This is a genomic window from Shewanella sp. Scap07 (assembly GCF_013394145.1).
Classification (GTDB): Bacteria; Pseudomonadota; Gammaproteobacteria; order Enterobacterales; family Shewanellaceae; genus Shewanella; species Shewanella waksmanii.
This window is the reverse complement of sequence record NZ_CP041329.1, coordinates 4993700-5051370: the sequence shown is the minus strand read 5'-3', so window position 1 is coordinate 5051370 and position 57671 is coordinate 4993700. Positions and strand designations below refer to the sequence as shown.

The 57671-nt window shown below is 47.6% G+C and carries 53 protein-coding genes and 3 rRNA genes (1 of these 56 cut by a window edge); 17 read left to right on the top strand and 39 right to left on the bottom strand.

Annotated elements, in window-relative coordinates; genetic code table 11:
* The 4 genes from phsA to yghU form a co-directional block, all read left to right on the top strand.
* Window positions 1-874, top strand: partial view of a thiosulfate reductase PhsA gene (phsA, locus tag FLM48_RS22315; RefSeq protein ID WP_179026186.1) — the 3' portion only. 1403 nt of this gene lie to the left of the window's left edge; the window shows 874 of its 2277 coding nt (coding positions 1404-2277); the start codon falls outside the window, past its left edge; the stop codon is at window positions 872-874.
* A 12-nt stretch (window positions 875-886) separates the two neighbouring features.
* Window positions 887-1459: a 4Fe-4S dicluster domain-containing protein gene (locus FLM48_RS22310; protein WP_179026185.1), complete on the top strand. Its 573-nt coding sequence runs from the start codon at window positions 887-889 to the stop codon at window positions 1457-1459.
* Window positions 1456-2403: an NrfD/PsrC family molybdoenzyme membrane anchor subunit gene (nrfD, locus tag FLM48_RS22305; protein WP_179026184.1), complete on the top strand. Its 948-nt coding sequence runs from the start codon at window positions 1456-1458 to the stop codon at window positions 2401-2403. The genes FLM48_RS22310 and nrfD overlap by 4 nt, the downstream gene beginning before the upstream one ends.
* A 219-nt stretch (window positions 2404-2622) precedes the next feature.
* On the top strand, window positions 2623-3480 hold the full coding sequence (gene yghU, locus FLM48_RS22300) for a glutathione-dependent disulfide-bond oxidoreductase (protein WP_179026183.1): 858 nt from the start codon (window positions 2623-2625) through the stop codon (window positions 3478-3480).
* Window positions 3481-3636: 156 nt separating this feature from the next.
* Here the strand turns inward: yghU and FLM48_RS22295 are convergent, their stop codons facing one another.
* Window positions 3637-6348: a nitrate reductase gene (locus FLM48_RS22295; RefSeq protein WP_179026182.1), complete on the bottom strand. Its 2712-nt coding sequence runs from the start codon at window positions 6346-6348 to the stop codon at window positions 3637-3639.
* Between the two features lie 402 nt (window positions 6349-6750).
* On the opposite strand from FLM48_RS22295, the gene cobA reads away from it, so the two are divergent.
* From cobA to FLM48_RS22270, 5 genes are all read left to right on the top strand, one after another.
* The gene (gene cobA, locus FLM48_RS22290; protein ID WP_179026181.1) at window positions 6751-7602 is read left to right on the top strand and encodes a uroporphyrinogen-III C-methyltransferase; all 852 of its coding nucleotides are present in this window, start codon (window positions 6751-6753) and stop codon (window positions 7600-7602) included.
* A 22-nt stretch (window positions 7603-7624) separates the two neighbouring features.
* Window positions 7625-10165 (top strand): nitrite reductase large subunit NirB, encoded by a 2541-nt coding sequence (nirB, locus tag FLM48_RS22285; protein ID WP_179026180.1) that lies wholly within the window; start codon window positions 7625-7627, stop codon window positions 10163-10165.
* Window positions 10166-10173: 8 nt separating this feature from the next.
* Complete coding sequence (gene nirD / locus FLM48_RS22280; protein ID WP_028774181.1) at window positions 10174-10506, top strand: nitrite reductase small subunit NirD; 333 nt, start codon at window positions 10174-10176, stop codon at window positions 10504-10506.
* A 122-nt stretch (window positions 10507-10628) separates the two neighbouring features.
* A complete protein-coding gene (locus FLM48_RS22275) occupies window positions 10629-12104 on the top strand; it encodes a NarK family nitrate/nitrite MFS transporter (RefSeq protein WP_179026179.1) in 1476 nt (491 codons plus the stop codon).
* Window positions 12105-12113: 9 nt separating this feature from the next.
* Complete coding sequence (locus tag FLM48_RS22270; RefSeq protein WP_179026178.1) at window positions 12114-13856, top strand: bifunctional protein-serine/threonine kinase/phosphatase; 1743 nt, start codon at window positions 12114-12116, stop codon at window positions 13854-13856.
* On the opposite strand, the gene pstB is transcribed toward FLM48_RS22270, so the two are convergent.
* From pstB to FLM48_RS22235, 7 genes are all read right to left on the bottom strand, one after another.
* Window positions 13853-14602 carry a phosphate ABC transporter ATP-binding protein PstB gene (gene pstB / locus FLM48_RS22265; protein WP_028774178.1) on the bottom strand — a complete coding sequence of 250 codons (750 nt, stop codon included), beginning with the start codon at window positions 14600-14602 and terminating at the stop codon, window positions 13853-13855. The two genes, FLM48_RS22270 and pstB, sit on opposite strands and share 4 nt — an antisense overlap.
* A gap of 11 nt (window positions 14603-14613) precedes the next feature.
* Entirely contained in the window at window positions 14614-15462 is an 849-nt protein-coding gene (gene pstA, locus FLM48_RS22260; RefSeq protein ID WP_037471380.1) for a phosphate ABC transporter permease PstA, read from the bottom strand.
* Window positions 15463-15464: 2 nt separating this feature from the next.
* On the bottom strand, window positions 15465-16367 hold the full coding sequence (gene pstC, locus FLM48_RS22255; protein ID WP_028774176.1) for a phosphate ABC transporter permease subunit PstC: 903 nt from the start codon (window positions 16365-16367) through the stop codon (window positions 15465-15467).
* An 82-nt stretch (window positions 16368-16449) separates the two neighbouring features.
* Window positions 16450-17259, bottom strand: a complete 810-nt coding sequence (locus FLM48_RS22250; protein ID WP_028774175.1) for a phosphate ABC transporter substrate-binding protein — start codon at window positions 17257-17259, stop codon at window positions 16450-16452.
* A 454-nt stretch (window positions 17260-17713) separates the two neighbouring features.
* Window positions 17714-17911, bottom strand: a complete 198-nt coding sequence (locus FLM48_RS22245) for a DUF2061 domain-containing protein (protein WP_028774174.1) — start codon at window positions 17909-17911, stop codon at window positions 17714-17716.
* Between the two features lie 181 nt (window positions 17912-18092).
* Window positions 18093-18995 (bottom strand): 1,4-dihydroxy-2-naphthoyl-CoA synthase, encoded by a 903-nt coding sequence (locus FLM48_RS22240; protein WP_179026177.1) that lies wholly within the window; start codon window positions 18993-18995, stop codon window positions 18093-18095.
* Between the two features lie 93 nt (window positions 18996-19088).
* The gene (locus FLM48_RS22235; RefSeq protein WP_179026176.1) at window positions 19089-19442 is read right to left on the bottom strand and encodes a hypothetical protein; all 354 of its coding nucleotides are present in this window, start codon (window positions 19440-19442) and stop codon (window positions 19089-19091) included.
* A gap of 94 nt (window positions 19443-19536) precedes the next feature.
* Between FLM48_RS22235 and ccoG the strand changes: the two genes are divergently transcribed.
* The 5 genes from ccoG to FLM48_RS22210 all read left to right on the top strand — a co-directional run bounded on the left by ccoG (window position 19537) and on the right by FLM48_RS22210 (window position 29626).
* Window positions 19537-20964, top strand: coding sequence for a cytochrome c oxidase accessory protein CcoG (gene ccoG, locus FLM48_RS22230; RefSeq protein ID WP_028774171.1), 1428 nt, complete (start codon window positions 19537-19539; stop codon window positions 20962-20964).
* Window positions 20965-21520: 556 nt separating this feature from the next.
* Window positions 21521-23065: ribosomal RNA gene (locus tag FLM48_RS22225) — 16S ribosomal RNA — on the top strand.
* A gap of 314 nt (window positions 23066-23379) precedes the next feature.
* A 23S ribosomal RNA gene (locus FLM48_RS22220) occupies window positions 23380-26272 on the top strand.
* Between the two features lie 118 nt (window positions 26273-26390).
* A 5S ribosomal RNA gene (rrf, locus tag FLM48_RS22215) occupies window positions 26391-26506 on the top strand.
* The 16S, 23S and 5S rRNA genes sit together here, the layout of an rRNA operon.
* Before the next feature lie 630 nt (window positions 26507-27136).
* Window positions 27137-29626, top strand: coding sequence for a bifunctional diguanylate cyclase/phosphodiesterase (locus tag FLM48_RS22210; protein ID WP_157577629.1), 2490 nt, complete (start codon window positions 27137-27139; stop codon window positions 29624-29626).
* A 5-nt stretch (window positions 29627-29631) separates the two neighbouring features.
* Here FLM48_RS22210 and FLM48_RS22205 read toward each other — a convergent pair whose 3' ends face one another.
* The 23 genes from FLM48_RS22205 to flgB all read right to left on the bottom strand — a co-directional run bounded on the left by FLM48_RS22205 (window position 29632) and on the right by flgB (window position 48026).
* Window positions 29632-29919, bottom strand: a complete 288-nt coding sequence (locus tag FLM48_RS22205; protein WP_028774244.1) for a hypothetical protein — start codon at window positions 29917-29919, stop codon at window positions 29632-29634.
* 38 nt (window positions 29920-29957) lie between these two features.
* Window positions 29958-30386 (bottom strand): hypothetical protein, encoded by a 429-nt coding sequence (locus FLM48_RS22200; RefSeq protein WP_179026175.1) that lies wholly within the window; start codon window positions 30384-30386, stop codon window positions 29958-29960.
* Complete coding sequence (locus FLM48_RS22195; protein WP_179026174.1) at window positions 30383-31390, bottom strand: flagellar motor protein MotB; 1008 nt, start codon at window positions 31388-31390, stop codon at window positions 30383-30385. Before FLM48_RS22195 ends, FLM48_RS22200 begins: the two co-directional genes overlap by 4 nt.
* On the bottom strand, window positions 31390-32247 hold the full coding sequence (motA, locus tag FLM48_RS22190; RefSeq protein ID WP_028774247.1) for a flagellar motor stator protein MotA: 858 nt from the start codon (window positions 32245-32247) through the stop codon (window positions 31390-31392). Before motA ends, FLM48_RS22195 begins: the two co-directional genes overlap by 1 nt.
* Window positions 32248-32259: 12 nt before the next feature.
* Window positions 32260-32982 (bottom strand): RNA polymerase sigma factor FliA, encoded by a 723-nt coding sequence (locus FLM48_RS22185; RefSeq protein WP_028774248.1) that lies wholly within the window; start codon window positions 32980-32982, stop codon window positions 32260-32262.
* 12 nt (window positions 32983-32994) lie between these two features.
* Window positions 32995-33453, bottom strand: a complete 459-nt coding sequence (gene fliL / locus FLM48_RS22180) for a flagellar basal body-associated protein FliL (protein ID WP_028774249.1) — start codon at window positions 33451-33453, stop codon at window positions 32995-32997.
* A gap of 15 nt (window positions 33454-33468) precedes the next feature.
* Window positions 33469-34710: a flagellar hook-length control protein FliK gene (locus FLM48_RS22175; protein WP_179026173.1), complete on the bottom strand. Its 1242-nt coding sequence runs from the start codon at window positions 34708-34710 to the stop codon at window positions 33469-33471.
* A complete protein-coding gene (locus FLM48_RS22170; RefSeq protein ID WP_028774251.1) occupies window positions 34700-35026 on the bottom strand; it encodes a hypothetical protein in 327 nt (108 codons plus the stop codon). The genes FLM48_RS22175 and FLM48_RS22170 overlap by 11 nt, the downstream gene beginning before the upstream one ends.
* On the bottom strand, window positions 34995-35375 hold the full coding sequence (fliS, locus tag FLM48_RS22165; RefSeq protein WP_028774252.1) for a flagellar export chaperone FliS: 381 nt from the start codon (window positions 35373-35375) through the stop codon (window positions 34995-34997). The genes FLM48_RS22170 and fliS overlap by 32 nt, the downstream gene beginning before the upstream one ends.
* Window positions 35376-35389: 14 nt before the next feature.
* Window positions 35390-36742: a flagellar filament capping protein FliD gene (gene fliD / locus FLM48_RS22160; RefSeq protein WP_179026172.1), complete on the bottom strand. Its 1353-nt coding sequence runs from the start codon at window positions 36740-36742 to the stop codon at window positions 35390-35392.
* 305 nt (window positions 36743-37047) lie between these two features.
* Window positions 37048-37851, bottom strand: coding sequence for a flagellin (locus tag FLM48_RS22155; protein WP_179026171.1), 804 nt, complete (start codon window positions 37849-37851; stop codon window positions 37048-37050).
* 231 nt (window positions 37852-38082) lie between these two features.
* Window positions 38083-39117 carry a hypothetical protein gene (locus FLM48_RS22150; RefSeq protein ID WP_179026170.1) on the bottom strand — a complete coding sequence of 345 codons (1035 nt, stop codon included), beginning with the start codon at window positions 39115-39117 and terminating at the stop codon, window positions 38083-38085.
* Window positions 39118-39131: 14 nt separating this feature from the next.
* Complete coding sequence (gene flgL, locus FLM48_RS22145; protein WP_028774256.1) at window positions 39132-40049, bottom strand: flagellar hook-associated protein FlgL; 918 nt, start codon at window positions 40047-40049, stop codon at window positions 39132-39134.
* Between the two features lie 48 nt (window positions 40050-40097).
* Window positions 40098-41462: a flagellar hook-associated protein FlgK gene (flgK, locus tag FLM48_RS22140; protein ID WP_028774257.1), complete on the bottom strand. Its 1365-nt coding sequence runs from the start codon at window positions 41460-41462 to the stop codon at window positions 40098-40100.
* Between the two features lie 30 nt (window positions 41463-41492).
* On the bottom strand, window positions 41493-41942 hold the full coding sequence (locus FLM48_RS22135; RefSeq protein WP_028774258.1) for a rod-binding protein: 450 nt from the start codon (window positions 41940-41942) through the stop codon (window positions 41493-41495).
* The gene (locus FLM48_RS22130; RefSeq protein ID WP_245608455.1) at window positions 41942-43039 is read right to left on the bottom strand and encodes a flagellar basal body P-ring protein FlgI; all 1098 of its coding nucleotides are present in this window, start codon (window positions 43037-43039) and stop codon (window positions 41942-41944) included. Before FLM48_RS22130 ends, FLM48_RS22135 begins: the two co-directional genes overlap by 1 nt.
* Window positions 43040-43107: 68 nt before the next feature.
* On the bottom strand, window positions 43108-43770 hold the full coding sequence (gene flgH / locus FLM48_RS22125; protein ID WP_028774260.1) for a flagellar basal body L-ring protein FlgH: 663 nt from the start codon (window positions 43768-43770) through the stop codon (window positions 43108-43110).
* Window positions 43771-43796: 26 nt separating this feature from the next.
* The gene (flgG, locus tag FLM48_RS22120; protein ID WP_179026169.1) at window positions 43797-44582 is read right to left on the bottom strand and encodes a flagellar basal-body rod protein FlgG; all 786 of its coding nucleotides are present in this window, start codon (window positions 44580-44582) and stop codon (window positions 43797-43799) included.
* Window positions 44583-44597: 15 nt separating this feature from the next.
* A complete protein-coding gene (locus FLM48_RS22115; protein ID WP_028774262.1) occupies window positions 44598-45332 on the bottom strand; it encodes a flagellar basal body rod protein FlgF in 735 nt (244 codons plus the stop codon).
* An 8-nt stretch (window positions 45333-45340) separates the two neighbouring features.
* Window positions 45341-46549, bottom strand: coding sequence for a flagellar hook protein FlgE (gene flgE / locus FLM48_RS22110; RefSeq protein WP_179026168.1), 1209 nt, complete (start codon window positions 46547-46549; stop codon window positions 45341-45343).
* A 25-nt stretch (window positions 46550-46574) separates the two neighbouring features.
* The gene (locus FLM48_RS22105) at window positions 46575-47243 is read right to left on the bottom strand and encodes a flagellar hook assembly protein FlgD (protein ID WP_179026167.1); all 669 of its coding nucleotides are present in this window, start codon (window positions 47241-47243) and stop codon (window positions 46575-46577) included.
* Between the two features lies 1 nt (window position 47244).
* Window positions 47245-47664 carry a flagellar basal body rod protein FlgC gene (flgC, locus tag FLM48_RS22100; RefSeq protein ID WP_179026166.1) on the bottom strand — a complete coding sequence of 140 codons (420 nt, stop codon included), beginning with the start codon at window positions 47662-47664 and terminating at the stop codon, window positions 47245-47247.
* An 11-nt stretch (window positions 47665-47675) separates the two neighbouring features.
* Window positions 47676-48026 carry a flagellar basal body rod protein FlgB gene (gene flgB, locus FLM48_RS22095; protein WP_179026165.1) on the bottom strand — a complete coding sequence of 117 codons (351 nt, stop codon included), beginning with the start codon at window positions 48024-48026 and terminating at the stop codon, window positions 47676-47678.
* Between the two features lie 110 nt (window positions 48027-48136).
* Here flgB and flgA point away from each other — a divergent pair, with 110 nt between their 5' ends.
* The 3 genes from flgA to flgN all read left to right on the top strand — a co-directional run bounded on the left by flgA (window position 48137) and on the right by flgN (window position 49671).
* Window positions 48137-48859 carry a flagellar basal body P-ring formation chaperone FlgA gene (gene flgA / locus FLM48_RS22090; RefSeq protein WP_256871000.1) on the top strand — a complete coding sequence of 241 codons (723 nt, stop codon included), beginning with the start codon at window positions 48137-48139 and terminating at the stop codon, window positions 48857-48859.
* 76 nt (window positions 48860-48935) lie between these two features.
* Window positions 48936-49223, top strand: coding sequence for a flagellar biosynthesis anti-sigma factor FlgM (gene flgM / locus FLM48_RS22085; RefSeq protein ID WP_179026164.1), 288 nt, complete (start codon window positions 48936-48938; stop codon window positions 49221-49223).
* Window positions 49216-49671, top strand: a complete 456-nt coding sequence (flgN, locus tag FLM48_RS22080; protein WP_179026163.1) for a flagellar protein FlgN — start codon at window positions 49216-49218, stop codon at window positions 49669-49671. The genes flgM and flgN overlap by 8 nt, the downstream gene beginning before the upstream one ends.
* Here the strand turns inward: flgN and FLM48_RS22075 are convergent.
* The 8 genes from FLM48_RS22075 to FLM48_RS22040 form a co-directional block, all read right to left on the bottom strand.
* Entirely contained in the window at window positions 49668-50084 is a 417-nt protein-coding gene (locus tag FLM48_RS22075) for a flagellar FliJ family protein (RefSeq protein WP_179026162.1), read from the bottom strand. The genes flgN and FLM48_RS22075 overlap by 4 nt on opposite strands.
* 9 nt (window positions 50085-50093) lie before the next feature.
* Window positions 50094-51437, bottom strand: a complete 1344-nt coding sequence (locus tag FLM48_RS22070; protein WP_179026161.1) for a FliI/YscN family ATPase — start codon at window positions 51435-51437, stop codon at window positions 50094-50096.
* Window positions 51430-52134 (bottom strand): flagellar assembly protein FliH, encoded by a 705-nt coding sequence (gene fliH / locus FLM48_RS22065; RefSeq protein WP_179026160.1) that lies wholly within the window; start codon window positions 52132-52134, stop codon window positions 51430-51432. Before fliH ends, FLM48_RS22070 begins: the two co-directional genes overlap by 8 nt.
* 2 nt (window positions 52135-52136) lie before the next feature.
* Entirely contained in the window at window positions 52137-53123 is a 987-nt protein-coding gene (locus tag FLM48_RS22060) for a flagellar motor switch protein FliG (RefSeq protein ID WP_028774273.1), read from the bottom strand.
* Window positions 53124-53205: 82 nt separating this feature from the next.
* Window positions 53206-54906 (bottom strand): flagellar basal-body MS-ring/collar protein FliF, encoded by a 1701-nt coding sequence (gene fliF / locus FLM48_RS22055; protein ID WP_179026159.1) that lies wholly within the window; start codon window positions 54904-54906, stop codon window positions 53206-53208.
* 62 nt (window positions 54907-54968) lie between these two features.
* Window positions 54969-55307, bottom strand: coding sequence for a flagellar hook-basal body complex protein FliE (fliE, locus tag FLM48_RS22050; protein WP_028774275.1), 339 nt, complete (start codon window positions 55305-55307; stop codon window positions 54969-54971).
* A 29-nt stretch (window positions 55308-55336) separates the two neighbouring features.
* On the bottom strand, window positions 55337-56644 hold the full coding sequence (locus FLM48_RS22045; RefSeq protein ID WP_179026158.1) for a sigma-54-dependent Fis family transcriptional regulator: 1308 nt from the start codon (window positions 56642-56644) through the stop codon (window positions 55337-55339).
* Complete coding sequence (locus FLM48_RS22040) at window positions 56644-57552, bottom strand: OmpA family protein (RefSeq protein ID WP_179026157.1); 909 nt, start codon at window positions 57550-57552, stop codon at window positions 56644-56646. Before FLM48_RS22040 ends, FLM48_RS22045 begins: the two co-directional genes overlap by 1 nt.
* Window positions 57553-57671: the final 119 nt, after the last annotated feature.

Genomic DNA, 57671 nt, shown 5'->3' with positions numbered 1-57671 from the left:
AAGTGCAGCCTATGCCGATATTTTCCTGCCTGAGTCGACCTACCTAGAGCGAGATGAAGAGATTGTCGATAAGTCTGGTAAGAACCCTGCATATTATGTACGTCAGCAAGTTGTTGATGTTATCGGTGATACCAAACCTAGTTGGCAAATTTGGAAAGAGTTGGCAGACAGTTTAGCGCTAGGTGAATATTTCCCTTGGCAAAACATGGATACCCTAAGGCTTTTCCAAGTAGATAAAGATACCCGCTTGCTTGCAGATATTAAGCAGCAGGGGTGGTTAAGCTACGGCAAACCTTTAATGCTGCGTGAAACCTCTATGGTTAAGGATTTTGTCGCGCAATATCCCAACGCCATCGAACCGGATGCTGATGAGACTTACGCCAGTCGGTTGAGCTTTAAAACACCGTCTGGAAAAATCGAGCTAAGCTCGAAAAAGGTAGAAGGTTTCGCGCCTGGCCGCGGAGTCATTAAGTACCGTGAAGTCGCGCTTAAGAAAGCCGATGAGCTGTTCTTTATTCAAGGCAAAGTGGCGGTACATACTAATGCAGCTACTCAAAACGTGCCCATGCTCGCCAATTTGATGTCAGACAATGCCGTGTGGATCCACCCCGTCACAGCAGGGCTATTTAATATCAGTAGCGGCGACAAAATCCGTATTTACAACGCGACTGGCAGTGAAGAAGGTCATGCGTTGGTTACCCCAGGCATTCGTCCCGACACTGTCTTTGCTTATATGGGCTGCGGCTCGAAAAACAAAGAGTTAGCACGTGCAACCGGCAAAGGTGTGCATTGTGGCAACTTACTTCCTCACGTGACATCACCGGTGACAGGTATGAACTTGCATACCACCGGGGTCAAAATTGCCAAGCTGTAATCGGAGTTCATTATGACTAAACGTTATGTTCTTGTGCACGACGAAAATAAGTGCATTGGCTGTCAGGCATGTAATGTTGCTTGCCGCAGTGAAAATAATGTCCCTGAGTCGGTGACGCGACTACAGGTACGCATTGAAGGGCCTTATGGCAACTTCCCCAATCTGCATTTTAAGTACAACAGGGTGTCGTGTGAGCAGTGCGAAAACGCCCCTTGCGTCAAGGTTTGCCCAACGGGTGCGGCTTACGTTAACGATGATGGCATTGTGTCTATCAACGAAAACAAGTGTGTGGGCTGTTTGTATTGTGTCGCGGCCTGCCCGTACAAAGTGCGATTTATCAACCCCGAAACTCGCGTTCCGGACAAGTGTGATTTTTGTAAGAGTACTCGCCTGGCTAGAGGAGAAGACCCGGCGTGCGTGAGTGTGTGCCCAACACAAGCCTTGGTGTTTGGCGATGCCAACGATGTTAACTCTGAAGTGCGCCAAGTACTAGATACCAAAGCGAACTATCAGCAGAAAGTGAACCTTGGTACAGAACCTAGGGTTTACCGTATTCCTAGCCGTAAAGGAGGGATCAAAGCATGAACAATATCTGGGGCTCTATGGAGCAATATGATCCTGTTGTGTGGAACTGGATTATCGCTGTTTACCTATTTATGGCCGGCCTATCCGCTGGCTCAATGTTAGTCGCCATTGGCTTGAAATGGTACAAGCAAAGCCGCGGCTTACCGAGTGAAGGCTTACCTGTGATTAAAGCGGCGGCGGTGCTGGGGCCGCTGGCTATCTGCCTGGGAATGGCGTTATTGGTGCTCGACTTAACCAAGCCATTTGAGTTTTATCTTATTCTCATCAACTACAACTTCACCTCGGTGATGGCATGGGGGGTGCTTGCACTGCTGGTCTACATACCCTTAGTGTTTGTATTCTCGACATTAGTTTTTGAAAAACAAGTACTGCACTATGCCCCATGGTTAGCGGGTGTACTCAAGGTCTGCCGTAAACTAGAAGGCAGCCTAAACAAGCTGATTTTCGCCTTAGCATTAGGGGTGGGTGTCTACACTGGCTTTTTACTTTCGGCGATGATTAGCTACCCAATCCTCAATACCGCGGTTTTACCTGCGCTGTTTTTAGCCTCGGCATTGTCAGCGGGATCAGCGGGCAACATTTTGGTCGCGACACTGTTCTTCAGCAAAAAAGAGTCAGATTGTATCGAACAAGTGCATCGTATCGAATACCCTGTCGCCTTCAACGAAGCCTTATGCTTAGTACTACTGTTTGTTGGACTTAACTTCTCTGGTCCTGCCGCGCAAGCAGCAACCGCGGCCATTACCAGTGGTACCTGGGCGAGTGTCTTTTGGTTTGGTGTTGTGGGCCTTGGTTTGGGCGTGCCGGTACTTGCAAGTACATTCGCCCCAAGTGCTTGGAAGCACACTAAAGGTTTCTTAGTGACAGTGTCTTGCAGCACGATATTGGGAGTGCTCGCCCTTAGGCATTTTGTTGTCTACGCAGGACAAAGCTATATCAGCTAGCCCTATGGCGCGTTGTTAAATGGCCCGAGCATTAGCTCGGGCTTTTTTATGCTTACTCTAAACTATTGAATAATGGTTATTCTTAACGCTAAAAACCGAAAGTTGACCAAATAGCTCAACAATTATCATTGATTGCCCTTGTAACTGAAAAAAATGGCCAGATATCTCTTTTATACTAGTTGGTAGTATTGAGCGAATTTCTCACGGTAAGGATTGGCAATGACAAATGAATATACTCCGCCCAAAGTTTGGGTAAACGATACTAACGGCGCTAATAAATGGGCCAATATTAACAGTCCAGTGTCGGGGGCAAGGTTTGAAAAAGCATTGCCAGCGGGTGATCACGCGCTGCAACTCTACTCGTTAGCTACGCCGAACGGCCAAAAGGTAACGATTTTGCTTGAGGAGCTACTCGCGCTAGGCATAAAAGAAGCTGAGTATGATGCTTATTTGATCAATATTAGTGAGTCAGAGCAATTTTCCTCAGGTTTTGTTGGGGTGAATCCCAACTCAAAGATTCCAGCGTTAGTGGATCGCTCAGGCGATGAGCCTGTTAACGTATTTGAGTCTGCTTCAATTTTACTGCACTTGGCAGAAAAATTTGGCCAGTTTTTACCTGCAAGTGGTGCAGCAAGAACGCAAACTTTAAACTGGCTGTTTTGGGCACAAGGCTCGGCACCATTCTTAGGAGGTGGCTTTGGCCATTTCTACGCTTATGCCGATGTTAAGCAAGAATACCCGATTAACCGTTTTGCCATGGAAGCGAAACGTCAACTTGATGTGCTAGATAAGCAGCTTGCGCAGCACCGATATGTTGCCGGTGAGCAATACAGTATTGCTGATATGGCTATTTGGCCTTGGTATGGCAATTTAGTGCTGGGTTACTTGTATGAAGCCGCTGAGTTTTTAGATGTCGCGAGTTATCAGAATGTACTGCGCTGGGCCAAAGAAATTGAGCAACGTGAAGCTGTGCAACGCGGCCGCATTGTTAATCGTGGTTGGGGTGAAGAATGGGAGCAATTGGTTGAGCGCCATAGTGCGGCCGATATAGACCAAGTGCTGGCACTTAAAGCTTAACCCTGGCTATGTTAGCGCCAATAAGCGAGCGAGGTTAGCTCGCTTATTGATATGTTTTCTGCGCTTGCCAATATTTTCGGCTGTAAATATCAGTGAGTCTGCAGCGTAGTCGATTTTAATTCTATCTATTTTTTACATCAAGTGGGCGTCTCGCGATTAGTAAGCACTTACCTTGCTGTGTTGCTCTGCCAATATTTGTTGCAGTTCTGACACGCAGCTACCACAACCGGTGCCAGCTTGGGTGCAGCGACTGATACCTGCCACATCGCTAAGTTGCTGATCGGCTATGGCATCATGAATTTGATTAATCCCCACCTGCTTACAAGCACACACAATCTTGCCATGGCAAAGTTCACCCTGTGGTTGGTCGCTCAACACACTGCTTAGCGATTGCTGCAGCTTTTCTGGTGCAGTTGATGTTTGTGTTAATAACAGGCTAAACCAATCGTATTGACTGACATCAAGGTCCGTGGCGCAAGTAAAGGCGAATTCGATACGCTGTTGATCGGTCATAATAAAGCGAACCTGTTGCTCACTTTGTTGCATGCTTTGTTGCGCACTGCTGCTTTGCGGCTGCAGCTGGCGTAAATTCTCACACAGGGCTGCCACATCAACACTGCTGGCCATCATGTAGCGATAGCCGCCGGCAATGGTTTGTTGAATCCAATATTCGGGACTGTCGGGCAAGTTGGCAAAGAGTAGCGGTTGTCGAGAGATCAATATGGCCTGACTGCGACTTACAAACGGTGTAATGGCCACCGGTGTGTGCTTCATTTCCGGTTGGCCAGAAACTGGGTCGGTAATTGATTGACCCAATGTGGCGATCTTTGCGGCCGCCGAATTACTGTTGTTCCAGTGAATGGGGGCAAAAACCTGTCCCGGACTAACTTGATTGCTAAGGCTGACGCGCATCATGACTGCACGTTGGCTTTGGTGGCTGTTAATTTGGGCGATCATGCCCTCAGTTAAGTGATAGCTTGCCGCATCAGCGGGGTTGATTAACAACAAAGGTTCAGCTTGATGGCTACTCAAGGTAACCGATAAACCAGTGCGGGTCATTGTATGCCATTGATCGCGAATCCGACCATTGTTCAGCAACAGTGGATAGCGTTTAGTCACAGCTTGAGGTGAGGGGATATAGCGCACGGGAATGATATTGGCTTTACCGTTGGCGGTGTAGAATTGGCCGTCGCTAAGCAAGTGTTGATGACTCACTTCTGTTTGTAGGTGGGTCACAGGCCATTGCTGTGGTGGCATGTTGCTGTATTGATGGTCATTGATTTCTGCAAGCCCTGATAGATTTAAGTCGGTATTAAATGCTCGGTGAGCAGCAGCTGTGAGTGCGGCATACTCTCTAAAAATATCGGCTTCATGGCGATAACTGAAAGCCTGAGCAAAGCCCATCTTTTTTGCTACTTCAGTTATGATCCACCAATCTGGTCGTGCTTCACCGGGGGATACTGTTAGGCGTCGCTGTCTGGAAATACGTCGTTCAGAATTGGTGACCGTACCAGACTTTTCTGACCACCCTTGGGCTGGCAGTTGCACATCTGCAAGTTTTCCGGTATCGGTATTGGCAATGCAATCGGAGACGACAACAAACGGACACTGAGCTAATGCTTGTTGGATAAAGTCGCTATCGGGCAAGCTGACAGCTGGGTTGGTCGCCATTATCCATACCGCTTTTATTTTGCCCTTAGCGATGGCATCAAACATCTCTACCGCTTTCAGTCCTGGCCGTGTTGCCAGGTTGTCTGTTTGCCAAAACTCGCTGACCAGTTGCTGGTGCTTGTCATTGTTAAACTCAAGGTGTGCCGCAAGGGTATTGGCTAACCCGCCCACTTCCCGTCCGCCCATCGCATTGGGTTGGCCGGTAATAGAAAAAGGGTTGGCGCCGCTACGGCCAATTTTTGCGGTGACCAAATGGCAGTTAATGATGCTATTAACCTTATCTGTCCCTTGGCTGGATTGATTGACCCCCTGAGAATACAGCGTAGTGACCTTATCTGTATTGGCAAAGGTTTGGTAAAATGTCAGTAGGTCGGCTTGGCTAATTTGCAGCTGTTGACTAAGCGCTTGTAGATCGTCCAGATCTGCCACTGATGCTAAGTTTGCAGCAAAACCTTGGGTATGCTGGTTGATATAGTCACTGTCTGTGTGGCCATGGTCATGTAAATACTTAAAAAGTCCGTTAAATAGTAAAACATCGCTACCCGGTTTTATGGCCAAGTGTAAGTCTGCATCCGCGCTACTTGCGGTGGCGCGTGGGTCGATAACAATCAGCTTTTTGTTGGGGTGTTGCTGCTTGGCTTGTTTTATACGCTGAAACAAAATGGGATGACACCAAGCTAGGTTTGAGCCCACCAGCACAATTGCATCGGCGCTTTCTAGATCTTGATAACAACCAGGAACACTATCATTACCAAATGCGCGTTTATGACCTGCAACACTAGATGACATACATAGGCGTGAGTTGGTATCCACATTACCGCTGCCAATAAAGCCTTTCATGAGTTTATTGGCGACGTAATAGTCTTCAGTGAGTAATTGTCCTGACAGATAAAAAGCCACAGAGTCAGGACCATGTTCAGCAATGGTCTTGGTAAATTGATTTGCGACTGTTGCGATTGCCTGAGACCAATCACATTGACTTCCGGCTATGTGTGGCTGTAGCAATCTGCCGGTAGTTGTCACTGTTTCGCCTAAAGCCATTCCTTTCGAGCATAGCTTTCCCCAGTTTGCAGGATGGTCATTGTCACCACGGACACTAAGTGTGCCATCACGTTGTGGTTTAGCTTCAATACCGCAACCAACGCCGCAATAAGCACAGGTTGATTTTATCCATGGACTACTTGGGTTTTGACTCATCGCAATTACAGCCTTTATTGTCTAGGTTTAGGTTATTTAGCAAGGTTTGGGCCAGAGGCGTTTTTGTGGTTGCAAGGTTAAATTAAACACTTAAAAAACAGTGGGTTAATTTTGTTGGTTTTTCAATATACCTCTTTAGAGGTATATGGTGTAATCGTTTAATTTCAGCAATATAGCTTCAGCGCCCTGTTTTGATCTTTGTTTGCACTAACAAGGTGCGACTGCTTCGTATCTCTAGCTGACCAAAATCAACACTTTTAGTTTTTTGTTTTGCGTTGTTTGTCATTAAGCTTTTGATATTAATTGTTTTTAAAATATTTTTGTTGCGCTTTTGTAAAGATTGGCACCACCTTTGCTGAATTTTGTTCAGACAATTAATTCAGTAATGTAGAGGCGCTCAATATGGCCAAGTCAGCGAACCAAGCAAAACAGAGTGTACTCAGATTCAGTAGTAAAGAGCCAACATCAACGGCTAAAGGCTGTGTCAGTTTAGTGGGTGCAGGGCCGGGAGATCCGGATTTATTGACGGTAAAAGCACTGCGCTGCATTGAACAAGCAGACCTGATTATCTACGACAGATTGGTCAGTGCTGAAATCTGCGCCCTGTTTCCAAGTACCACTCCGGCCCTATATGTGGGCAAGGCGAAAAATAGGCACAGTGTTGAGCAGTCTCGTATCAATGAGCTGCTGGTTGAAAAAGCCTTACAAGGTAAGAATATCTGCCGGTTAAAAGGTGGCGATGCTTTTGTTTTTGGCCGTGGTGGCGAAGAAGTGCTGAGTTTAAAACAGAAAGGCATCGACGTACAGATTATTCCGGGTATCACCGCCGGTGCTGGTTGCACCGCCTATGCGGGGATTCCCTTGACACATCGCGGCGTTTCTCAAGGCTGCACCTTTGTCACCGCTCATGCCGAAACCGATCTGCAGGTCAACTGGCAGGGGCTGGCGTTGCTCGACCACACCTTAGTGTTCTATATGGGATTAAGCAAAAGCGAGATGATCAGTACAGAGCTGCAAACCGCAGGGCTTGATGGTCAAACGCCAGTTGCGTTAATTGAGCGAGGCTGTACCACGCAGCAGCGAATTGTCAGCGGCCAATTATCACAGTTGCCGCAATTGGTGACGCAGCATCAATTGCAGTCACCCACCTTGATTGTGGTGGGTAAGGTTGTTGACCTTGCCCAGCAGCTCAGCTGGTTTGAACAACAAATTAATGAAACCACAGCTTCCACCACCACGCGCCTTAGCGCTTAACCTTATTCTGGGGAGAATAAAGATGCAAAAAACTTCAATTTTAGTGGTGGGCAACGGCATGGTTGGTCACAAATTTATCGACAACATGTTAGCGCAGAGCAAGATTGATCAATTTGATTTAATGACGTTTTCAGAAGAGTCGAGACTGGCATATGACCGAGTGCAGCTTAGTGCTTATTTTAGTGGCAAAACCGCTGAAGACTTGGCCTTGACCGATGAAAGTTACTATCAGCAACATGGCGTTAAGTTTTTACTGAGTGACAAAGTCACCGACATTGATTGCGAGGGGCACCTTGTGACGACAGCCAGTGGTCAACAGGTACGCTACGACAAATTGGTGCTTGCGACAGGCTCTTACCCCTTTGTGCCACCGATTCCTGGCGGTGATGCTGAACATTGTTTGGTGTATCGCACTATTGATGATCTAGAAGCCATTACAGAATCGAGCTGCCACAGTGATAAAGGCGTCGTTATTGGTGGGGGGCTACTAGGTCTGGAAGCGGCTAATGCCCTGAAAAATTTAGGTTTAGAAACCCATGTTGTTGAGTTTGCTCCTAGGCTGATGGCGGTGCAACTTGACGAGGGGGGCGCTAATTTACTGCGTCACCAAATCGAAGATTTAGGGGTTAGCGTTCATACCGAAAAAGCCACCACGGAAATTGTTGCTGGTAGTCAAAGTCGTTATCGCTTGAATTTTGCTGATGGTAGCCACTTAGAAACCGACATGATTGTTTTCTCGGCCGGTATTCGACCTCAAGACGAGCTAGCGCGTCAGTGCGGCATTACCGTGGGTGAGCGTGGTGGCATTGTGATTAATGATACTTGCCAAACGAGTGATGAAGATATTTATGCCATTGGTGAATGCGCATTATGGCAAGGACGAATTTTTGGTTTAGTGGCACCAGGGTATGCCATGGCAGCGGCTGCAGCCAGTCACATTTGTGGCGAGTCACAGCAATTTACCGGTGCCGATATGAGTACCAAGCTAAAGTTACTAGGGTTAGATGTAGCCAGTATTGGTGACGCGCATGGCCAAACTCCAGGCGCCCAGTCTTATACTTTTCATGATGAAGTTGCCCAAGTATATAAACGCCTTATCGTTAATGAGGCTGGCGATAGAGTTTTAGGTGCAGTGTTAGTGGGTGATGTGGATGCCTATGGTCAATTACTGCAAATGATGCTCAATGACATGCCGCTACCCGATCATCCATCAGCCTTGATTTTGCCTAATGTTGACGGTGAGGCGAGCCAAGGTGTTGGTGTAGAGGCTTTGCCTGAATCAGCGCAGTTGTGCTCATGCTTTGACGTCACCAAAGGCGACATTGTTGCTGCGGTAGCGGATGGGGCGACCGATATGGCCGCCATTAAAAGTTGTACCAAAGCGTCTACCGGTTGCGGTGGCTGTAGTGCATTAGTCAAGCAGGTGATGGATTGTGAGTTAGCCGCACTGGGACACGAAGTTGATAACAGCTTATGTGAGCACTTTGCTTATACTCGCCCAGAGCTTGCTGATATCGTCCGCATTAAAAAGATAAAAACCTTTGATGAGCTGCTAGCCAGCCATGGCAAAGGCCTAGGTTGTGAGGTCTGTAAACCCACCATTGGATCGATTCTGGCTTCGTTCTGGAATGACTATGTGTTAGAGGAACCGCACATTGGTCTGCAAGACACTAATGATGTGTACCTAGGCAACATGCAAAAAGACGGGACTTACTCGGTTGTGCCGAGAATTGCTGGTGGCGAAGTGACGCCAGACAAGCTGATTGTACTCGGTGAAGTGGCTAAGGATTTTGACCTTTATACCAAAATTACCGGCGGTCAACGTATTGACCTGTTTGGGGCACAACTGCATGAGTTACCACAAATATGGCGCCGACTTGTTGATGCTGGCTTTGAAACAGGCCACGCCTACGGTAAGTCTGTGCGTACTGTTAAGTCGTGTGTGGGTGATAGCTGGTGTCGTTACGGTGTCAATGACAGCCTAGGTTTCGCGATTAATATAGAGAACCGATACAAAGGGTTACGCTCACCTCACAAATTGAAGTTTGCAGTATCTGGTTGTACCCGTGAATGCGCCGAAGCACAGTCAAAAGATGTGGGAATTATTGCCACAGAAAATGGTTGGAATTTATATGTCGGCGGTAATGGCGGCATGCGTCCTCGCCATGCCGATCTGTTTGCATCTGATCTTGATGACCAAACGCTGATTCAATATGTCGATCGCTTCTTGATGTTCTATATCCGCAGTGCCGAGCGCTTACAGCGTACCTCGGTGTGGTTGGAAAATTTACCTGGCGGTCTGGATTACCTTAAAGAGGTGGTGATTGACGACAAACTGGGTTTAGCGGCTGAGCTAGAGTCGGAAATGGCTCACTGTATCGCGCAATATCAGTGTGAGTGGAAAACTACCTTAGAAAGTCCTGAAAAGCTCAAGCGTTTCCAACACTTTATTAATAGTGAATTAGGCGATGATGGCTTGGCATTTTCTCGAGAGCGTGAGCAACGGGTACCGAGAGAGAAGCCCCAAGCGGAGCAGATTAAAATAGTAGAGCTGGTTGATTAGGAGGCGATATGAGTAATTGGATTGATGTGTGTCATCGCAATGACGTGGTAGCCGGAACAGGTGTGTGTGCGTTAGTAGATAACGAGCAAGTGGCGATATTTCGCTGCCGTAGCACCGATGAGCTCTATGCCGTATCTAACTACGACCCCATCGGGCAAGCCAATGTGCTATCGCGGGGCATTATGGGGTGCGTTGCCGGACAAGTGGTTGTCGCGTCGCCACTTTATAAACAGCATTTTTGTTTAGATACCGGCAGTTGTTTGCAATTACCGCAATACAAACTGAAAACCTACCCTGTGCGGTACGCAGGTGAACAGATACAGCTGCTAAGCGCAGCCTAGATTGATGTGGGTTGCCTACTGGCAGCCCTAGTTAACCCTTTTATTAATTTAATGCTGCTACGCAAGCGGCCTAGCTTCTTGCGGCCTATTGAGTAGGTAACTTGGCAGCTAACGGAGAACTTATGAGCACGGATAACCGCTTTAACCTGCTGTCATTCAGTGGAAAAATGAAGGTGTTACACCTTAGCTGGATGGCTTTCTTCATCACTTTTGTGGTGTGGTTTAACTTTGCACCTTTGCTGCAATCGGTCAAAGAGACCTTAGGCTTAACAACGGCAGAAATAAAAACCCTGTTGATCCTTAACGTCGCTTTTACTATTCCGGCGCGGGTGATCATCGGCATGCTAACTGACCGGTTTGGTCCACGTGTTGTATATTCGGCATTATTGGCCATCTGTTCCTTACCCTGTTTTGCTTTTGCACTGGCCGACACCTTTACCCAAGCTGCTATAGCTCGTTTCTTACTGGGCTTTATTGGTGCGGGTTTTGTTATTGGTATTCGTCTGGTTTCAGAGTGGTTTCCCCACAACCAGCTAGGTACTGCTGAGGGTATATACGGGGGCTGGGGTAACTTCGGTTCTGCGGCAGCCGCTTTTACACTGCCCACTGTAGCCTTGATGTTTGGCGGTGATGATGGCTGGCGCTATGCCATGGCGATTACCGGTCTAATGAGCCTAGTGTTCTCGTTTGTGTTTTATGCCAATGTTGAAGATACCCCTAAAGGCGCGACCTATTTCAAGCCTAAGAACTTAACTGCAATGGAAGTCACTTCTAAAGGTGATTTTTACCTATTGTTACTGATGAAATTGCCAATGTACGGCGCTTTGGCATTGTTAGCATGGAAGCTGTCTCCGAGTGGCGTCTCGATGCTTAGTGAGATGGCAGTTAACTTCATCTACCTTGGCTTAGCCTTACTTTATTTGTACGAAGTGTCACAAGTGTGGAAAGTGAATAAGTACATCTTTACCCAGCCGGTGCCTGAAGTTCATCGTTACAAGTTTAAGCAGGTTGCGGTACTTAATGTGTTGTACTTTGCCACGTTTGGTTCAGAGCTGGCTGTGGTGTCGATGTTACCGCTGTTTTTCGCTGAAACCTTTACCTTATCGCCTGTGTTAGCCGGTATGGTCGCGTCGGCCTATGCCTTTATGAACCTCATGTCTCGTCCTGGCGGTGGTTGGATTTCTGATAAATTTGGTCGTAAGCCGACGCTATTGATTCTCACAGCAGGATTGGCGGCAGGTTATTTCTTGATGGGACAAGTTAACAGTGAATGGCCTGTTTGGGTCGCAGTCGCTGCAGCAATGGTGTGTTCATTCTTCGTGCAATCTGGAGAGGGCGCGGTGTTTGCCACGGTGCCATTAATTAAACGCCGTATGACTGGGCAAATTGCCGGTATGACAGGTGCTTACGGTAATGTGGGAGCGGTATGTTACCTAACGGTGTTGTCATTTGTTGACTACAGTACTTTCTTCTATGTGATTTCAGCGACCGCTGTACTTGGCTTTATTATCTTACTGTTTATGGAAGAGCCTAAAGGCCAAATTGCAGAAGTGAATGAAGATGGTAGTGTTGAACTGATTCAAGTTTCACATCACTAGTGAAGGTTAATGATGACGCAAAAGCAGCCGAGTTTAGTCAGTGAAAATCAGCTAGATGTCAGTTTTGGTGGCTGCTCTAGTGCCGGTGTACGTGAGCACAACCAAGATGCTTTTGCGGCTCATAAACCCACCCGTGTGGCGCAGCTTAATCATAAAGGCGCCAGTGCTTGTATTGCCGATGGTGTCAGCTGCAGTCAACATGGCCAGCAAGCAAGCCAAACTTGTGTTACCCAATTTATTGAAGACTATTATGCAACGCCTGATACTTGGGGAGTTAAGCAGGCGGTGTCGCGAGTGTTAAGCTCGCTCAACCGTTGGCTGTATCATCATTCTCAACAATCACAGTTACGTCATAATGGCTTCGTATCAACGTTTAGTGCTGTGGTATTCAAGTCGGCCACAGCACATTTTTTACATGTAGGCGATTCGCGAATATATCGTTATCGCCAGGGTAAGTTGTTGCAAATAACTAAAGACCATTGTCGCCAGGGACTGGGTGATAAAGGTTTTCTTACCCGAGCGCTGGGGATTGATAGTCAAGTTGAGGTCGACTATCAAACCCATGAGCTGCAGCGTGATGATATTTACCTGTTAAGTACCGATGGTGTACATGATTGGCTGTCTAATACTCAGCTTGGTGAGTTATTGTCGCAACAAACCGATCTTGAACAGTGCGCCAACGACATTGTTGCGCAAGCGGCCATGGCCGGCAGCAATGACAACCTTAGTTGCCTATTGGTTAAAGTTAATACGCTACCTTATGCAGACATTAGCGAGCTAAATCAGCAACTGTTACATCGAGTTATTCCGCCTGTACTGGAGCAGGGACAAAGTATCGATCAATGGCGGGTTGAAAAAATACTCTACAGCGGCAGTCGAAGTCATATTTATGCGGTTAAATCTCCACGGTATCAACAAACCTATTTGATGAAAGTGCCGTCGCTCAGTTATCAAGATGATCTTGATTATCGCAAAGCATTTATTCGCGAGCAGTGGATTGGTGAGCGAACCAGCTCACCTTTGCTAATGCGTATTTATCCGCAAGAATCTCGTTTTCTTTATCATTTATGTCAGTTTGTGCCTGGCATTACCTTGCGGCAATGGATGTTTGACCACCCTAAACCCACGTTAACTGAAGTTAGAAACGTCTTTTCCGCGATGGCGGCAGCCGTGCGAGCCTTGCAGCGAATTGGGGTCACTCATCGGGATTTGAAACCAGAAAACATGATGCTGACGCCCAGCGGCGAGATCGTGTTGCTTGATTATGGTGCAGCCGATGCGCAAGGGCTTGCAGATAGTGAATCTCCGGCAGATGCTATTCCACTGGGTGATTTAGGCTATATTGCGCCTGAGTACATTGATGGCCGTGCCGATCACCAGTCAGATATTTTCTCTATGGGGGTGATACTGTATGAAATGCTTAGTGGTGAGCGGCCATTTAAAAAGCGCAGTGTGACTTACCAATCCAGTCGCCAAGCCTATGACTGGCAATATCAACCGCTCAGCAGACATCGTCAAGATGTCCCTTTTTGGGTTGATCAGGTTATCAAGCGGGCTTGTCATCCAGACAATCGTGAGCGGTATACCAGTATGTCAGAGCTGGTGGCTGATCTGTCGACGCCAAATCAAGCGGTACTGACAGAAACAGAAAACGCACCATTGCTGGTGCGTGATCCGGTTCGTTTCTGGCAGGGCGTTAGTGGCATCCTATTGGTGATAGTGATACTACAACTGCTTATAGCATTTAGTTAACCAAACTCACCACTGACATAACCTTGTGTGCGCTGATCTTGTGGTTGATTGAATATTTGTGTGGTTTCCCCATGTTCTACAAGCTCTCCCATCCAGAAAAATGCTGTCTTATCTGAAATACGCTTCGCCTGATTCATTGAGTGAGTCACAATAACAATAGTGAACTTCTTACGCAGTTCATCCATTAGATCTTCAATCTTATGGGTCGCAATGGGATCCAACGCGCTTGTAGGCTCATCCATCAAGATGACTTCTGGCTTCATGGCGATGGTACGTGCGATACATAAACGTTGTTGTTGACCACCAGATAGGCCTTGGCCCGGTGCATCAAGGCGGTCTTTAACTTCATCCCATAATGCGGCGCTGCGTAGAGATTCTTCAACGGCGGCGTCGAGCACTTTTTTATCTTTGATCCCTTGTGCTTTCAGGCCGAAAGCAACATTTTCATAGATGCTCATTGGAAATGGGTTTGGTTTTTGAAACACCATGCCAACCCGCATCCGTAGTTGCTTCACATCGACGTCACGATAGATATCATCACCTTCAAAGGCCACTTCACCGGTAATTTTCACGCCTTCAACAAGGTCGTTCATGCGGTTCAGTGTACGCAATAGCGTCGACTTACCACACCCAGAAGGACCAATTAAAGCAGTGACCTGTTTGGCTGGGATAGGCAAAGAGATATCTTTTAGGGCGTGGTTGTCACCATAAAAAAGATTGAGATTATTAACGGCTAATTTATTCATGGTTACTGACCTTAATGAGAGGCTTTGTTAAATTTACTGGCAATGAATTTCGTTGCCATGTTGAGCACTAGCACTAACACAATCAATACAGTTGCAGTTGCGTAGGCTTGATCCCATTCATATTGGGTAAATAGCTCTTGTGTAAGTTTGTATAGGTGGACCGTTAGGGTTCGACCTGATTCCAGTACCGATTCTGGTATTTGGGTCACCATACCTGCAGTTAAGAATACTGGGGCAGATTCACCAATCACTCGCCCGGTACTTAAGATGACGGACGTTACGATGCCAGGCATGGCGCTGGGTAAAATTAGACGCCAAATGGTATAGATTTTTGAGGCGCCAAGTGCATAACCACCTTCACGGTAGCTCAGTGGTACTGCAAGCAGGGCTTCTTCAGTGGTACGGATAAGTACAGGTAATATCAACATGGCTAGGGTTAACGAGCCTGACAATATTGAAAAGCCTAATCCCAAGGTAGTGACGAAGAAAGTCATACCAAATAAGCCATAGACGATAGATGGAATACCCGCTAATGACTCAATGCAGAAGCGAATCATCTTTACAACGCTGCTGCCAGGCTTGGCGTACTCGGTCAGGTAGATGGCGGTCATGATGCCAATAGGTGCAGCAATTGCCAGCGACAACAGTACCATGTACACGGTCGATACAATCATCGCCCAAATACCTGAAGCTTCACCAATACGTGTATAGGCACCAGTAATAAAGTCCCAAGTCACATGGGCTAGGCCATTACTTAAAATATGCCAGACAACCCACAGCAAAAACATAATCGTTGTTGCGGCAGCGCCCCAGATGGCGACAAGCATTAGCCTGTCTTGATTATCTCTAGTTAATCTCATGATTATGCTCGTGTTCTGTTCACATACAGTAGGCTAGCATTCAGCAATACAATGAAAGCCAGTAACACTATGCCAGTAGAATAAAGCGCGCTTGCGTGAATGCCCGTTGCGTAGGCCATTTCCATTGCAATATTGGCGGTTAAGGTACGTGCCGGTTCAAGTAGTGACCCAGGCATAGCTGGTGCGTTACCCATTACCATAATAATGGCCATGGTTTCACCAATAGCGCGGGCAATACCCAGCGCAACACCTGTTAAAATACCGCTTTTCGCTGCCGGAACCAGTACCTTAAAAATACTGTAAATATGCGATGCACCCAGTGCTAACGCACCTTCTTTGTAAGTGGCCGGTAGTGCGCGAATGGAAGTTTCTGAAATCGTAATTACGGTTGGCAAAATCATAATTGCCAATACGATGATACCCGCCAGTACTGTGTTACCAGCGGGGATATTAAATAGTGTCTCGATGGCGGGTACGATAATGACCAAGCCAAAGAAGCCATAGACAACAGAGGGAATGCCTGCAAGAAGTTCTACGGCAGGTCTAACAATATTTGCCAACCACTTTGGGGCCAGCTCTGCAAGGAACACTGCTGTTAATATAGCAATGGGCACACCAATCATAACCGCACCTAAGGTCGATATGAGTGATGCAACAATCATCGGGAAGATGCCGTATAGTGCTGGTGGTAGCCACTCGCGTCCGGTGATTAAATTAACGACGCCTGCTTCTGAAAATGCAGGTAAACCTTCTTGAAAAACAAACCAACCGATCGTGGCGACCGAGATCACCCCAACCATCGCGCTACATAGGAATAACGCATGAAAAGCCATGCCGATAGGGTCAAAGCTTTTATTGGGTTTAATTTTAATATTTGCTGTGCGGATCTTTGTTGCCGTATCCATCACTGTGCCTCAATGTCTTACCGATTATAAAAAGTGCAAAACGGCAGTGATGGAGCAATCACTGCCGTTCTGGAAAAGCCTATTACTGAACGCGAATGTAGCCTTCAGCTGCGACAATGCTTTGACCGTCGTTAGACATGATGTAGTCGATGAATTGCTTGGCACTGTCTGGTGCTGACTTATCCATTAATACAATAAATGGACGTGCAATTTTATAGTCACCGGCTGCAATGTTGGTATCGCTTGCTGCAACACCGTCTACATCGATGGCGCGCAGTGAATCATCAACACTACCTAGTGAGATATAGCCAATAGCGTAAGGGTTGTTAGCTACGATAGTTTTGATCATGCCGTTACCGTTACCCACTTGTGCCGTAGGTGAAATTGCTGTCACTTTATGGCCGTTTACAGTGCGTTGTAGCTTCATAATCTCTTCAAATGCACCGCGAGTACCAGAACCTGCTTCACGAGTCACTACAACGATAGGACGTGCTTCACCGCCTACTTCGCTCCAGTTTTTAATCTCACCACGGTAAATCTTGGCGATTTGTTCTTGAGTTAGGTTCTTAACTGGGTTGGCATTGTTAACTGCTGCTGCAATACCATCACGAGCGATGACGACTTCTTTGATATCGCTAGTGAGTTCGTTATCTTTTACATTACGTGATGACATACCAAGCATGCTGGTGCCATCTTTAGCTGCGCGGATGCCTGCTGATGAGCCAGTGCTTTGCACTTCCACATTCTTGTTGGCGCTGTTTTGATAATTTTCAGCTAATACTTCCATCACATGTGCTACAGAAGTTGAGCCAGATACTGTTACAGTGCTTGCTTGTACAAGCGGGGTTGCCATTAAACCAACAGCTGTAAGTAAACCAATTACTTTCTTCATTACAAGTTCCACTTAAAATGGTTATAGAGAGTGTTATCTGCTTCAACAATTTGAAAGCCAGCGCATTAAGACAGATGAATATGACAGTTTGGTTACGATGGTTTTTTGTTGTCGCGTGACGAGTGTGATGAAGTTAGCGCAAAAGATTTACAGGATGTGGATAACTCAAAAAGATGGAGTTTCTGCTAGAAAAGCAAGCAAAGATTTCTTAAAACAAGTCGGATAGCCGCTGATATAAGTACAATAGCGACTTATTGGCTAATGCTGTTTAATGGGTTTAGGTGTTTGGCGATGCAGTTCATTTCAAATTAATCTTCACTTAAGCTCACGCGTTGGTGGGCTGTGAATAAGTCAGTTTATTATTGTGAAAGTAAACCTTTTATGAACCTTTTATGACATAAGCGTGGCTGGTTGTTTTTTGAGCACTTATGTACAACAAGCACCGAGCAAACATTTAGGCGGCTAACGGCTTCAGTTTTTGTTTGTTCTCAAACCGCTTCCATACTTTTTCATGGAAATAGAATACAACGGTATTGATAGCGGGCTCAATTAGCGCCACTGCACCGCCGATCACAACGCTACCAGTTAATAAATAAGTGATGGTGAATGCAACACCGAAATGTAATATAGCAAAGGTAAGTGTTTTAGCCATGACCGTTATCTCCTAATGAATATGCTGCAAATGATAATCATTATCATTTGAGTTGTAAATAGGCAAAGACTAATAGCGTGCCGATAGCATTAATAGATAGATTCGATTGGCTCAGGTCGATGAAATAAATACGCCTGCATTGGCAGGCGTATTTGACTTTCTATGGTGGCGAACTAATGGCTTAGTAGTGCCAAGGGAATTTTCCAAAGTCTTGATCGCGCTTTTCTAGAAATGCATCCCGACCTTCTTGGGCTTCATCGGTGCCATAAGCTAGTCGAGTCGCTTCGCCGGCAAACAGTTGTTGTCCGACTAAACCATCATCAGGCAAATTAAAGCCATATTTGAGCATACGCATCGCGGTGGGTGACTTGCTATTAATCTCTTTTGCCCAAGCAAGCGCTTCAGTTTCCAGATCAGCATGAGGAATGGCACGATTAACCATACCCATATCAAATGCTTCTTCAGCACTGTAATTAAAGCCAAGGAAGAAAATCTCGCGAGCGCGTTTTTGACCGATCATCTTAGCTAAGTAAGCACTGCCATAGCCAGAGTCAAAACTACCTACATCTGGATCGGTTTGCTTAAATACCGCATGCTCCTTTGAGGCAAGAGTCAAATCACACACTACATGTAAGCTATGACCTCCACCCACTGCCCAGCCAGGTACCACCGCAATCACGACTTTGGGCATAAAGCGGATCAGACGTTGTACTTCCAAAATATGTAATCGGCCCATACGCGCAATATCAGGCTTACCCGCTTCTTCAGCTTCATATTTATAGCCATCTTTACCGCGAATGCGTTGATCGCCGCCAGCACAGAATGAATGTTGCCCCTTTGCCGAAGGGCCATTACCGGTTAACAGCACACAACCTACATCCGACCATTGCCTTGCATGATCTAACGCTGTGTACAACTCATCAACGGTTTTGGGACGAAAGGAGTTGAGGCAGTCAGGGCGGTTAATGGCGATACGTACAGTGCCCTGATCTTTGGCTCTATGATAAGTGATATCTTCAAAATCAAATTCAGATACTTGTTCCCATAAAGTAGGATCAAATATATCGGAAACCTGCTGAGTCATAGTCTAGCCCTTAACATGATTATCAAAACATAATCTGCAAAGGCTAGGCTTATTCTCTACTTAGGTCAATTGTCTCAACTAAAAGCAGTGCGCTTAGTTGATTTTATCGCAAATAAAACGCTGATTATCTCGGCTGAGATCATTGTGCCTTGGGGCTTTGCTACCACAAAAGCTCTGCTTGTACTCAGAGACACTTTGCTCTGAAGCGAGAATGGCATCTAATACAACAAGTTCTGCATTAGATAAACGATCACTAATTTCATCCTTGATGTTGTTAATGCGATTGTCGACTTTGATGATCTGTGTACCTGTCATCGCATCGATTTTGTTTTCGATTTGACTCAATAAGGCTTCTGTCTGCGCGATGGGTTTGTCGAGCTCATTGGTTTCGGTTGCCAGGTAATAGAGCACGCCTACTCCGATAGCTAAAATAATCCAGCCTTTCATGTGATCTAACCCCAGTTTTTGGTGAACAAAATGTGATATATGTGAGTATAATAAGCTAGTTTTTATGCATTATTAAAGCTGTAAGGCTATAAAGATGACCTCAAATTCTTCCAAGAAAGACTTTTCCAAGGCCGAACGGATTAAGATTCACCAGCCTGATGCGAGTAAGGCAGATAGATTTAACCCGCGAAACCGAATATATGTACGTGCGATAGAGGGTGTGTGGACTCAACTAAGAAGACGCTTAGGTTGGGTTGCGATGTTGTTCTTTCTTATCTTACCTTGGATCCCTTGGGGAGACCGTCAAGCGGTATGGTTTAACCTTGGTGAGCAGAAGTTTCATATTTTTGCGTTGACCATTTGGCCTCAAGATCTAACTTTACTCGCTGCACTATTAATGGTGGCCGCATTTGGGCTATTTTTTGTCACCACCTATTTAGGTCGGGTGTGGTGTGGCTATACCTGTCCCCAAACCGTATGGACCTTTATCTTTATTTGGTTTGAAGAGAAACTCGAAGGTGCGCGTAATAAACGGATAAAGCTAGACCAGATGCCATGGAGTTTTAATAAGTTATGGCGCAAAACTGCAAAGCACGCGGCCTGGATAGCCATCTCTTTGTTAACCGCCATGACCTTTGTGTCGTATTTCGTGCCCACTTCTGAAGTTTATCGAGACGTGTTCACCCTCAATGCCAGTGGTGGTATCTATTTCTGGGTGGTGCTGTTTACTTTCGCTACTTACGGTAACGCGGGATGGATGCGAGAAATTATGTGCATTCATATGTGCCCCTATGCACGTTTCCAAGCTGCGATGTTTGATAAGAACACCTTTATTGTGGGCTACGACGCCAAACGCGGAGAAACCCGCGGGCCACGTTCACGTAAAGCCGATCCTAAAGCCCTTGGTCTTGGTGACTGTATAGACTGCGACTTATGTGTTCAGGTGTGTCCAACGGGTATCGATATTCGTAACGGCTTACAATATGAATGTATTAACTGTGGTGCTTGTATTGACGCATGTGATACCACGATGCAGCGTATGGGGTATGACAAAGGCTTGATTGCTTATACTACCGAGAACAAACTCGACGGTATCAAGCAGAAAGTACTGCGTCCTAAGTTAGTGGGCTATGGCGCAGTGCTAGCAGCCATGATCACTATCTTTATCTATGCCAGCGCAACAATCGCTCCGGTGCGTATTGATGTGATTCGTGACCGTAATGAATTGTTCCGTGAAAATAACCAAGGCCTGGTAGAGAACACCTTTACGTTAAAGCTGCTCAACAAGACTGAGCAGACTCACCAATATAAGTTGACGATAGAGGGGCTACCTAACTATGAATGGTATGGCCCGCAACAAGTCACTATGAAAGGTGGCGAGATTCTAACGTTACCTATTAGTGTTGCGGTCGACCCATACGAACTGTCTCGGTCGATGCTGAAAGTTAACTTCAAAGTATCGACTACAACGGATGGTAAAACGATAGAAGCGACCCAAGAGTCACGTTTCTTCAGCCAGTAGTGCATTGGTATCAGCGCGCAAAGCGCTAAAAAAGGGGCTTTTAGCCCCTTTTTTGTGCGTATCGTCTGATAAATGGCCGCTCGGTAATAAAAATGTCATTTTCTTTCAAAAAGCACTTGCGTAAAAAGTTCAGCTCCCTATAATGCGCTCCCACTGACACGGCAAACAGCGCTGCATAGCGATGTACAGAAGAGTCAGGGCAGCAAGTGAGATGAGGTTTTTAGCTGTGACTTAACGCACTGGTGTGCAGTAAGTAACCACTTAAAAAACTTTTTAAAAAATCACTTGACGCCAACCAAGGAAAGCGTAGAATACGCAGCCCTAGCCCGCTGGACTCCAGTATGAGGCGAACGTTCTTTAACAAGATGAAACAAGAAATCTGTGTGGACACTCACAGGTGTTGAGTTATTCGAAATTACCTTTTTAGGTAATCAAAAATTTTACTCAATGTAAGAATGAGTGTTCATAGCAATATGTACAAACATCCTTAGATTCTTCCGAGTCTAAGTGATGAATCAGAATTCATTGAGCCGAGACTTAGGTCTCAACAAAACTTTAATTGAAGAGTTTGATCATGGCTCAGATTGAACGCTGGCGGCAGGCCTAACACATGCAAGTCGAGCGGTAACAGGAAGAAAGCTTGCTTTCTTTGCTGACGAGCGGCGGACGGGTGAGTAATGCCTAGGGAACTGCCCAGTCGAGGGGGATAACAGTTGGAAACGACTGCTAATACCGCATACGCCCTACGGGGGAAAGGAGGGGCTCTTCGGACCTTTCGCGATTGGATGTACCTAGGTGGGATTAGCTTGTTGGTGAGGTAAGAGCTCACCAAGGCGACGATCCCTAGCTGTTCTGAGAGGATGATCAGCCACACTGGGACTGAGACACGGCCCAGACTCCTACGGGAGGCAGCAGTGGGGAATATTGCACAATGGGCGAAAGCCTGATGCAGCCATGCCGCGTGTGTGAAGAAGGCCTTCGGGTTGTAAAGCACTTTCAGCGAGGAGGAAAGGTTAACGGTTAATACCCGTTAGCTGTGACGTTACTCGCAGAAGAAGCACCGGCTAACTTCGTGCCAGCAGCCGCGGTAATACGAGGGGTGCAAGCGTTAATCGGAATTACTGGGCGTAAAGCGTACGCAGGCGGTTTGTTAAGCGAGATGTGAAAGCCCCGGGCTCAACCTGGGAACTGCATTTCGAACTGGCAAACTAGAGTCTTGTAGAGGGGGGTAGAATTTCAGGTGTAGCGGTGAAATGCGTAGAGATCTGAAGGAATACCGGTGGCGAAGGCGGCCCCCTGGACAAAGACTGACGCTCAGGTACGAAAGCGTGGGGAGCAAACAGGATTAGATACCCTGGTAGTCCACGCCGTAAACGATGTCTACTCGGAATTTGGTGTCTTGAACACTGGGTTCTCAAGCTAACGCATTAAGTAGACCGCCTGGGGAGTACGGCCGCAAGGTTAAAACTCAAATGAATTGACGGGGGCCCGCACAAGCGGTGGAGCATGTGGTTTAATTCGATGCAACGCGAAGAACCTTACCTACTCTTGACATCCAGAGAATTTACCAGAGATGGTTTAGTGCCTTCGGGAACTCTGAGACAGGTGCTGCATGGCTGTCGTCAGCTCGTGTTGTGAAATGTTGGGTTAAGTCCCGCAACGAGCGCAACCCTTATCCTTATTTGCCAGCACGTAATGGTGGGAACTTTAGGGAGACTGCCGGTGATAAACCGGAGGAAGGTGGGGACGACGTCAAGTCATCATGGCCCTTACGAGTAGGGCTACACACGTGCTACAATGGCGAGTACAGAGGGTTGCGAAGCCGCGAGGTGAAGCTAATCCCAGAAAGCTCGTCGTAGTCCGGATTGGAGTCTGCAACTCGACTCCATGAAGTCGGAATCGCTAGTAATCGTGGATCAGAATGCCACGGTGAATACGTTCCCGGGCCTTGTACACACCGCCCGTCACACCATGGGAGTGGGCTGCACCAGAAGTAGATAGCTTAACCTTCGGGAGGGCGTTTACCACGGTGTGGTTCATGACTGGGGTGAAGTCGTAACAAGGTAGCCCTAGGGGAACCTGGGGCTGGATCACCTCCTTACCTATACGACTAACTTGATGTTTGTTGAGTGTTCACACAGATAACTTGTTCTTGTAAGAGCGAGTGGCACACCCAAGCGGTGATGCTGGTTCTTTAACAATTTGGAAAGCTGATAGTAGTTTTAACGAAAGTTAAAATTGCGAAATTATTTATAATTGAGTTCTCAAACACTTTAATCAAGTGCCGAATGCACACCGTAAGGTGGGTATTCATGAGTATTCTTTTGGCGAAAGTAAACACCATTAGTTGCAATACAACCACCGAGCTTACCCGCTTGGGCGTTGGTTTCATTATGAAACTTATTTGGGTTGTATGGTTAAGTGACTAAGCGTATACGGTGGATGCCTTGGCAGTCAGAGGCGATGAAGGACGTAGTAACTTGCGAAAAGCGTTGGCGAGCTAGTAACAAGCATTTGAGCTAACGATGTCCGAATGGGGAAACCCACTCACATAAGTGAGTATCATAACGTGAATACATAGCGTTATGAGGCAAACCCGGGGAACTGAAACATCTAAGTACCCGGAGGAAAAGAAATCAACCGAGATTCCCCTAGTAGCGGCGAGCGAACGGGGATTAGCCCTTAAGCGTAGAGGGTGTTAGTGGAATGTGTTGGAAAGCACAGCGGCACAGGGTGATAGCCCCGTACATGAAAACTAACTTTACGTGAAATCGAGTAGGACGGGACACGTGACATCTTGTCTGAACATGGGGGGACCATCCTCCAAGGCTAAATACTCCTGACTGACCGATAGTGAACCAGTACCGTGAGGGAAAGGCGAAAAGAACCCCTGTGAGGGGAGTGAAATAGAACCTGAAACCGTATACGTACAAGCAGTGGGAGCGGTCCTTGAGACCGTGACTGCGTACCTTTTGTATAATGGGTCAGCGACTTACATTTTGTAGCGAGGTTAAGCGAATAGCGGAGCCGTAGGGAAACCGAGTGTTAACTGCGCGTTTAGTTGCAAGGTGTAGACCCGAAACCCGGTGATCTAGCCATGGGCAGGTTGAAGGTTGAGTAACATCAACTGGAGGACCGAACACACGTATGTTGAAAAATGCGGTGATGACTTGTGGCTGGGGGTGAAAGGCCAATCAAACCGGGAGATATCTGGTTCTCCTCGAAAGCTATTTAGGTAGCGCCTCGAGCGAATACCATTGGGGGTAGAGCACTGTTAAGGCTAGGGGGTCATCCCGACTTACCAACCCTTTGCAAACTCCGAATACCAATGAGTACTACTCGGGAGACACACGGCGGGTGCTAACGTCCGTCGTGGAAAGGGAAACAACCCAGACCATCAGCTAAGGTCCCAAAGTTATTGCTAAGTGGGAAACGATGTGGGAAGGCTTAGACAGCTAGGATGTTGGCTTAGAAGCAGCCATCATTTAAAGAAAGCGTAATAGCTCACTAGTCGAGTCGGCCTGCGCGGAAGATTTAACGGGGCTAAGCAATACACCGAAGCTATGGGTTCAATACTTTGTATTGAGCGGTAGAGGAGCGTTCTGTAAGCGGTTGAAGGTGAAGGGGTAACCCACACTGGACGTATCAGAAGTGCGAATGCTGACATGAGTAACGATAAAGGGAGTGAAAAACTCCCTCGCCGAAAGACCAAGGGTTCCTGTCCAACGTTAATCGGGGCAGGGTGAGTCGACCCCTAAGGCGAGGCCGAAAGGCGTAGTCGATGGGAAACGGGTTAATATTCCCGTACTTCTGCTAACTGCGATGGAGAGACGGAGAAGGCTAGGCTAGCGCGGCGTTGGTTGTCCGCGTTTAAGGCTGTAGGTGGTGCACTTAGGCAAATCCGGGTGCGCATACACTGAGAGTTGATGACGAGGTCCTAAGGGACTGAAGTAGTTGATGCCATGCTTCCAGGAAAATCTTCTAAGCTTCAGGTTAGTAGGAATCGTACCCCAAACCGACACAGGTGGTCGGGTAGAGAATACCAAGGCGCTTGAGAGAACTCGGCTGAAGGAACTAGGCAAAATGGTACCGTAACTTCGGGAGAAGGTACGCTGCTGTTGGTGATGGGACTTGCTCCCTAAGCTGACGGCAGTCGCAGATACCAGGTGGCTGCAACTGTTTATCAAAAACACAGTACTGTGCAAAATCGCAAGATGACGTATACGGTATGACGCCTGCCCGGTGCCGGAAGGTTAATTGATTGGGTTATCTTCGGAGAAGCTCATGATCGAAGCCCCGGTAAACGGCGGCCGTAACTATAACGGTCCTAAGGTAGCGAAATTCCTTGTCGGGTAAGTTCCGACCTGCACGAATGGCGTAATGATGGCCACGCTGTCTCCAGCCGAGACTCAGTGAAGTTGAAATTGCGGTGAAGATGCCGTATACCCGCGGCTAGACGGAAAGACCCCGTGAACCTTTACTATAGCTTGGCACTGAACATTGACCCTACATGTGTAGGATAGGTGGGAGACTTTGAAGCAGGAACGCCAGTTCTTGTGGAGTCAACCTTGAAATACCACCCTTGTAGTGTTGATGTTCTAACTCTGGCCCCTGAATCGGGGTTGAGGACAGTGCCTGGTGGGTAGTTTGACTGGGGCGGTCTCCTCCCAAAGAGTAACGGAGGAGCACGAAGGTTGGCTAAGTACGGTCGGACATCGTACGGTTAGTGCAATGGCATAAGCCAGCTTAACTGCGAGACATACACGTCGAGCAGGTGCGAAAGCAGGTCATAGTGATCCGGTGGTTCTGAATGGAAGGGCCATCGCTCAACGGATAAAAGGTACTCCGGGGATAACAGGCTGATACCGCCCAAGAGTTCATATCGACGGCGGTGTTTGGCACCTCGATGTCGGCTCATCACATCCTGGGGCTGAAGTCGGTCCCAAGGGTATGGCTGTTCGCCATTTAAAGTGGTACGCGAGCTGGGTTCAGAACGTCGTGAGACAGTTCGGTCCCTATCTGCCGTGGGCGTTGGATGATTGAAGGAAGCTGCTCCTAGTACGAGAGGACCGGAGTGGACGAACCGCTGGTGTTCGGGTTGTTATGCCAATAGCATTGCCCGGTAGCTACGTTCGGAATCGATAACCGCTGAAAGCATCTAAGCGGGAAGCGAGTCCTAAGATGAGTCATCCCTAGGAATTTAATTCCTCTAAAGAGCCGTTCGAGACTAGGACGTTGATAGGCATGGTGTGTAAGCGTTGTGAGGCGTTGAGCTAACATGTACTAATGACTCGTGAGGCTTAACCATACAACCCTAATGGGTTTTACTGGTGGTGAAACTTACAGAAGAATACAAACACTTGATTGAAGTGGACTTAGCCTGAATAGGGCATAAATAATTAGCTTTCTAAATTGTACCAAATTTGTCTGGAAACCATAGCATTGTGGTCCCACCTGATCCCATCCCGAACTCAGAAGTGAAACGCAATTGCGCCGATGGTAGTGTGGGGTCTCCCCATGTGAGAGTAGGTCATTTCCAGGCGCCTATTTAAGTGAAGAAGCCACCTTATTAAGGTGGCTTTTTTGCGTTTGGAGCATAGTGAAATAGGCTAGTTAATGGCTCCAAAGAGCCAGTATTTATATTAGGTGGCTTATCCACTTAAGCACGTGTGTGCAATGCCTACTCCCTACGTCGCCCCGTCGCTGAGCTTGGCCAGAAACTGCGTCCATGCGTTTCTGGCATTCGGCAAATCTGATGTTTAGGACTAACAAATGCCTTGATGGCATGGATGCCAAGGAAAGGCTGTGTGCCTCGGCTCCAGCTTCGTAACAAGCCACTAAACTTCAAAGCCCCAATGTGTTTGCTGCACGAACCGTGTAGCTCATTTTTTTTATTGCAAAAAATAATAATAACTTGGACATGCAATAGTTTGATGAAAGTCTGTAAATAACTGCGGTAGTCGTGTTAAAGCCTGTTCAAGCGAACGATATTGCGCAGATTGTTCTTAATGCAAAAGGCTTAAATTTATTTGATAGTACTAATTGCTGCTTTGGCTAACCTAAAAATTGTGTGACAATGCTCACTTAAGTGTTCAAATTTGCGCCCTTTTTATTGGGTGTCGGGCACCTTGAGTAGTTAAAAATATAATAATAAACCTTAAAGGTAGATTGATTGTTAGCACGATTGGTTAAACGTATTCCATTGGCGTATGCCATCCCCATTGTTGGATTGTGTCTTTTTTGTGTATTAGCCCTAAGCGCTTATATTGCAGAACGAGATTCACAAAGACAGCTGGTGCTTGAACGCCATCAAGACGACACAGTGCAACAGCTTATGCGCATGAAGCATATTGTTGAAGAAGCCATGGAACGTCGGGATTATGTGCGAATTGAAGATGAAATATCGATTGCTTCTACCGATCTCAATACCAATGTCTATACCCTTTTAAATCAGCAAGGTAGTATTCGATTTTCCAATTATGTGGTGTGGAAAAACAGTTTGGCGACCTTGGTGATAGACGGTTACGATGTCAACCGACACCGGCTCAGCGTGACTCAAGGTGACATTGATATTTTCTTTAATCCACAACGGCAGTCAATACAGGCTTATTATCCGTTAGAGCTCAGCCCGTTAGCCCAGGATGTTGCTAGCCCCAATGTTATCTATTACGAATATGATTTGGCCCCAGCATTAACCTTGGTCGATGAGCGACTGCGGGAAAGTGCGCTGCGGGTGTTTCTATTAGCCTTGCTAGGTTTTTCGTTATTGATGATGACGGTTTACCTGTTGTTACTTAGGCCGTTAACTAAGATTGCCAATCACCCTTTCTTTCAAAGCCATAGTGCTCAATCGCTTAACCTGCGTTCTCCTTTTGCTGAAATTAGTTTGCTGCAGCAACAAATTAATCAAACGGCACAACGTTACGAAGCCAACCAGATTGAGTTAAAAGATAGCCAGCAACGGTGGTTGTTTGCCGTTGAGGTATCCCAGTACGGCATTTGGGATTGGAATCTACAACAAAATCAGGTGTATTTTTCCGATCGCTGGAAAGACATGATTGGCTATAGTCCAGACGAACTTGATGGCTGTTTTGCAACGTGGGAAACCAAGATCCACCCAGAAGATAAAGCGCAGGTGTTGCAGGCCTTAAATAGCTATTTGTCTGGTAAAGCTGAGAGTTTCGAGAACGTGCATCGTTTGAAGCATAAGCAAGGACATTATATCTGGGTCCTTGATCGCGGCATGATTGTCGATTGGGACAAAGAAGGTAATCCGCTAAGGATGATTGGCACCCATAGTGATGTGTCAGAAGATGTCCGTAATCAAAAAACGGTGTCGCACCAATCTAGCCATGACCAACTCACCGATTTAGCCAACAGGCGTTCCTTATTAGATGAACTGTACGCGATTAAGCAAAGTCAATGTATTGATAGTGCGGCATTATTTGTTATTGATTTAGATAACTTTAAAGCTATTAACGATACCTTAGGTCATCATGCTGGAGACCGGCTGCTGATTCAAATTGCCGCGCGACTATCGAGTTACTTCTCAACCAATGCCTTGATTGCGCGATTAGCGGCTGATGAGTTTGTCATCTTGGTGAAGCACTTACCGGCAGAGACTGCAGAGGCCAGCCGCAGAGCGACCGCGTTGGCAAGCCAAATTAGGCAGCTAGTTGCCCGTAGTTTTTACATCAACAACACCACCTTAAACGTCTCTGCGAGCGTGGGTATTGCTACTATAGGCCATCAAGATAATATCGAGCCTGAACAGGTGCTTAAGAGAGCTGATCTGGCCATGTCGCAAGCCAAAGAGAATGGTAAAGATGCGTGCGTACTCTATACGCCAGATATGGAAGCTAAAGCACAACAACACCAGCTTATTCGCAATGAATTAGGTTACGCGATTGAACGTAATCAATTGAGTTTAGTGTTCCAACCCTTAGTAGATGCCCGAGGACGGTTGCGTTCTGTTGAGGCATTATTGCGTTGGTACCACCCAGAAAAAGGTCATATCTCACCAGGGATATTTATTCCTATTGTCGAAGGTAGCGAACTTATTATCGAGCTGGGGCGCTGGGTGACTGATGCGGTTTGTCAGTTTATCAATACTATTGAAGCTGCAGGGTTGTCGGCGCCTATGTTTGCTATCAATGTCAGTGCTAGGCAGTTCAACCAACCAGAGTTCGCTCAAAGCCTACTTGATATTTTGTACGAGCATAATGTTAAACCGAGCAAGATAGAATTGGAGTTGACGGAGTACGCGCTACTAAGCAATTTACAACAGGTAAAAGAAACTATGTCAACGCTTAGGTCTGCCGGTGTCAGTATTGCTGTTGATGATTTCGGAACAGGTTACAGCTCACTTAGCTATATACAGACTTTGCCATTGAACCGTTTAAAGTTGGATGCGAGTTTTATTAAACATATCACTGACACCGACCGCTCAGCTGCCATAGTGAAGTCGGTAATTGATATGGCCCATAGCCTCAAGTTGGAGTTTGTCGCTGAAGGGGTTGAGACAGAGCAGCAAGCGCAATGGCTTAAATCATTTGGCTGCGATACTTACCAAGGCTACTACTTCCATCGTCCGATGCCGAGTGCTGCTCTAATTGAACTGCTAGAGCTTAATCACTCTGCGGTGGCTAATTATACGCATTAGTCTTGTTAAGCGAAAAAAAAGAAATAACACATCAAAATAAACGCCAATAACGCACCTGCAACTACCGGGTATATTAGGTAGCTATCGCCACTACGCCTAGCACGTCGATAACACAGATTAACCAGAATCAGGTTAAATACCGCTAACATGATAGAGGCCATCAAGCCGTGGCGGAAGGTCATGTCTTGAATTGTCGTCGCGGTATAAATAAGGATTATCCAGTGCAGCAAAATCAAGTATAGAAACAGCTTTTGCAACCCGTCAGGCCCTTTACGTTTGTGTGCGTTAGCCATTATCACTCCCTAGAATATTACCAATGAGCTGCCGTGCGTTAGCGGTTATCGTGACTGAGCTGCTGATGGGTATTGCTTATAAATTTCACTACAACTGGGTCATCCGGGGTTAACCATTTAGCGCCATAAAACCACAACTTGTTATTGACCATTAGGCAGCGCATGATCTCTATCGACATATCTTGTTGTTGCAACACCAGCTTTAATTGACTATTAGGCTGCAACTTCACACTGCTGATAAATCCTATTCCTCCCAAGCTTATATCTTTAATGTTGGCGATCCCTAAGCGGCGCTTTCCCCACCATTTTCGTTGAAATAGCTCGGTAGTGATGCCATCACAAGCGAAAGTGAGATCACTGTTAGGGCGCGGACGTAAGCTATGACGTTTATGGTCGCGGTTGTCTTCGTCGGGACTAACCGCATGGCTACGTGCCCCTAGCTTGACCTGTCTGTTACGGGGCCTCATTGACTTAGCCACTGATCTGGATAGCTGTTACGCGGCTGATTATCTTCAGCTATTCGCTTGGCCTGTTCCACTTGTGGGTTGGTGTCATTATTGTCTGTGAGTCCAGCCATTTCTTGTAACTGTTTGGCGGCATCACTGGTGAGAACTAACATTTCAATCCGTCGGTTAGCCGCGGCGGCTGGATCATCTCGAATGTAAGGCACCTGATCTGCCATACCCGTCACTTGTATCACTTGTTTAGACTGAACTCCACCATACTCAAGTACGCGTCTTGCCAGCAATGCACGCTTGCTTGATAGCTCCCAGTTGGTAAAACTCTTACCTGCATAAGGGGTTGAGTCAGTATGGCCAGAAATACTAATGCGGTTCTCTACTTGGCCCAATATCGGCCCGAGTGCCATTAATAGATCTTCGAAATAGGGCATCATTTCGGCGCTACCACGGGTGAACATAAATTGGTGCACGTTATCGTGGATAAGAATACGAATACCTTGAGGAACAACTCGAATGGATACGTTGGCAGTTAAGTTCACTTCCTCAATGACATTTTCGACCTCGCGCGCTAAAAACTCCAATTGTGCTTGGGTGGCAAACTGCCCCGGTACTAATGAGTTAAGCTCAGGTCCGCGACCTGCTTTGGGGTTACTGTCACCTTCAGGTATATTATTGTGCATGGCAGGACCTGCTCGCTCTACGCCTGTGCCCGTAGCGGGCAAAATCGCTTGTTGCAGTGCGATGCTGCCATTAAGGTCGACCATAGAGGGTGATTGGCTTAAATCAAACGGGTTAATTGAACCCGATGCAAACATATCACCTCGCAGGTATTGGACTATCATGCTGCGCTCTTGCTGATCTGCAATTTGTAAAATCCACAACACCATAAACAGCGCCATCATCGCTAAAGTAAAATCAGCAAAGGCCACTTTCCAAGCGCCACCATGATTACCACGGTGACGACGTTTGGGTTTGCGCTTAATAATTACCGGTTGTGGTTTTAAGGCCATTAGCTTTGCTGCTCCACCATCCAACGTTCAAGCTCTACAAAGCTAGGTCGGTTTTCACTTTGGATCTGCTTGCGACCAGCATCAATGGCCAACATTGGGGGCTTACCTTTAGCAAAGGCGCTCAACATGGCAGCAACACAGCGTAGTTGCGCTGATTTTCTATCTACCAAGTGCTCTAACGCTTTCGAGAGTGGCTCGAATAAGCAGTAGCAGGCAAAAATGCCGATGAAAGTACCGACTAAAGCAGCAGCCACTTTGACGCCAATCATAGTGATGGGGCCATCAATATTAGACATGGTAATAATGATGCCCATGACGGCAGCAAGAATACCAAAGCCAGGCATGGCTTCTGCTACGCGGCCCAGTGCGAGGGAGGGGCGCAACCGATCCTCTTCTATACGGTGTATCTCCTCTTCGAGGATGTGTTCTAGATCGTGGGCTGAGATTTTGCCAATCGATTGTAGGCGCAAATTATCAATCAAAAACTGCAGGACGTTGGGATGTTCAAGCACTGCTGGAAACATTAAGAATAGTGAACTTTCCTGCGGCTTTTCGATGTGGTCATCAAGTACTTTTAGGCCTTGTGATTGCACTTGGTTCATTAGCATGGCCATTAAGCCAAAGAGTTGTGGATAGAGCTCAGGGTCTTCCTGTTCGCTATTGACCAGCTCTTTGAGCTGCAAACGCATCTCAACCAATACGGCTTTGGGGTTGGCAATGATCAAAGCACCAAAGCCGGCTCCGAAAATAATCACGATTTCCGCCGGCTGCCACAGTGAGTTGAGGCTACCTCCCGCCCAAACATAACCGCCGAATACGGATATTAGAATGATAAACAGCCCTACAAACTTGCTCATATGTCACTACCTTTAACGATCCCATTGCTGGTAGATTTGCTGAAGTTGTTTCACGGCTTGCTTATGAATTTGGCAAATCCGAGTTTCAGTTAATCCCAATGTACCGGCAATCTCTTTTAAATTGAGTTCATGTTGATAGTAAAGCGACAGGATCACCTGTTCTCTTTTGTTTAATTTTGCGATTGCAGAGAATAAAGTTTGTTTGGACGAAAATTGTTCAATAACGTTGTTTTGATCTTTAAAGCTGTCGCCGTTGCTGAGCAAAGCATCTAGGCTTTTCATTGACTCCGATTGCGATGCATACAGTCGTTCTCGATATTGGCTTTGAGACAGGCCCATCGCGTCTGCCACCTCCATATCACTGGGTTGGCGTCCTAGCTGCTTAGTGAGCGTGCGTACACGATCGTTAAGCTCATGGGCTTGTTGTCTCACTGGTCGCGGCCGCCAATCCTGACGGCGAAGCTCATCTAGGATAGCGCCGCGAATACGCTGGCCAGCATAGGAAATAAAGCCATTATCATATTCGCCAGGGTAGCGCCTTGAGGATTCAAGCAGCGCCATTAGGCCGATTTGTTCCATGTCTTCGCTGGTCATGACCGTGCCACAGTGGCTGCGTAGTTGCGAGACGGAGCGTTTAACCAGCGGCAAATATTGACGCATGACCTGCGTCTCAGATAGGCGTTTAGTCGTGGTTGGTTCAGAATCAGCCGGGTAGGCTAGTTGTGTCGCATTCATTATGACTCCCGATTATTGAATCACCATACGAGTGAACAACACTTCGTCAATTTCTAGTGGGAACTGGTTTTCCACCATTACTGCCGAAAGCAGCAATAGCGCCTCGTTTTGTAGGCTTTCCAGTTGATTAGCATCGTTGAGCTGGTTGAAATGCTTGTGCGAGAACATCTTCATGAGTGAATTTTTAACAACGGGATCTGCGGCTTGCAGGGTCGCGGCGACATTAGGCGAACGACTTTTAAGTGCTAGTTCCAATAGCAAATAGTGCGGGTTTTTATCCCCTGGTACTGAGATCACAAAGCGGTCAAGTGGGTAGAATCGTGCCACATCAGGTTGTTCCTGTTGGCTGACAAATGGCCCACCTATTAATGTGGGTGATTGCCAGCCAGCCCAAAACAGTCCACCACTCCACAGTAAAATAAAGAGGGACCAAAGTATTTTCTTGCTAATGCTACTGTTTTGCAGTGCCATGGTTTTTTCCTTAAGTTAGGCGCGTAAATCGACTTGATTTGAGGTTGATTGCTCAGTGGTTTCTGTTGTGCTTGCTGTATCGATTAACGAGCTGCTAGCAATTGAATGTTGTTCTGTTTGTTGTTGCTCGGAGTGTGATTCACCATGACTAATATCGACATTGACTTGACCACCATGATCATTGGCAAGTTCGCTTCTCAGTCGATCGAGCCCCATGAGTAACGAGTCGCGAACGGCGGCATTGGCAGCGTGCATCTGAATGTGTAGCCGATCGCCATCGAGGCGGATATTAAGCTCAACTTTTCCCAGCGATGGCGGATCTAGCCGTAACTCTGCGGTTTTTATTTGCTGATCAATTTGGAAACGTAGTTGCTCGCGCAATGGCGTGAGCAACTGTTGTGCTTGTTGCAATTGTGGCGCGGCGGTGGCAATGGTTACCGGCCCCCACTGACTTACAGGCGTTGCCTGTGTGGGTTTGCTGGCAACGTTATTCAACACTTCAGGGATGGTAGGGGAAACTGTGAGATCTTGACGTGCCATTGACCCCGTTGGATCTGAAAGCATCTGACCAAAGTTGTTGACGATAGGCCCATGGCCGTTAACTGCTGCCGATTTGGGCGCTAGGTTTTGCGACGTGGCTAGATTACTTTGCTCGGTAGAGTTGAGACTTTGGTTGCTCAAGTGGCTCAAGTTACTTTGTTGAGCCTGATTCGACGGCGCTGGAGAGGTGGTGATAGTGGCAAGTGTAGGACCGTTACCGGCTATCGATTGATGCGGGTTAGAGTGATGGCCATAAGCCTGAGTTAAAGGCTCAGGCATGTTGGTGAGTGATTGCCCCTTAAGGTGCAAATTCGTCTCAATATTAGTCCGTGCTACAGCCAAGTCAGAGTTTAAATACGTGTTTGTCGCGCTTGAACCAATGTTGGTGGGACTGACATCTTGGCGGTTGAATATGGTCTTGCCCGCATCGAGAATTTGGGTCTTGCTATTAACAAGTTGTTCGACTTGTGCCGATAGTTGCGGTTGTCGATCGGTAAAATGCAAAGAGGTTAGCTGTGATGCATTGGTGGTGACGTCCAAACGATCGATGGTTGATAAGTTTTGCTCAGTGTCTTCTGGGAGTTGACCCGGCAGCATTAATGCCGGATCAGCAAACAGTTCAGTGAAGCTCTCAGCGCTTTGTTCACCCTGGCCATCGAGAATTGATTGATCACTTTCGAGTGACTTTTCAAGGTTTGAAGTCAGATTAATCATCATGTTGTTCACCACTCAAGCTGGTCAGCTGATAGGCGGCTAGTCCTTCTTGTTGCTGTTTAAACTGATCGATTTCACGGGCTAGCTGCATCTTGGCTTGCTGTAATTGCTGCAAGATGTTGGCATGGGTTTTTGCTAACGCCTGCCGTGCTATCAGTTGTGAACGGGTGGTGGGTTTGCCCGCTTGCTTCAGCGTTTGGATCATGCGGTCATTGACTAACACCACACGATCCCAATCTTTTTGCTGTGCGTATTTGTTAAGTGCTGTTTCAAATTGCTGCCATCGTTCAATTGAGATTGGCCCAGCCTGCTCTGACATCGCTTATTACCTTAATAATGGGAGTAAGTGCTTGAGGGTTGTTTTCTACACTTGCTGTGACTAGCTGCCGGCTGCAGTAGTCATAGAGCTTATTGAGGCTGGCGGCGACTTCACCGCCATTGTCTAGATCCAACATCGAATCTAGGCCATGAACTATGTTGAGACATTTGTTGATGCTGCCGCCTTTTTGTTCGAAGCTGCGGCGCTGCATAAAGCCGCTGGTTCTTTCCAGTTCGTCGAGCAAACCATCAAGCAGCATGCGCACCATCTCATGGGGATTGGCCGCAGCCGCACGAGCGTCGATGGTGGTATGCCGATAGGCGCTAAAGGGATCATTTTCGTTCAACATAGTGATCGGTATCCTTAGTAAAACAGCCCGCTTGCGGAGTTCATCTTCATGATGTTGGCCTCCATTGCGGTAAACTGGGTGAGATAAATTTGGTAGCGTTGCTGCATGTGATAATCGTGACGATCCATATTGTCTTCGACACGTGAGACCTGAGAATCTAAGTTGTCTTGCTTAAGATCTAAGTAGCCATTGCTCTTGGTAAACGGGTCGATGACATCACCAATACGGTCTACATAACCGCCGTCGTCGACAAACATGGCTTTAACCGCATTAGGATCGCTTTTGAGGGCATCGGTGAGCTTATCTTCATCGACGGTAAGTTTGCCATCGCGACTCATTTCGATGCCGACGTCAGATAAACGCATACCATTGGGTGATGGCTCAAATATCATTTGTCGCATGCTATTTTGCAGCATACGTATACTGGCATCGCCCTTTAGAACCCCAAGCTGGTCTTCACCAATACTGGTGTTACTGTCTTCATCATCATCTTCGTCGTCTTTGTCTTTATCAATGTCATCAGCCACTTCGCTACCCATAGAGCGGGTTAGCTTGTTGATTTGATCCATCAATTCATTAAAAGCATCAACAAAGTCTGTGACAGCGGTTTCACTGGCTTCAAAGTCAGTACCTATGGTGATAGTGGTGCTTTGGCCGCTTTCGTGGGTCTTGTTTAGGTCGATATTGACTCCATCAATCACGTTTTCTAGGTAGTTGCTGCTACTTTGAATATCAACGCCATTGAGGTTGATGAGTGCGTCTTGGGCCGCTCGGCGTTCGGTCATGCCGATATCATTGCCATCATGCTGAATAGTGATTTGACTATTAGCGCCACTCTCTTTAGAGGTCAGCATAAACTCAACGTTTCCGCCGGTGCGCATCAGCGAAGCTTGCACGCCTGGGTTGTCAGGATGGTCGTTAATGTAGTCGCGTAGTTGAGTGATGGTCATTGAACCGTCAGCATTAATTGCCCCCATATCAAGGGTGAGCGTTTCGCCGCCGACTTCTATACTAAGGTTGCCAGATGTAGGTAGGCCGGTTGCATCTTCACTGGCAAAAGATTTAGACAATTGGTGTGCTTGTGCCAGTTGCTGGATATAGAGGTCATACTGGCCTTCTGGCGCATCAGGGCTAACAGTTACCGATGCATTGTCATCACTTACTGAGACTGTCTTTTCATCAAATCCATCGCCATCAATGCGTTCAAGCTTGCTGGTCATGCTGTTGAGGCTTTTCTCTAAGATCTCATAAGCGCTGAGCTGGGCTTCGTAGCGATTCATCTGTGTTTTATATAGCTGATCTTTGCCCATACGCTCGGCCATGATGAGCTGTTCGGCAAACTGGGCGGCGCTAATACCTGAAATCATTTTATCTCCTCCATACTTGGGGCTATCGCAAACTCTGTGCCAATTGCTAAGTGTCTGTTTATTAATGACTAACGGTAAAGCCCTGGCCGGATAATTTCCGCTATTTACTTGCAACGGGAATGTAATTTTCCGCTTTAACTTACTGAGCAGAATGCGTTTGTAGTTACTCTAGGTAAGGCGACTTGATTGGTTGACTGCTTAAGCGTGTGGGTGAGTAAATATTGAAAAAGCGACGATAGACATAAAAAAAGGGAGCATTAAATGCTCCCTCAAATTGGTTTGGGTAAACCACTCGCAATTGGGGCTTACAGTAGGCCCATAACCAAACCAGTATTTTGGTTGGCTGAAGAAAGAATGCTGGTACCGGCTTGAACTAGCAGCTGGTTCTTAGTCATGTTAGCTGTTTCAACAGCAAAATCAGCATCCATAATACGACCTTCAGCTGTTTTGGTGTTTTCAGTCACGTTGGCAAGGTTTGAAGCTGTGTGGCCTAAACGGTTGATGTTGGCACCAAGATCAGAACGTGCAGCACCGACGTTATCAATGAAAGTATCAATTGCAGTGATTGCCGCTGTTGCGCCGCCCGCTGCAGAAATATCGTCTGTCACACCCGCTAGACCGGCTGAGGCTACTTGAACATCAAGTGTTTCATTGATGCCTGCACCGATTTGGAAAGTTACGCCTGTATCCAGTGAAGCGAATAGGTTATTACCGGCATAAGTCGTCTCACCCACAATACGGTCAACTTCTTCAGTTAGCTGAGTGAATTCAGCTTGAAGTGCATCTAGATCTTGTTGTGAGTTCACGCCGTTAGCTGCTTGCGTAGCAAGTTCTTTTTGACGATTAGCGATAGTGTTTAGCTCATCAAGTGCACCATCAGCTGTTTGCAGCATTGATGTTGCATCTGAAATGTTGCGGTTAGCGGTTTCCATGCCAACAACGTTTGCGCTAAGGCGTGAAGCAATTTGCAGGCCTGCCGCATCGTCAGCAGCACTATTGATACGAAGGCCAGTAGATAGACGCTCCATAGAGGTAGTAAGTAAGCTGTTGTTTTTGCCTACTGCGTTTTGAGCAACTAAAGAGGCGTAATTAGTATGAACTGATAACATGGCTGTTTCTCCAAGTGTGATTATGGCTATTTAACGTCAACTCATAGGAGAAACAGACTCTCGATAAGTCAACGTTAAATAATCTGTTGTCTCTCATAATTGATAAAACGACACTGGAAAACGAAACTGAATTGTAAAGATGAAAAATATTAAAATAATTATTAAATAACTGATTTTTAAGTTAATAGTTGTTGGTTTTTATTCGGTGGTTAAGGCGTGAGAAGGCGGTTGTTAGCTTTTTAATAGTGCACTGACGTGAGAGCGAGACACATTGGCTTGGGCCATCATAGAGGTTACTTGTAGCGAAAACGGCGTTGATTGCATTAGACCATGGAGCTGTTCTAGGGTTTGTTCGACGTTTACATTATGGCTTTGGCTGCGGTTAATCTTATGCAATTGTTGCTGCATTTTCTGTTTGGCTTCACGAATTTCGCCCAGTTGCTGATCGACTTTAAACAGCGATTTACTGATCTTGGCAATCGCTTGTTTTAGCTCTTCATTGCTGCCAAGTTGCCATTCGCGAGGATCTTGCCAGCTCAGCTGTTCCTGTAACTTTATGGTACGAGGTTCTCCGGCAGGCAAGCGTTGCCCTTGGCCGGTCATCAATAATCCCTGTTGCAGTTGCTGCCAGTGTTCGCTATCGCTAGCAAAGCGTGTACCTGCAGCGGTCGCCATCACTTCTATTCCCAATGGCGCTAACCCTTTGGCCAGTCGGTTTTGCAAACTGCGACTGTCGCTATTACCCGGTAACAAAATAGTGGTTGATTCACCGTTAGCTTGTACTTGAATCTGCTCATCACGTGATTTGCTGCTGGTTAAATCAATCGAGCGCATGACAAACTGATGCTTAGCCGCAGGGCGTTGCGATGAAACCAAATTAAGCTGATGATCTAACAAAGGTTTGTCAAAATAGCTGATTTCAAGTTGAGTCAATTGCTGCTGAATATGTTGTGCTTGTTGATTGGCTTGGCTTGCGCGAGCTGGGTCATTGCTTAAACTGGCTTTGGCCTGTTTGTGTAGCTGCTTGAGCAAGGTTTCGACTTGTTTCAGCCCTTGCTCGGCGACCTGTGCGGCTGAGACTTTATGTTGTCCCTGAGTGACACTCGCCCAGCGCTGGTAACTTTCCAGCCGGTGCATAGGTATTGCGGTTTTTTCAGCGGTGGGGTGAGTGTCTGTGGCGGCGGTTCGCGCTGTCGACGACGCAGCCACTGTTTGGCTACGCTGAGCAATACTGTGAGTATCTACAACACTGTTTACCGTCGACATAAATTCGCTTCCAATTATAACTGATTAAACAACGTCAGCTGGCTGACTTGTACAAAGGTTTGTTGGGTCACTTTTAATGTGGTGAGCTTGAGATTAAATTCCGCCGTTGCTTGGGCATAATCTAATCCTTCTGTATCGCCAATGACCTCTTCATTGAACAGCACCATCTCTTCATGGGATTCTTGAATCAACTGCAGGCTATTTTGCTTACCACCGATGTCGGTGATAGCGCCACCCACACTGGCTAAGGTGTCATCCAATGTGGTTAGCATGCCATTAGCGACAGATTCAAATGCTGGGTCGCCCGGTGCGAGATTTGGATCGTTTAACGCATCAATAAATGCCTGTGTTTGGTTAAGTATGTCGGTACTGCCATTGCTAAAGATGAAGGCTTCGGCTGTGACGTTGGCTGTCATCCATGATGAACCCGAGGTTTGCACTTCACGATGGTTACTATCACCTTGGTAAACGTAGTTACCATTGGCATCTTGACCAATGGGCGCGGTTTTAGTTTCATTGCCGGAAAACAGGTAGTTACCCGCATCATCTTGGGCGTTGACGCTGCCGACAAATGTTTCAAGTAACTCTTCGAGCTCCATTGCATAAGCGGCCCGGTCTTCCGGAGACAGGGCGCCGTTATTGGCAGCGATAGTGATCTCTCGCATCCGTTGCTGCACTTCGACCAATGACGACAGGTGGGTTTCTGCGCGGCCAAAACTGACACTGAGTGAGTCAATATTTTTCAAGTACTGTTCGGTTTCAGCGACGTTGCGTTGACTAGCAATCACTTTGACCGAACCGATGGGGTCATCCGATGGCCTGAGGATAGATTTACCCGTCGCCATCATTTGATTTAGCCTAGCAATATCCGCCGTGGAATTTTGTAAACTGTTGAGATTGCTCGCATACAGATTTTGAGTACTTACGCGCATAAATTTACCTTCATTACTAACGAGTGGTATGCCCACGAGGGCACAAGGCTATATATTTAATATGGTTTGAAATAACTGATCCGCCGCGGCAATCACTTTGGCATTGGCCTGATACGAGTGCTGATAAACAATCAAGTTAACCGCTTCTTCATCCATGTTGACACCACTGGTACTGGCCCATTGTGATTGGGCTTCCATCTGTAAAGTCATCGCCGTTTCTTCGCTCATTTGCGCTTGACGTGACGCTGAGCCTAATTGACCAACCATGGCAGCGTAAGCCTCTCCCATTGACCCTTCAATACCCACGGAGTCAAAGCTAAAGCTCTTATTTGCCAGCTCGATAAGTGCTTTTAAGTTAGTGTTGTCACCGGGAGTACCATCTTGACCAAAAGCCAACATGTCGGCGCTAAACCCGTCAGTCACTCGCAGGCTACCAGCGGGATTATTAGGGTCAAAGGTGAACAGATCTTGGCTTGGCGTGTTGCCGTTTAAGTCGGTACCAGCCGCTAGAATGGCATTGAACTCTTCGGCAAAGGTGACCGCCATTTCATCGACAAAGGCTTGTGACTCCAGCAAGCTGTTATCGCGATAATCAATCATCGCGCCTAAACTGCCCCCAGTGGTTTCATCGATGGGAAATTGCGCTTCACCAAATTGCAACGTGACTTGGCTAATGGCCGGGTTGTTGGGGTTTGGCGTGACGTTAAACTTGGCGCTGGTGGTGCCAGATAGCAGAGGCTGTCCTTGTGCCAATGAGATATTCACCATGCCAGTGCTATCGTGGGTCACATTGATGTCGACCAATTTAGATAAATCATCAATGGCGGCGTCACGGGCATCAAGCAAACCAGCAGGTATATTATCGCCCGAGCGTTGGATCTCTTGATTAAACTTGGCGATGGTCTCTAACTGGGTGTTGATCTCTTTAGCTGACGCACCAATTTGGCCTTCTATCTGACTTAGTTGTGAATCTAGGCCTTGGCTAATTGAATTAAACCGCTGTCCCATGGCTTTAAATTCGCTCAAAATTCCCTGACGGTAAGCGATATCACTGGGTTGCTCCATGGCGGAATTCAATGACGCAAATAGCTGATCTAAACCAAATGAAATACTGTTACCTTTAGAGCCAAAAATCTGCTCGACCTGACCAAAATAACTGCTTTGCACTTGGGTAAAGCCCACTTTGCTGGTGGTGTTCCACAATTGCGCCACTTCATACTGATCGGATATGCGTCTGACGCCATCGACCTGTACCCCAGCACCGCTGCCATAAATGCCACCGCCCACTGAACTCATCATGACTTGTTGGCGTGAATAACCGGGTACCATTGCATTGGCAACGTTGTTCGACGTTGAGTTCAAAGCTGCCATACTGGCGTTCAAGCCAGACATGCCAATGTTAAGCATACTCATTGTTGGTCCTCAAAAGCCGCAAAGCGGCAGTTATTTGTTAGATACTTGATTGAACGTAGGTGCAATCAATGCCGGTTGCATCGCTTTGGTCGCAACGCTCTGTGAGGAGATGTCACCATTGGCAGCAGGCATTGTGGCCATTTGATTAGTAGAGGCGACCGGCTCGGGGCTGGACTTAAGCGCACCAGATAATTGTTTTGTCATCATGTGCGCTAACCCCGTCGATTGCAGTTGGCTAAGACGACCTGCAAGCTCTGCATCATGCCAGTCCCGATAAAGGCTATCCTTTTGCGGTGACAGCGGGTTATCACTATCCGCCAGTACATCTGAGGCACTGCGCATTTGTTTGAGTACCGTTTGTAAAAACTGCGCTTCAAATTGTTGGCTGACGACCTGCAATGCACCGTGCTCGCCATTGGCTTTAATTAGCTCATTGGCGTTGAGCTGGCCAATATAGCCGTGGCTATTGTCGAGTTTCATTAAATCACCACCAATTCTGCTTCAAGGGCACCGGCTTCATCGAGGGCTTGTAAGATGGCCATCAAATCCATGGGTGAGGCGCCCAAGCTATTCACAGCGCGAACCACATCTTCGAGCATAATGCCTTCTGGCCAGACAAACATGCGTGCATCGCCGGTATCAATGTCAATTTGGCTATCGGTAGTGACCACAGTTTCCCCTTGGGCTTGGCCCCAAAAAGCCCCGTTTGGCTGACTGACAAACTCTTGCTCTACAATCGATACGGTGAGGTTGCCATGACTGACGGCAGCTTTGCGTACCACCACTTCGCCGCCCATCACCACGGTGCCGGTGCGGCTGTTAAACACCACGCGAGGTGACTTGCGGCCCTGCTCAATTTGTAATTCTTCGAGCATCGACATAAAGGTAACCCGCTCGCGATTGGTACTTGGGGCGCGAACCAGTACTTTAGCGTGGCTATCTGCACGGGCGACATCGGGTCCAAATAGCTGATTGACCTGGCGCTCGATATTGCGCGCCGTTTTAAAGCTCGGGGTACGCAGGTTTAACACAATATCTTCGGTTTCAGTAAAGTCGCTGTACATCGGCGCTTCTAGTAGCGCACCATTGGGGATGTTGCCTACGGTAGGCACATTAATGGTAACGGATGAGCCATTACGGCCCTGAGCTGACACCCCGCCAACGACTAAGTTGCCTTGAGCCACTGCATAAATTTCGCCATCAACGGCGCGCAAAGGTGTCATCAATAGTGTGCCGCCACGTAAGCTTTTAGCATCACCGATAGAAGAGACGGTGATATCTAATGTTTGCCCCGGACTCGCCAAAGGTGGCACGGTGGCATGGACCGCAACGGCAGCGACGTTCTTTAATTTGGGATCTGTTTTATCATCTATTTGGACGCCAAATTGTTTGAGCATGTTGACGATAGACTGACTGGTAAAGCGCACCTGAGTACGATCACCGGTGCCATCTAAGCCAACGACTAAACCATAACCCACGAGTTGGTTGTCGCGGATACCTTGTACATCAACAATATCCATAAGGTAGCGTTGTTGACCTTGGGCGTGGCTAATGTTGGTGCTGCTGACGATCACCATACATGCGCTAGCAAGTCCAATTAATAATCGTCGCATCATTGTGCCTCTTGTGGGGGTGAGTTGCTGCATTACAGTGGGAACCAAGGACTATTAAAGTAGCGTGCCGCCCAGCCCATAGCGTTGCTGTCGGCAATCGCGCCTTGGCCGCCATAGATGATACGAGCATCGGCAATTCGCTGTGATGAGATAGTGTTGTCATTACCGATGTCGTCGGTGCGTATCAGCCCTAGTAAACGCAAGTATTCATCACCTTGGTTCAGGCGCAGCCACTTTTCACCGCGGATTAACAACGCGCCATTAGGTAATACTTTGGCGACGGTGACGGTGATAGAGCCAGATAGCTGGTTTTGCTGCGTGCTGGAGCCTGATCCCTTGAATCCGCGAGAGGCTGACCCGCTGCCGCTACCATTGAAACTGTCACTGCCGGTCGAAGCTTGGCCGCCAATCGCCATATCTTGCTCTTTGTTGGCTTTGGTATCGGCGCGTTTACTGGAATAGGTCTTTTCATCAAGCGCGACGGTGAGAATGTCACCTTCGCGAAACGCGCGTTTATCTTTGAATAGGGTCAACATATAGCCTTGACGGTACACACTGCCATTTTTAGCTTCTGGCAGGCTGTAATCAATCTCCGGCGGCGCCCATTCCGGTTGCCCAGGTTTTGTTTCGGGCTCCGGAAAATGGGCGGCACAGCCCGATAAACACAACATGAACCCTATCCATAAATAACGCATGATGACTCCTTACGCGTGGGCGTTGATTACACGGCTTGGTTGAGGAATTTCAGCATGTCATCGGACGCTGATACGACTTTGGCATTCATTTCATATGCGCGTTGGGTAGAGATCATCTCAACCATCTCCTCAACCACATTGACATTCGCCCCTTCCAACGCGCCCTGGCGCAATTGACCTATAGCTTGGTCACCCGCAATGCCCTCTTGAGCGGCACCTGATGCGCCTGTTTCCCGGTACAAGTTGTCACCGCGCGCCTCTAAACCTGCAGGGTTGGTAAAACTAACTAAGGTGATTTGCCCAAGTTCCTGTGCTTCGGCTTCTCCGGCTATTTGCGCCGATACCACACCATCGGTTGCGATAGTGATGGTGAGTGCATCTTCCGGGATCTCGATATTGGGCACCATAGGTAAGCCTTGAGAGGTCACCATTAGGCCATCGTTGTTGCGAAAGAACTGACCATCACGGGTGTAGGCTAGCTCACCATTGGGTTCTTCAATTTGAAAGAAACCTTGGCCTTCAATGGCTAAATCAAGTTGTTGGTTGGTGGTTAACAGATCGCCAGTGGTAAACACTTTTTGGGTGCCTGCCACCCGCGTACCTGCACCAAGCTGTAAACCTGAAGGCAGTTCATTGAGTTCATCAACTTGACCGCCAGGTTGACGTTGCGTTTGATAAAACAGATCGTTAAATGCCACCCTATCGCGCTTAAAGCCAGTGGTATTAACGTTGGCTAAATTGTTGGCAATGGTGGTCATTTTGACATCTTGAGCACTAAGCCCAGTTTTACTTACCCATAATGCTGATTGCACCTTAATGCTCCTTAATTACGCGTTTTTAAGCAGGCGATTGCCCGCTTCGGCTAGCTTTTCTGCACTTTTCATCAACTTGACCTGTACTTCAAATTGACGACTTAAATCCATTGAGGCGATCATTTCGCTCACCGCTTGGACATTACTGGCTTCGAGGTAACCGCTATTGACTCTTACTTCATTGTTGGCGGCCAACATCTGGCCATCACGGCTATAAAGTAGACCGTCGGTGCCTTTTTCTATTGCTTGCAGGTCAGGGTTAACCAGTTTTAGTTGGCCAACCTCTTCAATGACTTCACCGGCCGCGGCTAGCACACTAATGCGGCCGTCATCGCCAATGAACAAATCTCGGTATTCAGGCAGCACAATGGGACCATCGATACCGACCACAGGACGGCCATCGATGGTGAGTTGGCCATTGGCATCAGGGACAATGGCACCCGAGCGGGTATATCCTTCACCTGCTCCGGTCATGACACTGAATAAGCCTTGGTCGCGGATAGCTAAATCTAAAGTGCGGCCAGTGGGGTTAAGCTCACCGCTTTGGCGGTCAAAGCTGTTGCTATGTGTTTGCGCCATGACGCGGGTGGTTAGGCTATTGCCAACTCCAGGCACCACTTGAGCCTGTACTCGCTCTAAATCGGCTTTGAAGCCGTGAGTATCAGCGTTGGCCAAGTTATGTGCCCGTATCGCTTGCGCTTCCATTATTCGGTTAGCACCACTGGCAGCGGTATAGATCATCTTATCCATGTGCGATCCTAAATAGCGTTAAGCAAAGACTGTTGCATGCTGGTATTGGCTTGAAGCACTTTGGCGTTAGATTGGTAGTTGCGCTGGGCATTCATCAACCCCACCATTTCCGCTGTGGTGTCAACATTTGAGCCTTCTAGGTAGCCTCCAGCCATGTTGCCGAAGGTCCCCGTATTAGGGGTGCCGACAGTGGCTTGTCCCGTTGAAGGGTTAGCGGTCCAGGCGTTGTTGCTCACCGGTGTAAGGCCATTGGGGTTGTTAAAGGCAGCTAAAACCACTTGTCCTTGCACTTGCTCTTGGCCATTGGTGTATACCCCGTACAGCATACCGTCGTTATCGAGACGAATACCGTTCAACTCGCCAGAGGTGTAGCCATTTTGAGTCAAGCTTGAGTTGTTATAATCGGCCGCATATTGGGTGCTGTTGGCATAGCTTAGCGTCAGGCTCATATCTGAAGCACCGCCGACAATATTGGGATCGTTAATATCTAAAGTGATTGAGTCGCCCGCGATGAGGTTGCCATCTGAGTCGAAATCCAATGTATGACCGCCTGCAGGAGTGACATCTTCGCCATCCATGCGGTAATGAACCTGCCAAGTATTGTCGCCAGTTTTAACGTAATACTGGGTTAGCGCATGCTCTTTACCCAGTGAGTCGTAAGCCGTTACCGTTGTTGACGAATGGTAAGTTGAGGCATCATCAGGATCAAACGGGGTGGTAGCAGGGTCGATGGCATCAACACGCGCATCTAAATTTGATATTTGGCTAACATCGCTAGTGGCTTTCGCCGGCAGTGATGTTGAGTGGATTTGTAAGTCGTTCACATTACCGGTTTGCAATTGACCACCTGGGCCAACGGGATAGCCTTGTAAGCGATTACCCATAGGGTCAACCACAAAGCCGTTTGCGTCCTGATTAAACATGCCTGCACGAGAGTAAAGTGTGCCGCCATCGGTTGTAGAAAGCATGAAAAAGCCTTCACCTTGGATGCCCATGTCCAATTCACGACCCGTGTAAGTTAGACCGCCGCCCATAGAGAAGTTTTGGCTGGTGGACATGACGTTAACACCACCGGCTTGGCCGCCATTATAAATAGCGGCAAATTCGCTGCGGCCACCACGAAAGCCTACTGTTGAGGCGTTGGCAATGTTGTTACTGATGGTGTTGAGATCTTGGGTTGTTGCTTGTAAACCACTAAGGGCAATATTGAATGACATGCTTAGGATTCCTTAACTTAAATTGTTATGACACTTCAGAGATTTCAAGCACAGAAATCGTGCCTAGACCATTGCCCAACTCGGCCATCATCACGCCGGACGCGCTGACAAAGTGAACTTTTTCAATGGGAGCTTTTATAAATGTATCGGCGTTGCTGGTTTCTTCACCTGCAGTGACCTTGGCGGTAATTTCATAGTCGCCAGCGGGTAAGTCTAACTCTTCTGGATCGATGCTAAAGGCGATGTCCCCGCTATCTTGCGGGCCCAGCACGATAGTTTCGACCACTTCACCTTGATCATTTTTAATCTCGATTTCTAGCTCTTCTGCGCCTGACTCGAGATAAACCTTACCGTCGATAGTGTCATCGCCTAGCGTAAATTCGTTAGCTGGCACCATGGCGCTTTTGCCTATGAGTTGTGCCGATTGCACGATGCCGAGATTTTCCATCATGATCATGCTCATGGCTTGATTGGCTCGCATATGCTCTAAGCTTTCAACTTGAGATATTTGCGCCATCTGCGAGACAAATTCATTGCTATCAATGGGGCTGGTAGGATCCTGGTTTTGGATTGAAGCCAGCATCAATGTCATGAAGTCATTTTTGATGGTGCCAGCAGCGCTACCGGCGGAACTCATAATGTCAGCGCCTTGGGTACCGGTGTCTTGTTGACTCGTTAGGGCTTGTACGCTCATGTTAGTTGGCTCCTAGTTGCAGCAGGCCTTGCTGCATAGAACGGGCGCGGTTCATCACTTCAACATTGGTTTCAAACGACCGGCTTGCAGCCATCATATCTGCCATTTCATCTACGGTATTGACGTTGGAGTACGCCACATACCCCTGTTCGTCGGCAAACGGGTGATTGGGTTCATAGCGCATATCAAGTGGTGCGTCGGTTTCAACAATACCGGCGACCTGTACATGTGCGCCACTGAGTTGCCCCTGCTGGGTTTGGTTGTAAATAGTTGAAAATACCGGCTTTAGTGCTCTAAAGGCACTGTCGGGATTCTCTGCCGCTGCGCCAGCGTTGGCTAAGTTACTTGCCACCGTGTTTAGGCGGATGGTTTGGGCGTGCATGCCGGCACCGGCGATATCGTAGATCTCAGAAAATGACACTGGCTGTTCTCCTACTTGCCTTCAATGGCTGACTTCAAGCCAGCAATTTTCATGTTGAGGAAGGTCAGACTGGTTTGATAGTCCATGGCGTTTTGCGAATAACGAGCTTGCTCTTTACCGAGTTCAACGGTGTTATTATCACTGGAAGATTGGTAAGGCACTCGGTAAGCGGCTTCGTAGTTGCGATCGGGAGTCATTCCGGCATTGATTTGCGTCATGACCGTCTTGAAGTCTAAGTCTCTGGCTTTGTAGCCTGGGGTCTCGGCATTGGCGAGGTTCCCGGCCAGCATCTTGCTGCGTTCGACACGAAAGTCGAGTGTTTGTGGGTGAATGCCCAGTGCGGCATCGAGCTTGATAGCCATGAAAACTCCTAGTAATGTATGGTCGATTTCCCAATTGCTGCATCTGAGCAATCAATTTACGTGCCAACAAACTTAGATGTTTTATATCAATGGCTTAATTGAGGTGACTGTTGAAAAACGGAATAGGTCTTTCCTGCTTGTTGTGGACGGTTTTCCTGTTACTTCCGCATGGGGCGATGGCGCAGTCGCTGACTGTTGCTGATGAGATACGCCAGCAGTTTGTCACCCAGCTGGAAGCAGAGTTACAGCAGTGGCAACAGCTCAATGGGATTGAAATTGTCAGTCATCAAATTCAACCTCGGGTACCTTCTGGTGCCAGTTCACTGCCTCAGTGCCCTTCACAAATTACCATTGAATCCGCTGCCGGAGTGCCGTTTGGTAATTTGCAGCGGCGGGTACAGTGCTTTGACAAAGGCTGGAGCCTATTTGTACGTGCCAAGGTGACGGTGACGGCGCGACTGCCTGTGGCTGCACGTGCGATAAAGCGCGGGGAGATCATTGGCGAGCAAGATATTGTTTTTCAATCAGTCGTGCTATCAAGTAGTGATCGCCAGTTAGTGGGCCAGCTAGAGGATTTACTTGGTCGCCAAGTGAAGCGGCAACTCCGGCGTCATCGAACGATACAAATCAATCAGCTTTCGGCACCTATGTGGGTAAATTTAGGTGATAAAGTGATTATTGAAGCTCGTAGTAACGGCTTTTACGCCAACATGCCAGGAGAGGCGCTAGAGTCGGGGGGAGAGGGCAAAGGTATTAGGGTAAAAAACCTCAGTTCTGGCAAAGTGATTATTGCTTATCCAATAGCCAAAGGGCGAGTGGCAACCATTTTCTAATTTTCGGCTATCTGATTTTAGTTTTTACGCTCAAGTGTCGCTTGTTAATAGTGACTGCATTATCACTTGAGTATCTATGATGGAAATCACCAAAGTTAATAGCCCGTTAAGTGCGGAAGTTGGCGTTAATAAGCGCGCACAGACTCACTATCAGCGCGATGAACAGCAAGCCAAACCTAATCCGAGTGCGACCAAAAGTACCAGTGATGATTGGCAATTACTCGACCAAGCCAAGCCGCAACTTGCGCAACTTGCAGAGGTAGATAGCGACAAAGTCAGTGGCTTACGTCAAGCGATAGCCAATGGCACTTTTCGTATTGATATTGGTGAAATAGCTGAGGCGATGTTACGTCAACATGGATAAACTTACCGTCAATAAACGCGAAGTGTTGCAGTCACTGGTTCGTGGTATTCGTCAGGATATCGAAGGCTATAAACAACTCAAAAGTTTACTCAAGCGACAACGAGAGCTGATGCAGCGTCGAGATAACCAAGGGTTATCACACCATAATGAGCACCAAACTGCGCTTTGTGATGAGTTGATGTTACGCGCCAAAGCCCGCTGTCAATTTCTCAATCAGCTTGGATTCAGTGGTGATGCACAAGGCATGGCGCTGTTGTTAGAGAAACTACCTGCCCAGCATAAAGAGCAATTGAGTTTATGGTGGCAGAACTTATTGGCTGCGGTGAAAGAGAGCCAAGCGATGAATGATGCTAATGGTAAACTGTTGGTGACTCAGCAAGCTGTGATTGCCAGTATCTTGCAGCAAGAAGATACCGGCGTGAACGATTATGGTGAAGGACTTCGCTAGTCGTTAATTCGCGCTCTTTGGGCGAGATCGTCTAGTTGTTGCTGCTCACGTCGTTCAATGTCTCGTAGTCGCTGTTTGTGGCGTTGTTGTACTAACCAATTTAACCGCTGTCTATGTTGCAGTTGATGGCGCCACAAATCATCTATTCGTTGTTGTTCTTGGGCAAGCAAGCCATTTTTCCTGACCATTTGTTGCACCATCGGCCGCAAACTTTGTTGTAAGCTGGTGTTATTTTGCAAGAGTAGTGGGTGCAAATTCTTATCGCTAGTTTGCTGATATTGCTGCAGCATTGCACTCAGTTGTGCCGTTTGTTGTTGGCTATGTTGCAGTCGATTCGCCGCTTCGTGACGCTGTTGTCCTAGCTTGGTCAGTTTCTTTTCTTCTTGTTGCTTAAGCTTGATTAACTGCTGCATTTTGCTTTCCTATGCCAGTGACGAAGGTGGTTGCAATGGGCCAATTAAGTCTAATAATTGCTGCATACTTTGGGTGCGATCAGCACGTTCATCTATCCCTTGAGTAAGAAATTCGACCAGCTGTGGGTAACTTTGTACCGCCAGATCCATATCCGCATCTTGCCCGGGTTGGTAGCCGCCAAGGGGTAACAGTTCACTGACTTCGTGATAGCGTCCGTTGAGATGACGAAACCGTTGTATTGCTTGTTGCTGCGAGGTATCGCTCAATTGCGCCGCTAAACGGCTAATGGAGGCAGCGATGTCGATAGCGGGAAAGTGGCCTCGTTCCGCTAGCTTACGACTGAGAACGATATGACCATCTAAAATCGCCCGAGCGGCATCAGCAATTGGGTCTTGCTGATCGTCACCTTCCGTCAGTACGGTATAAAATGCGGTTAAGGTGCCCTGGGGGTGCTGACCATTACCAGCCATTTCTACTAAGCTAGGCAATTGGGCAAAGGCTGAAGGCGGATAACCTTTGGTGGCGGGTGGCTCGCCTAAGCTCAAAGCAATTTCACGCTGAGCTTGGGCATAGCGGGTTAACGAATCAACCAGTAACAGCACCCGCTTACCTTGATCGCGAAAGCCACAGGCTAAGGTGTGGCATAGGCGCATAGCGCGTAGCCGCATTAACGGCGTGGTGTCGGCAGGGGCTGCAATGACGATTGCGCGAGCCATACCTACTGGCCCTAAAGCTGACTCGATAAACTCACTGACCTCCCGGCCACGTTCACCAATTAGGCCAACAATGACAATGTCAGCTTGGGTAAAGCGGGTCATCATACCGAGTAGCACACTTTTGCCGACTCCAGATCCTGCAAACAATCCAAGTCGTTGTCCTTGTCCTACAGGAAACAGGCCATTGATTGCTCGAATACCCACATCTAAAGCGGTGTTGATTGGACGACGTAACAAGGGGTTGGTGACGGGCTTATGGCTGTCGGTAGCCGAGCACATGGCTGGGGTAGGGCCAGTATCAAGCGGTTGGCCGCGACCATCTAGCACCCGGCCTAGCAAGCTATCGTCGATGCACAGTTGGCCACTTTGGTGATAGGGCAATACCCTAGACCCTGGCATTAAGCCTGACGTGTGTTCAATGGGCATTAAGCAGAGGGTTTCTTTATGAAAACCGACCACTTCAGCCTCAATATAGCGGCCATCACGGCATTCGATTAAACAGCGATCTCCCATGCCCAACTCACAACCTACCGCTTCGAGAATGAGCCCTTTTACCCGGGTCAATCGACCATAGATCTGCGCAACTGGGATAGTTGGCCAGTCTAAAATATTATCGATTTTACCTGCTTCAGTCATGGGCTTGAGCGAGTTTGGCCTGCACTTGATCCATGCAAGCATTGAGACGAGTTTCAACCGATGCATCGGCATCTGTGTGTTCGGTAACGATTCGACAGCCACCTGCTGAAATGTCAGCGTCTGCTACTAAATGCCAGCCTGCCACTTTGTCTGCTGCAAGATTTTGCAGTTGTTTTACTGCACTGGGCTCCAAATGAATGGCAATGTTGCCTTGGTTATCTGGTAGGGCGGCTAAGGTTTCTTCAATCAAAGCCAATATCTGTTGTGGTTGCAACGTTAACTCGCAGCGAATCACTTGTTGAGATACGCGGCGAACCAGATCAAGAATGAGTGATTGCTGTTCATTGATCTGTTGGTTGTAGCCTTCTTCGAGCAGAGATTTTAGCGCACTCAGTGGTGTCAGCACCTCATTGAGCTGCTGATCAATATCGGTTTTTCCTGCCAGTTCACCGGCGGTCTTTCCTTGGTTGAAGCCCGCGGCATGCCCCGCGCGGCGGCCTTCCTCTTTACCTGACTCTAGGCCTTCACGATGGCCATTTGTGAGCCCTTCTTCATAGCCTTTATCATAAGCTTGTTGGTAGTCGTCCCACCCAGGCTCCTGTGTATCGCTGTGCTCTGGTGCCTGCAAAGGGGCAAAACGATGACGTCGTGCCAACTGGCTGTTTAATCGCCATTTATTGTTTGGGTTGCGGGTCATGGTTACTCCACCACTTGCTCTTCAAAGAGCTGTAATTCAATTTCGCCTTCATCCATCAATTGCTTGGCGATCTCCATAATTTCGCGTCGTGCGGCAATGGCTTGGCTAACTGGTACAGCGCCAATGGCGTCGACTTGAGTCTCAATGGCCGATGACATACGTTTTGGCAGTGCGTCCAACAGTGTCGATTTGAGTTCACTGTCGATGCCTTTAAGGGCGATGGCTAAGGTTTCTGCGGGAACATTGGCCATCACTTCTTGTAAGGTTTCCGCTTTTTGTCGTCCTAGTATGATGAAATCAAACATATTGTCAGCAACGTCACTGGCTAGGCCTTTGTCGTGTAGTTTGATCATCTCCATTAGCTGCTCACGGTCACCTTCAAAGCGATTGAGAATATCGGCGACTTGGCGAATACCTGCGACTTGGGTGTGGCTTTTTTCCATGGCAATTAGCATGCAGCGTTCGACTAGCTGTCTGAGTTCGTCGACGACATCGCGGTCGAGTTCACCCAATTGCGCGATCCGCACTAATACCTCGTCTTGACCGGCTGCAGGTAGACTTTGCAGCACTTGAGCGGCGCTTTCTGCTGGCAGTAGCCCCAGTAATACAGCTTGTAATTGGCTATGCTCATTAGTGATTTCTCGCGCCAACAGCTGGGGTTCAACCCATTCAAGCCGTTTAACTAAGGTCTTGATCTCGTCACCGTAAATACTATCTATTAAACTTTTGGCGACCCGATCGCCTAATGCCATATCTAAGGTTTTTTGCAAATAGCCTCTAGAGGCTCGTGCGATACCGGATTGCTCTTGATAGCGCATAAAAAATCGGCCGAGTACTGCTTCAGCTTCTTGTTGAGTGATACTCGAAAGTCGCGCCATTTTATGGCTAAGATGCTGTACATCGTTGCGATCAAGGTGGGCCATTACTTGGGCCGCGCCTTTCTCTCCCATACTTAATAGCAACATCGCTGCCTGATCTAAGTTGTCCATTTTGATATTCGGTTCACTCATTTCGCTTTCACTTCTGTAATGATCAAGTTGGGCTGTTTTCTGTTCAGCACGATGGCGTTATTTACGGATTTTCTTTATCACTGATCCAATGGGATATGACCTCTGCCACCCTCGCTGGCTCTTGATTTGCCAACAGGCTCAAATGTTCCATTTTCACTGTCAGTGGCGAGCTAGGTTCGGGTAATCCCTGGGTTCCCATCCAAGTACTGGCGTTGTCGTTACCGCCAGCCATTAATTGATCGGCTAAAGCTTGGGCATCATCGGTGGCTGGCAATGCCGCGGCTTGATTGTCTTCTATGGCTGCCAACGGCTGCGCATCATTTTCGTTTTCGCTGTGGTGGTCCACGGTACGGGTGAGGTGGCTCACAAGCGGACGCAGGACAAATAAGATCAACCCAAGGCCTAAAATGCCGCCAATCAGATAGCGCAGATAAGCTTGGTAACCCTCAGCTTGCCACCAAGGCATTGGCTCAAATTGAGCGATTTGTACTGGCGCAAAATCGAAACTATTAATACTGAATTGGTCGCCTCGTGCAGCGGTATAGCCGATGGCATCTTGTACCATAGTGCCTAGCTGGTTAAGTTGCGCATCGCTCCAACCACCTTCGCCTGCAGCTTGGTTGTTAAGCAGTACTGACACCGACAGAGTTTCCAGTTGCATCTGTTGAAAACGGGTATGACGTACCGAGCGTCCCACTTCAAATTGGCGACTTTGCTGCTGATTTAAATTGCGGCTAGCATTATTGTTTTCGTCTGCATCATTACCCGGTGGTTGGTTAGCCAGTGCGCCCGGAATGCCAAGTGCTAACTCACTGTTGGTTTCTGCCGTGCTAGAGTTCTCTTGGCGCACGACGGTGTCAGGATCGATCGCTTCACGGGTTTCTTCGACTTGGTTAAAGTTAACCTGAGCGGCAATTTGAACCTGAAAATTCTCTTGGCCCAATACCGGTGCTAACATGCTTGAAGCCCGATTGATTAAGCTTTGCTCTAGCTCTTGGGTGTATTTTAGTTGCCTATCTCGTGCTTGGGTGATGTCTTGGTTCATGGCCACCCCAGCACTTAAGTGATTGCCTTCTTGGTCGACAATTTGAACCCGTTCTGGGGTCATACCGGTAACGCTGCCGGAAACTAAATTTGCAATAGCTTCAATTTGATTGGCTTGTACTTTGGCGCCGGCGTATAAATCAAGCATCACTGATGCCGAAGGTAGTTCTGGCTGGGCTCGAATAAATAGTGTTCGCTTAGGGATGGCTAAGTGTACCCGCGCGGTGCGCACAGATTTGAGTGCCATGATGGTGCGTGAAAGCTCACCTTCGAGACTGTGGCGGTATTTGGCTTGCTCCATAAATTGGCTGGTGCCAATACCGGAGTTATCCAGTGACTCCATGCCACTAGGTAGTTGGGCTTTTACGCCTTTTGCTGCGAGTAACATCCGTGCTTTACTGAGTTTGTCTTCCTGCACCAAGATGAGGCCACTATTGGTTTCAATCTGGTAATTGATCCCTTCTGCCTCAAGTACTTCAATCACCTGAGCAGTATCAACTTTATCTTGATGCCCATATAAAGGACGGTAGCCTTGAGAGGCGGTCCACAGCAGCAGTACAATTACGCATGCGACCACACAGGCCAGCACGGCGAGCACCAATACTTGTCGGTCTCCTCGATTGAATCGTTGCCATTTGGCTTTGGCTGATGAGAGCAGGTCTTGGTTGTCGTTAACGTCCGTGATTGCGTCAGCGCTTTGGGCCAGAGTGGTAGACATGTTCGATTAATCCTTGCTATGAAGTTTGGCGGTTACTGGAGGGGTCATTGTTACCGGCATAGTTACAGTGGCATTTTCATCACTTCGTCAAATGCTTGAACTAAGCGATTGCGGATCTGCATCATGGTTGAAAAAGACAAACTGGCTTTTTGTGAAGCAACCATGGCGCCAACTAAATCATCGCTTTCACCACTATCTACAGCTCGCATCAACGCGGAGGAGTAGTTTTGGTCGCTGTTGACCGCGGTGACTTTTTGCTGCATCAGCTCAGAAAAGCTAGGGGTAGCCACACCAAAATCTCTGGGGTTGCTGGCCACTTTGATTGCCCCTTTCGCGATTTCTGTGTGGATACTCATGGTATCCATCATCGACTGAGGGCTGATGAGTGTCGCGTTAGACATGATTAAATTCCTAAATCAGAGTGGCTGGATCAGGCCGCCTGGCCTTTATCAGCCAGTACTTTGTCAATATCTATGCCCTGCTCACGCATTTGTGCGAGCTTGTAGCGTAGAGCTCGAGTGGTCATTCCCAGGGAGTCGGCGCTGTGACTACGGTGACCATTGAATCGTTTTAGTGTGTCGATAATGTATTGAAACTCAGCTTGTTTCTTAGAAGCCTTCAAACCCGACTCGCTATTGCTTTGGGCAACGACACAGTGATGTGACTCGCTGGCAATACCGAGTTCGGCGGCCTGTAGGGCTAAGCCTCGTCGCATAATCAACGCACGTTGGATGGTGTTCTCTAGCTCACGTACATTACCCGGCCAATCGTGGGCCAGTAATAGTTGTTTTGCAGCTTCACTGAGAAAACAGTTGTCGGTTTGTATCGGTTGGTAGCGTTTTAGAAAGTGGGCCGCTAATGGCAAAATGTCTTCGCGCCTATCCCGCAACGGGGTAATTTTTAGTGGTAGCACATCAAGTCGGTAGAATAGGTCTTCGCGAAAGTCACCTTGCTTAACCGCTTGGCGTAAATCTCGGTTAGTTGCTGCGATAACACGAATATCCAGCGCGATTGACTGGTGACCGCCCACTCGTTCAACTTCTCTTTCCTGCAGTACTCGCAGTAGCTTGGCTTGCAGCAGTATCGGCATTTCACCAATTTCATCGAGTAAGATAGTGCCGCCATTGGCCATCTCAAATTTTCCAGCTTGATCACAGCTGGCGCCGGTAAAAGCACCTTTAACATGACCAAATAAGATCGACTCTAAAATACTCTCAGGGATTGCGGCGCAATTAACTGCAATAAAAGGTTTGTCAGCACGATTTGAGTGACGGTGGATATATCGAGCTACGGGCTCTTTGCCTGTACCGCTTTCGCCAGTGAGTAATACGCTGGCCTCCGTTGATGCCGCGCGATGGGCCAACATCAGTAATTGTCGGCTCGTTGCGCTAGCAACAACCAATTCATTATCGGGTTGCTCTAGGCGGCGAAGACGACGAAATAGCGATTGTACCTGAGCTTCATCAATCGGGTGTAAAAGGTAGTCTTGAACACCCTGCTGCATGGCGGTAGTGGCAATGTCAGTTTGTTCTGGTTTTAACACAGCAATTTGGTTTTTTGCCGGGTTGGCTTTCAATATGTCTGTGACGTCTTCGGCAACGGCTTGACTGAGATCGATCAGCGCGAGCCAAGGGTGTGTGGCTTGGCGATGGCAAGGCATAAACCCTAATAACGCCAACTCATTTTGACTGTGCGTAGACAGTGCAACATTAGACAATTGGTAGTCGTAAGTTGACATTATTGTGATACTCCAGCGGTGTCTTGGGCTATCGGTGGGTTGGGTGAGTCCTTAATAAGCCTCACGGAAACACGACGGTTTTTAGCTTGCCCCGCTTGATGGTGGTTACTGGCTAGTGGTGCTCGGGTGCCATGGTGACGAACTTGAATCATGGCGCTATCAATGCCGACTTCAACTAAGCGTGCACTGACCTCGTCAGCACGCTGCTTACTGAGTACCAAGTTTGCTAGGCGATCACCCACTGCGTCAGCATGGCCATCAACTAAGACTTGTTTGATGCTCGAATCGACCTTGATATAAGCCGCGATCGCTTCGATATCGCTAAATTGAGTCGGGGTGAGCAGACTCTCAGCACTGGCAAAATTGAATGTCACATGGCGTACATACTCGAAAGGCTTTGGTAGCAACTGTTGTCGACATTGGCGAAAGGCGAGCGCGACAGAGCGAGTATTAACTGGGGCGCTTTTTACTAAGTAGCCGATATCTGCACTTGGCTGAATATAAGTTTGCCAGGTTTTGCCCAGCTCTAACGCTTCAACAAATTGGGCGGTGTTGTGTTGGCTACTTGCTTGTCTGCCCAGCCATTGTAGCTGAGTACCGTGTTGACCGACCGGCTGATTTGCCTGCCAACTGGCATTGACAATACTAATGTTGCTTGCGTGCTGCTGCAGTGCTAGCCAATCGGTTTGCAGTGCGATATCAATTTTCTCGCCCGGTTTTGCACTAAGTACGTAGTCACCAAAGCCATCGACATGGTGGCGTATTTCGCAGCCATAAGGGCTGCCATTAAATTGCCATTGCGATAATTCCATAGGGGTTTGATAAGCGATGGTACTTGCTTGTACTTTGCCAGCAAAAAAGAATGTCGCTAACAAAATGCAGCATAAAATACTGTTTATTGATGCCAAACCAACTCATTCCTTTTTCTTGTTATTCTAATTTAGTGAATATTTTTAGTTTATAAAACACACTCAATAAATAACCCGCCTCATCATTTGAAGCTTTAGGTCGCTAATAAAACATTGTT

What these genes read in the sequence shown, in the direction of transcription:
- FLM48_RS22310 (WP_179026185.1), top strand. Translation starts at nt 887, where the DNA reads ATGACTAAACGTTATGTTCTTGTGCACGACGAAAATAAGTGCATTGGC.
- nrfD (WP_179026184.1), top strand. Translation starts at nt 1,456, where the DNA reads ATGAACAATATCTGGGGCTCTATGGAGCAATATGATCCTGTTGTGTGG.
- yghU (WP_179026183.1), top strand. Translation starts at nt 2,623, where the DNA reads ATGACAAATGAATATACTCCGCCCAAAGTTTGGGTAAACGATACTAAC.
- FLM48_RS22295 (WP_179026182.1), bottom strand. Translation starts at nt 6,348, where the DNA reads ATGAGTCAAAACCCAAGTAGTCCATGGATAAAATCAACCTGTGCTTAT.
- cobA (WP_179026181.1), top strand. Translation starts at nt 6,751, where the DNA reads ATGGCCAAGTCAGCGAACCAAGCAAAACAGAGTGTACTCAGATTCAGT.
- nirB (WP_179026180.1), top strand. Translation starts at nt 7,625, where the DNA reads ATGCAAAAAACTTCAATTTTAGTGGTGGGCAACGGCATGGTTGGTCAC.
- nirD (WP_028774181.1), top strand. Translation starts at nt 10,174, where the DNA reads ATGAGTAATTGGATTGATGTGTGTCATCGCAATGACGTGGTAGCCGGA.
- FLM48_RS22275 (WP_179026179.1), top strand. Translation starts at nt 10,629, where the DNA reads ATGAGCACGGATAACCGCTTTAACCTGCTGTCATTCAGTGGAAAAATG.
- FLM48_RS22270 (WP_179026178.1), top strand. Translation starts at nt 12,114, where the DNA reads ATGATGACGCAAAAGCAGCCGAGTTTAGTCAGTGAAAATCAGCTAGAT.
- pstB (WP_028774178.1), bottom strand. Translation starts at nt 14,602, where the DNA reads ATGAATAAATTAGCCGTTAATAATCTCAATCTTTTTTATGGTGACAAC.
- pstA (WP_037471380.1), bottom strand. Translation starts at nt 15,462, where the DNA reads ATGAGATTAACTAGAGATAATCAAGACAGGCTAATGCTTGTCGCCATC.
- pstC (WP_028774176.1), bottom strand. Translation starts at nt 16,367, where the DNA reads ATGGATACGGCAACAAAGATCCGCACAGCAAATATTAAAATTAAACCC.
- FLM48_RS22250 (WP_028774175.1), bottom strand. Translation starts at nt 17,259, where the DNA reads ATGAAGAAAGTAATTGGTTTACTTACAGCTGTTGGTTTAATGGCAACC.
- FLM48_RS22245 (WP_028774174.1), bottom strand. Translation starts at nt 17,911, where the DNA reads ATGGCTAAAACACTTACCTTTGCTATATTACATTTCGGTGTTGCATTC.
- FLM48_RS22240 (WP_179026177.1), bottom strand. Translation starts at nt 18,995, where the DNA reads ATGACTCAGCAGGTTTCCGATATATTTGATCCTACTTTATGGGAACAA.
- FLM48_RS22235 (WP_179026176.1), bottom strand. Translation starts at nt 19,442, where the DNA reads ATGAAAGGCTGGATTATTTTAGCTATCGGAGTAGGCGTGCTCTATTAC.
- ccoG (WP_028774171.1), top strand. Translation starts at nt 19,537, where the DNA reads ATGACCTCAAATTCTTCCAAGAAAGACTTTTCCAAGGCCGAACGGATT.
- FLM48_RS22205 (WP_028774244.1), bottom strand. Translation starts at nt 29,919, where the DNA reads ATGGCTAACGCACACAAACGTAAAGGGCCTGACGGGTTGCAAAAGCTG.
- FLM48_RS22200 (WP_179026175.1), bottom strand. Translation starts at nt 30,386, where the DNA reads ATGAGGCCCCGTAACAGACAGGTCAAGCTAGGGGCACGTAGCCATGCG.
- FLM48_RS22195 (WP_179026174.1), bottom strand. Translation starts at nt 31,390, where the DNA reads ATGGCCTTAAAACCACAACCGGTAATTATTAAGCGCAAACCCAAACGT.
- motA (WP_028774247.1), bottom strand. Translation starts at nt 32,247, where the DNA reads ATGAGCAAGTTTGTAGGGCTGTTTATCATTCTAATATCCGTATTCGGC.
- FLM48_RS22185 (WP_028774248.1), bottom strand. Translation starts at nt 32,982, where the DNA reads ATGAATGCGACACAACTAGCCTACCCGGCTGATTCTGAACCAACCACG.
- fliL (WP_028774249.1), bottom strand. Translation starts at nt 33,453, where the DNA reads ATGGCACTGCAAAACAGTAGCATTAGCAAGAAAATACTTTGGTCCCTC.
- FLM48_RS22175 (WP_179026173.1), bottom strand. Translation starts at nt 34,710, where the DNA reads ATGATGATTAATCTGACTTCAAACCTTGAAAAGTCACTCGAAAGTGAT.
- FLM48_RS22170 (WP_028774251.1), bottom strand. Translation starts at nt 35,026, where the DNA reads ATGTCAGAGCAGGCTGGGCCAATCTCAATTGAACGATGGCAGCAATTT.
- fliS (WP_028774252.1), bottom strand. Translation starts at nt 35,375, where the DNA reads ATGTTGAACGAAAATGATCCCTTTAGCGCCTATCGGCATACCACCATC.
- fliD (WP_179026172.1), bottom strand. Translation starts at nt 36,742, where the DNA reads ATGATTTCAGGTATTAGCGCCGCCCAGTTTGCCGAACAGCTCATCATG.
- FLM48_RS22155 (WP_179026171.1), bottom strand. Translation starts at nt 37,851, where the DNA reads ATGTTATCAGTTCATACTAATTACGCCTCTTTAGTTGCTCAAAACGCA.
- FLM48_RS22150 (WP_179026170.1), bottom strand. Translation starts at nt 39,117, where the DNA reads ATGTCGACGGTAAACAGTGTTGTAGATACTCACAGTATTGCTCAGCGT.
- flgL (WP_028774256.1), bottom strand. Translation starts at nt 40,049, where the DNA reads ATGCGCGTAAGTACTCAAAATCTGTATGCGAGCAATCTCAACAGTTTA.
- flgK (WP_028774257.1), bottom strand. Translation starts at nt 41,462, where the DNA reads ATGAGTATGCTTAACATTGGCATGTCTGGCTTGAACGCCAGTATGGCA.
- FLM48_RS22135 (WP_028774258.1), bottom strand. Translation starts at nt 41,942, where the DNA reads ATGAAACTCGACAATAGCCACGGCTATATTGGCCAGCTCAACGCCAAT.
- FLM48_RS22130 (WP_245608455.1), bottom strand. Translation starts at nt 43,039, where the DNA reads ATGGTGATCGTCAGCAGCACCAACATTAGCCACGCCCAAGGTCAACAA.
- flgH (WP_028774260.1), bottom strand. Translation starts at nt 43,770, where the DNA reads ATGCGTTATTTATGGATAGGGTTCATGTTGTGTTTATCGGGCTGTGCC.
- FLM48_RS22115 (WP_028774262.1), bottom strand. Translation starts at nt 45,332, where the DNA reads ATGGATAAGATGATCTATACCGCTGCCAGTGGTGCTAACCGAATAATG.
- flgE (WP_179026168.1), bottom strand. Translation starts at nt 46,549, where the DNA reads ATGTCATTCAATATTGCCCTTAGTGGTTTACAAGCAACAACCCAAGAT.
- FLM48_RS22105 (WP_179026167.1), bottom strand. Translation starts at nt 47,243, where the DNA reads ATGAGCGTACAAGCCCTAACGAGTCAACAAGACACCGGTACCCAAGGC.
- flgB (WP_179026165.1), bottom strand. Translation starts at nt 48,026, where the DNA reads ATGGCTATCAAGCTCGATGCCGCACTGGGCATTCACCCACAAACACTC.
- flgM (WP_179026164.1), top strand. Translation starts at nt 48,936, where the DNA reads ATGATGGAAATCACCAAAGTTAATAGCCCGTTAAGTGCGGAAGTTGGC.
- flgN (WP_179026163.1), top strand. Translation starts at nt 49,216, where the DNA reads ATGGATAAACTTACCGTCAATAAACGCGAAGTGTTGCAGTCACTGGTT.
- FLM48_RS22075 (WP_179026162.1), bottom strand. Translation starts at nt 50,084, where the DNA reads ATGCAGCAGTTAATCAAGCTTAAGCAACAAGAAGAAAAGAAACTGACC.
- FLM48_RS22070 (WP_179026161.1), bottom strand. Translation starts at nt 51,437, where the DNA reads ATGACTGAAGCAGGTAAAATCGATAATATTTTAGACTGGCCAACTATC.
- fliH (WP_179026160.1), bottom strand. Translation starts at nt 52,134, where the DNA reads ATGACCCGCAACCCAAACAATAAATGGCGATTAAACAGCCAGTTGGCA.
- FLM48_RS22060 (WP_028774273.1), bottom strand. Translation starts at nt 53,123, where the DNA reads ATGGACAACTTAGATCAGGCAGCGATGTTGCTATTAAGTATGGGAGAG.
- fliF (WP_179026159.1), bottom strand. Translation starts at nt 54,906, where the DNA reads ATGTCTACCACTCTGGCCCAAAGCGCTGACGCAATCACGGACGTTAAC.
- fliE (WP_028774275.1), bottom strand. Translation starts at nt 55,307, where the DNA reads ATGTCTAACGCGACACTCATCAGCCCTCAGTCGATGATGGATACCATG.
- FLM48_RS22045 (WP_179026158.1), bottom strand. Translation starts at nt 56,644, where the DNA reads ATGTCAACTTACGACTACCAATTGTCTAATGTTGCACTGTCTACGCAC.